The organism is Cyanobium sp. Aljojuca 7D2 (assembly GCF_024346415.1).
In the GTDB taxonomy this organism is placed as follows: domain Bacteria; phylum Cyanobacteriota; class Cyanobacteriia; order PCC-6307; family Cyanobiaceae; genus Cyanobium_A.
Genome location: NZ_JAGQCX010000014.1, coordinates 1 through 54777, shown reverse-complemented (window position 1 = coordinate 54777; position 54777 = coordinate 1). Strand labels below are relative to the sequence as shown.

The 54777-nt window shown below is 68.0% G+C and carries 61 protein-coding genes, 1 tRNA gene and 1 pseudogene; 47 read left to right on the top strand and 16 right to left on the bottom strand.

Annotated features, from left to right (window positions below; all coding sequences use genetic code 11):
* The 3 genes and pseudogenes from KBY57_RS12935 to KBY57_RS12925 all read left to right on the top strand — a co-directional run.
* A pseudogene (locus KBY57_RS12935) lies at positions 1–143 on the top strand (photosystem II D2 protein (photosystem q(a) protein)); the annotation flags it as partial.
* On the top strand, positions 127–1512 hold the full coding sequence (psbC, locus tag KBY57_RS12930) for a photosystem II reaction center protein CP43 (RefSeq protein WP_254996285.1): 1386 nt from the start codon (positions 127–129) through the stop codon (positions 1510–1512). The pseudogene KBY57_RS12935 and the gene psbC, both read left to right, overlap by 17 nt.
* Before the next feature lie 279 nt (positions 1513–1791).
* Positions 1792–1923, top strand: a complete 132-nt coding sequence (locus KBY57_RS12925) for a hypothetical protein (RefSeq protein ID WP_254988648.1) — start codon at positions 1792–1794, stop codon at positions 1921–1923.
* Between the two features lie 15 nt (positions 1924–1938).
* Here the strand turns inward: KBY57_RS12925 and KBY57_RS12920 are convergent, their stop codons facing one another.
* Entirely contained in the window at positions 1939–2520 is a 582-nt protein-coding gene (locus tag KBY57_RS12920) for a Maf family protein (RefSeq protein WP_254996284.1), read from the bottom strand.
* Positions 2521–2541: 21 nt separating this feature from the next.
* On the opposite strand from KBY57_RS12920, the gene KBY57_RS12915 reads away from it, so the two are divergent.
* From KBY57_RS12915 to KBY57_RS12895, 5 genes are all read left to right on the top strand, one after another.
* Positions 2542–2952 carry an Npun_F0494 family protein gene (locus tag KBY57_RS12915; protein WP_254996283.1) on the top strand — a complete coding sequence of 137 codons (411 nt, stop codon included), beginning with the start codon at positions 2542–2544 and terminating at the stop codon, positions 2950–2952.
* A 107-nt stretch (positions 2953–3059) separates the two neighbouring features.
* Positions 3060–3224, top strand: coding sequence for an AbrB/MazE/SpoVT family DNA-binding domain-containing protein (locus tag KBY57_RS12910; RefSeq protein ID WP_254996281.1), 165 nt, complete (start codon positions 3060–3062; stop codon positions 3222–3224).
* Entirely contained in the window at positions 3221–3622 is a 402-nt protein-coding gene (locus KBY57_RS12905) for a type II toxin-antitoxin system death-on-curing family toxin (protein ID WP_254996280.1), read from the top strand. Before KBY57_RS12910 ends, KBY57_RS12905 begins: the two co-directional genes overlap by 4 nt.
* A gap of 23 nt (positions 3623–3645) precedes the next feature.
* On the top strand, positions 3646–5130 hold the full coding sequence (locus tag KBY57_RS12900) for a cobyric acid synthase (RefSeq protein WP_254996291.1): 1485 nt from the start codon (positions 3646–3648) through the stop codon (positions 5128–5130).
* Positions 5127–5366, top strand: coding sequence for a 2Fe-2S iron-sulfur cluster-binding protein (locus KBY57_RS12895; protein WP_254996279.1), 240 nt, complete (start codon positions 5127–5129; stop codon positions 5364–5366). The genes KBY57_RS12900 and KBY57_RS12895 overlap by 4 nt, the downstream gene beginning before the upstream one ends.
* Positions 5367–5392: 26 nt before the next feature.
* Here KBY57_RS12895 and mnmA read toward each other — a convergent pair whose 3' ends face one another.
* Complete coding sequence (gene mnmA / locus KBY57_RS12890; RefSeq protein ID WP_409996456.1) at positions 5393–6583, bottom strand: tRNA 2-thiouridine(34) synthase MnmA; 1191 nt, start codon at positions 6581–6583, stop codon at positions 5393–5395.
* A 75-nt stretch (positions 6584–6658) separates the two neighbouring features.
* Here mnmA and KBY57_RS12885 point away from each other — a divergent pair, with 75 nt between their 5' ends.
* From KBY57_RS12885 to KBY57_RS12875, 3 genes are all read left to right on the top strand, one after another.
* The gene (locus KBY57_RS12885; RefSeq protein WP_315859805.1) at positions 6659–8278 is read left to right on the top strand and encodes an NAD(P)H-hydrate dehydratase; all 1620 of its coding nucleotides are present in this window, start codon (positions 6659–6661) and stop codon (positions 8276–8278) included.
* A gap of 141 nt (positions 8279–8419) precedes the next feature.
* Positions 8420–9346 (top strand): sigma-70 family RNA polymerase sigma factor, encoded by a 927-nt coding sequence (locus KBY57_RS12880; protein WP_254996278.1) that lies wholly within the window; start codon positions 8420–8422, stop codon positions 9344–9346.
* 4 nt (positions 9347–9350) lie between these two features.
* Positions 9351–10265 (top strand): histone deacetylase, encoded by a 915-nt coding sequence (locus KBY57_RS12875; RefSeq protein WP_254996287.1) that lies wholly within the window; start codon positions 9351–9353, stop codon positions 10263–10265.
* A 12-nt stretch (positions 10266–10277) separates the two neighbouring features.
* Here KBY57_RS12875 and pdhA read toward each other — a convergent pair whose 3' ends face one another.
* Positions 10278–11408: a pyruvate dehydrogenase (acetyl-transferring) E1 component subunit alpha gene (gene pdhA, locus KBY57_RS12870; RefSeq protein ID WP_254996277.1), complete on the bottom strand. Its 1131-nt coding sequence runs from the start codon at positions 11406–11408 to the stop codon at positions 10278–10280.
* 95 nt (positions 11409–11503) lie between these two features.
* On the opposite strand from pdhA, the gene KBY57_RS12865 reads away from it, so the two are divergent.
* The 5 genes from KBY57_RS12865 (at position 11504) to KBY57_RS12845 (ending at position 17509) form a co-directional block, all read left to right on the top strand.
* Positions 11504–13420 carry an IMS domain-containing protein gene (locus tag KBY57_RS12865; RefSeq protein ID WP_254996276.1) on the top strand — a complete coding sequence of 639 codons (1917 nt, stop codon included), beginning with the start codon at positions 11504–11506 and terminating at the stop codon, positions 13418–13420.
* Between the two features lie 105 nt (positions 13421–13525).
* Positions 13526–14992, top strand: a complete 1467-nt coding sequence (ffh, locus tag KBY57_RS12860; RefSeq protein ID WP_254996275.1) for a signal recognition particle protein — start codon at positions 13526–13528, stop codon at positions 14990–14992.
* A gap of 50 nt (positions 14993–15042) precedes the next feature.
* On the top strand, positions 15043–15471 hold the full coding sequence (gene rpsP, locus KBY57_RS12855; protein WP_254988640.1) for a 30S ribosomal protein S16: 429 nt from the start codon (positions 15043–15045) through the stop codon (positions 15469–15471).
* Positions 15472–15482: 11 nt separating this feature from the next.
* Positions 15483–16514 carry a PhoH family protein gene (locus tag KBY57_RS12850; RefSeq protein ID WP_254996274.1) on the top strand — a complete coding sequence of 344 codons (1032 nt, stop codon included), beginning with the start codon at positions 15483–15485 and terminating at the stop codon, positions 16512–16514.
* Between the two features lie 257 nt (positions 16515–16771).
* Positions 16772–17509, top strand: coding sequence for a Bax inhibitor-1 family protein (locus KBY57_RS12845; protein WP_254996272.1), 738 nt, complete (start codon positions 16772–16774; stop codon positions 17507–17509).
* Between the two features lie 46 nt (positions 17510–17555).
* On the opposite strand, the gene KBY57_RS12840 is transcribed toward KBY57_RS12845, so the two are convergent.
* Both KBY57_RS12840 and KBY57_RS12835 read right to left on the bottom strand, forming a co-directional pair.
* Entirely contained in the window at positions 17556–19118 is a 1563-nt protein-coding gene (locus tag KBY57_RS12840; protein ID WP_254996271.1) for an alpha/beta hydrolase family protein, read from the bottom strand.
* Positions 19119–19129: 11 nt separating this feature from the next.
* On the bottom strand, positions 19130–19663 hold the full coding sequence (locus KBY57_RS12835; protein WP_254996270.1) for a hypothetical protein: 534 nt from the start codon (positions 19661–19663) through the stop codon (positions 19130–19132).
* Between the two features lie 72 nt (positions 19664–19735).
* On the opposite strand from KBY57_RS12835, the gene era reads away from it, so the two are divergent.
* From era to KBY57_RS12810, 5 genes are read left to right on the top strand one after another with little or no spacing between them, the layout of a single operon-like run.
* Positions 19736–20770 (top strand): GTPase Era, encoded by a 1035-nt coding sequence (gene era / locus KBY57_RS12830; RefSeq protein ID WP_254996269.1) that lies wholly within the window; start codon positions 19736–19738, stop codon positions 20768–20770.
* A gap of 9 nt (positions 20771–20779) precedes the next feature.
* On the top strand, positions 20780–20917 hold the full coding sequence (locus tag KBY57_RS12825; protein ID WP_254996268.1) for a hypothetical protein: 138 nt from the start codon (positions 20780–20782) through the stop codon (positions 20915–20917).
* 49 nt (positions 20918–20966) lie between these two features.
* On the top strand, positions 20967–21476 hold the full coding sequence (locus KBY57_RS12820; RefSeq protein ID WP_254996267.1) for a phycobiliprotein lyase: 510 nt from the start codon (positions 20967–20969) through the stop codon (positions 21474–21476).
* Complete coding sequence (trmD, locus tag KBY57_RS12815) at positions 21476–22174, top strand: tRNA (guanosine(37)-N1)-methyltransferase TrmD (protein WP_254996266.1); 699 nt, start codon at positions 21476–21478, stop codon at positions 22172–22174. Before KBY57_RS12820 ends, trmD begins: the two co-directional genes overlap by 1 nt.
* An 11-nt stretch (positions 22175–22185) precedes the next feature.
* Positions 22186–22545, top strand: a complete 360-nt coding sequence (locus KBY57_RS12810; protein WP_254996265.1) for a heavy metal-binding domain-containing protein — start codon at positions 22186–22188, stop codon at positions 22543–22545.
* Here KBY57_RS12810 and KBY57_RS12805 read toward each other — a convergent pair.
* On the bottom strand, positions 22508–23389 hold the full coding sequence (locus KBY57_RS12805; RefSeq protein ID WP_254996264.1) for an SPFH domain-containing protein: 882 nt from the start codon (positions 23387–23389) through the stop codon (positions 22508–22510). The genes KBY57_RS12810 and KBY57_RS12805 overlap by 38 nt on opposite strands.
* A gap of 71 nt (positions 23390–23460) precedes the next feature.
* Here KBY57_RS12805 and KBY57_RS12800 point away from each other — a divergent pair, with 71 nt between their 5' ends.
* From KBY57_RS12800 to larB, 5 genes are read left to right on the top strand one after another with little or no spacing between them, the layout of a single operon-like run.
* Complete coding sequence (locus KBY57_RS12800; protein ID WP_254996263.1) at positions 23461–23886, top strand: NfeD family protein; 426 nt, start codon at positions 23461–23463, stop codon at positions 23884–23886.
* A 19-nt stretch (positions 23887–23905) separates the two neighbouring features.
* Positions 23906–24391: a 2-C-methyl-D-erythritol 2,4-cyclodiphosphate synthase gene (gene ispF, locus KBY57_RS12795; protein ID WP_254996262.1), complete on the top strand. Its 486-nt coding sequence runs from the start codon at positions 23906–23908 to the stop codon at positions 24389–24391.
* Entirely contained in the window at positions 24388–24816 is a 429-nt protein-coding gene (locus tag KBY57_RS12790) for a TIGR03792 family protein (RefSeq protein WP_254996260.1), read from the top strand. The genes ispF and KBY57_RS12790 overlap by 4 nt, the downstream gene beginning before the upstream one ends.
* On the top strand, positions 24813–25652 hold the full coding sequence (locus KBY57_RS12785; protein ID WP_254996259.1) for a methyltransferase domain-containing protein: 840 nt from the start codon (positions 24813–24815) through the stop codon (positions 25650–25652). The genes KBY57_RS12790 and KBY57_RS12785 overlap by 4 nt, the downstream gene beginning before the upstream one ends.
* Positions 25649–26335 carry a nickel pincer cofactor biosynthesis protein LarB gene (gene larB, locus KBY57_RS12780; RefSeq protein ID WP_254996258.1) on the top strand — a complete coding sequence of 229 codons (687 nt, stop codon included), beginning with the start codon at positions 25649–25651 and terminating at the stop codon, positions 26333–26335. The genes KBY57_RS12785 and larB overlap by 4 nt, the downstream gene beginning before the upstream one ends.
* On the opposite strand, the gene KBY57_RS12775 is transcribed toward larB, so the two are convergent.
* The 5 genes from KBY57_RS12775 to KBY57_RS12755 form a co-directional block, all read right to left on the bottom strand.
* The gene (locus KBY57_RS12775) at positions 26310–26468 is read right to left on the bottom strand and encodes a hypothetical protein (protein ID WP_254996256.1); all 159 of its coding nucleotides are present in this window, start codon (positions 26466–26468) and stop codon (positions 26310–26312) included. The two genes, larB and KBY57_RS12775, sit on opposite strands and share 26 nt — an antisense overlap.
* Positions 26469–26583: 115 nt before the next feature.
* Positions 26584–27582, bottom strand: a complete 999-nt coding sequence (locus KBY57_RS12770; RefSeq protein ID WP_409996455.1) for a DUF1517 domain-containing protein — start codon at positions 27580–27582, stop codon at positions 26584–26586.
* 25 nt (positions 27583–27607) lie between these two features.
* Positions 27608–27814 carry a sulfur carrier protein ThiS gene (thiS, locus tag KBY57_RS12765; RefSeq protein ID WP_254996255.1) on the bottom strand — a complete coding sequence of 69 codons (207 nt, stop codon included), beginning with the start codon at positions 27812–27814 and terminating at the stop codon, positions 27608–27610.
* Positions 27811–28902 (bottom strand): thiamine phosphate synthase, encoded by a 1092-nt coding sequence (locus tag KBY57_RS12760; RefSeq protein ID WP_254996254.1) that lies wholly within the window; start codon positions 28900–28902, stop codon positions 27811–27813. Before KBY57_RS12760 ends, thiS begins: the two co-directional genes overlap by 4 nt.
* Positions 28903–28978: 76 nt before the next feature.
* Positions 28979–29953, bottom strand: coding sequence for a bifunctional riboflavin kinase/FAD synthetase (locus KBY57_RS12755; RefSeq protein WP_254996253.1), 975 nt, complete (start codon positions 29951–29953; stop codon positions 28979–28981).
* An 81-nt stretch (positions 29954–30034) separates the two neighbouring features.
* Here KBY57_RS12755 and KBY57_RS12750 point away from each other — a divergent pair, with 81 nt between their 5' ends.
* Positions 30035–30616, top strand: coding sequence for a DUF3611 family protein (locus KBY57_RS12750; protein ID WP_254996252.1), 582 nt, complete (start codon positions 30035–30037; stop codon positions 30614–30616).
* A 21-nt stretch (positions 30617–30637) separates the two neighbouring features.
* Here the strand turns inward: KBY57_RS12750 and surE are convergent, their stop codons facing one another.
* The gene (gene surE, locus KBY57_RS12745) at positions 30638–31423 is read right to left on the bottom strand and encodes a 5'/3'-nucleotidase SurE (RefSeq protein WP_254996251.1); all 786 of its coding nucleotides are present in this window, start codon (positions 31421–31423) and stop codon (positions 30638–30640) included.
* A gap of 84 nt (positions 31424–31507) precedes the next feature.
* Here surE and pheS point away from each other — a divergent pair, with 84 nt between their 5' ends.
* From pheS to KBY57_RS12715, 6 genes are all read left to right on the top strand, one after another.
* Entirely contained in the window at positions 31508–32515 is a 1008-nt protein-coding gene (pheS, locus tag KBY57_RS12740; protein WP_254996250.1) for a phenylalanine--tRNA ligase subunit alpha, read from the top strand.
* A gap of 65 nt (positions 32516–32580) precedes the next feature.
* Entirely contained in the window at positions 32581–33498 is a 918-nt protein-coding gene (locus KBY57_RS12735) for an NAD(+) kinase (RefSeq protein WP_254996249.1), read from the top strand.
* On the top strand, positions 33495–34199 hold the full coding sequence (locus tag KBY57_RS12730; RefSeq protein ID WP_254996248.1) for a winged-helix domain-containing protein: 705 nt from the start codon (positions 33495–33497) through the stop codon (positions 34197–34199). The genes KBY57_RS12735 and KBY57_RS12730 overlap by 4 nt, the downstream gene beginning before the upstream one ends.
* Complete coding sequence (locus tag KBY57_RS12725) at positions 34200–34685, top strand: DUF192 domain-containing protein (RefSeq protein ID WP_254996247.1); 486 nt, start codon at positions 34200–34202, stop codon at positions 34683–34685.
* A gap of 29 nt (positions 34686–34714) precedes the next feature.
* Positions 34715–35224, top strand: coding sequence for a helix-turn-helix domain-containing protein (locus KBY57_RS12720; RefSeq protein ID WP_254996245.1), 510 nt, complete (start codon positions 34715–34717; stop codon positions 35222–35224).
* Positions 35211–35939 (top strand): nucleotidyl transferase AbiEii/AbiGii toxin family protein, encoded by a 729-nt coding sequence (locus tag KBY57_RS12715; RefSeq protein WP_254996244.1) that lies wholly within the window; start codon positions 35211–35213, stop codon positions 35937–35939. Before KBY57_RS12720 ends, KBY57_RS12715 begins: the two co-directional genes overlap by 14 nt.
* On the opposite strand, the gene cbiE is transcribed toward KBY57_RS12715, so the two are convergent.
* On the bottom strand, positions 35890–37179 hold the full coding sequence (gene cbiE, locus KBY57_RS12710; protein WP_254996243.1) for a precorrin-6y C5,15-methyltransferase (decarboxylating) subunit CbiE: 1290 nt from the start codon (positions 37177–37179) through the stop codon (positions 35890–35892). The two genes, KBY57_RS12715 and cbiE, sit on opposite strands and share 50 nt — an antisense overlap.
* Positions 37180–37220: 41 nt before the next feature.
* On the opposite strand from cbiE, the gene KBY57_RS12705 reads away from it, so the two are divergent.
* The 5 genes from KBY57_RS12705 (at position 37221) to KBY57_RS12685 (ending at position 43513) form a co-directional block, all read left to right on the top strand.
* Complete coding sequence (locus KBY57_RS12705; protein WP_254996242.1) at positions 37221–37493, top strand: hypothetical protein; 273 nt, start codon at positions 37221–37223, stop codon at positions 37491–37493.
* A gap of 27 nt (positions 37494–37520) precedes the next feature.
* Positions 37521–40028, top strand: a complete 2508-nt coding sequence (locus KBY57_RS12700; protein ID WP_254996241.1) for a GH116 family glycosyl hydrolase — start codon at positions 37521–37523, stop codon at positions 40026–40028.
* Positions 40025–40513, top strand: coding sequence for a DUF3122 domain-containing protein (locus KBY57_RS12695; protein ID WP_254996240.1), 489 nt, complete (start codon positions 40025–40027; stop codon positions 40511–40513). Before KBY57_RS12700 ends, KBY57_RS12695 begins: the two co-directional genes overlap by 4 nt.
* Positions 40514–41384: 871 nt before the next feature.
* Positions 41385–42458 carry a bifunctional diaminohydroxyphosphoribosylaminopyrimidine deaminase/5-amino-6-(5-phosphoribosylamino)uracil reductase RibD gene (ribD, locus tag KBY57_RS12690; RefSeq protein WP_254996239.1) on the top strand — a complete coding sequence of 358 codons (1074 nt, stop codon included), beginning with the start codon at positions 41385–41387 and terminating at the stop codon, positions 42456–42458.
* Between the two features lie 5 nt (positions 42459–42463).
* Complete coding sequence (locus tag KBY57_RS12685; protein ID WP_254996238.1) at positions 42464–43513, top strand: mechanosensitive ion channel family protein; 1050 nt, start codon at positions 42464–42466, stop codon at positions 43511–43513.
* On the opposite strand, the gene KBY57_RS12680 is transcribed toward KBY57_RS12685, so the two are convergent.
* From KBY57_RS12680 to KBY57_RS12670, 3 genes are read right to left on the bottom strand one after another with little or no spacing between them, the layout of a single operon-like run.
* Positions 43479–43970 (bottom strand): DUF427 domain-containing protein, encoded by a 492-nt coding sequence (locus KBY57_RS12680; RefSeq protein WP_254996237.1) that lies wholly within the window; start codon positions 43968–43970, stop codon positions 43479–43481. The genes KBY57_RS12685 and KBY57_RS12680 overlap by 35 nt on opposite strands.
* Before the next feature lie 7 nt (positions 43971–43977).
* Positions 43978–44223: a Nif11-like leader peptide family RiPP precursor gene (locus tag KBY57_RS12675; protein WP_254996236.1), complete on the bottom strand. Its 246-nt coding sequence runs from the start codon at positions 44221–44223 to the stop codon at positions 43978–43980.
* Complete coding sequence (locus KBY57_RS12670) at positions 44220–44858, bottom strand: SOS response-associated peptidase (RefSeq protein ID WP_254996235.1); 639 nt, start codon at positions 44856–44858, stop codon at positions 44220–44222. Before KBY57_RS12670 ends, KBY57_RS12675 begins: the two co-directional genes overlap by 4 nt.
* Positions 44859–44970: 112 nt before the next feature.
* Between KBY57_RS12670 and ftsH the strand changes: the two genes are divergently transcribed.
* The 9 genes from ftsH (at position 44971) to KBY57_RS12625 (ending at position 53700) form a co-directional block, all read left to right on the top strand.
* Positions 44971–46851 carry an ATP-dependent zinc metalloprotease FtsH gene (gene ftsH / locus KBY57_RS12665; protein ID WP_254996234.1) on the top strand — a complete coding sequence of 627 codons (1881 nt, stop codon included), beginning with the start codon at positions 44971–44973 and terminating at the stop codon, positions 46849–46851.
* 54 nt (positions 46852–46905) lie between these two features.
* Complete coding sequence (argF, locus tag KBY57_RS12660; protein ID WP_254996233.1) at positions 46906–47859, top strand: ornithine carbamoyltransferase; 954 nt, start codon at positions 46906–46908, stop codon at positions 47857–47859.
* Positions 47860–47993: 134 nt separating this feature from the next.
* The gene (lexA, locus tag KBY57_RS12655) at positions 47994–48632 is read left to right on the top strand and encodes a transcriptional repressor LexA (RefSeq protein WP_254996232.1); all 639 of its coding nucleotides are present in this window, start codon (positions 47994–47996) and stop codon (positions 48630–48632) included.
* 89 nt (positions 48633–48721) lie between these two features.
* Positions 48722–48794, top strand: a tRNA-Ala gene (locus KBY57_RS12650).
* A gap of 225 nt (positions 48795–49019) precedes the next feature.
* On the top strand, positions 49020–50273 hold the full coding sequence (locus KBY57_RS12645) for a site-specific integrase (RefSeq protein ID WP_254996231.1): 1254 nt from the start codon (positions 49020–49022) through the stop codon (positions 50271–50273).
* Positions 50274–50551: 278 nt separating this feature from the next.
* Entirely contained in the window at positions 50552–50836 is a 285-nt protein-coding gene (locus tag KBY57_RS12640; RefSeq protein ID WP_254996230.1) for a hypothetical protein, read from the top strand.
* Complete coding sequence (locus KBY57_RS12635; protein WP_254996229.1) at positions 50833–51081, top strand: hypothetical protein; 249 nt, start codon at positions 50833–50835, stop codon at positions 51079–51081. Before KBY57_RS12640 ends, KBY57_RS12635 begins: the two co-directional genes overlap by 4 nt.
* Positions 51082–51083: 2 nt before the next feature.
* Entirely contained in the window at positions 51084–52094 is a 1011-nt protein-coding gene (locus KBY57_RS12630; RefSeq protein WP_254996228.1) for a bifunctional DNA primase/polymerase, read from the top strand.
* Positions 52087–53700 (top strand): hypothetical protein, encoded by a 1614-nt coding sequence (locus KBY57_RS12625; RefSeq protein WP_254996227.1) that lies wholly within the window; start codon positions 52087–52089, stop codon positions 53698–53700. Before KBY57_RS12630 ends, KBY57_RS12625 begins: the two co-directional genes overlap by 8 nt.
* Positions 53701–54777 lie beyond the last annotated feature (1077 nt).

Genomic DNA, 54777 nt, shown 5'->3' with positions numbered 1-54777 from the left:
CTGAGGACCCCGAATTTGAAACCTTCTACACGAAGAACATTCTTCTGAATGAAGGTCTGCGTGCCTGGATGGCACCGGCTGACCAGCCGCACGAAAACTTCGTCTTCCCTGAAGAGGTTCTGCCCCGTGGAAACGCCCTTTAATTCCAACCTGGTGGTCGGGGGCAAAGACCTCGACTCCACCGGTTATGCCTGGTGGGCGGGTAATGCCCGTCTGATCAACCTCTCCGGCCGCCTGCTCGGCGCCCACGTGGCCCACGCTGGCCTGATGGTCTTCTGGGCCGGCGCCATGATGCTGTTCGAGGTGAGCCACTTCACCTTCGACAAGCCCATGTATGAGCAGGGCCTGATCCTGTTCCCCCACGTGGCCACCCTTGGCTACGGCGTGGGCCCCGGCGGTGAGGTCACCGATCTCTACCCGTTCTTTGTGGTTGGTGTGCTGCACCTGATCAGCTCGGCCGTGCTCGGCCTGGGCGGTCTGTATCACGCCCTCCGCGGCCCTGAAATCCTCGAGAACTACTCCTCGTTCTTCTCCCAGGATTGGCGCGACAAGAATCAGATGACCAACATCATTGGTTATCACCTGATTCTTCTTGGCGTCGGCGCCCTGCTGCTGGTCTTCAAGGCCATGTTCTTCGGCGGCGTCTACGACACCTGGGCCCCGGGCGGTGGCGATGTGCGCATCATCACAAACCCCACCCTGAGCCCCGGCGTGATCTTCGGCTATCTCACCCGCGCCCCGTTCGGTGGCGAAGGTTGGATCATCGGGGTCAACTCGATGGAAGACATTATCGGTGGCCACATCTGGATTGGCCTGATCTGCATCTTCGGTGGCATCTGGCACGCAATCACCAAGCCTTTCGGCTGGGTGCGCCGCGCCTTCATCTGGAACGGTGAGGCCTACCTGAGCTACAGCCTTGGCGCCCTGAGCTTCATGAGCTTCATCGCCTCGGCCTACATCTGGTTCAACAACACCGCCTATCCCTCGGAGTTCTACGGCCCCACCAACGCTGAGTCCTCCCAGGCCCAGAGCTTCACCTTCCTGGTGCGCGACCAGCGCCTGGGCGCCAACATCGGTTCGGCCATGGGCCCCACCGGTCTGGGCAAATACCTGATGCGCTCCCCCACCGGCGAGATCATCTTCGGTGGTGAAACCATGCGCTTCTGGGACTTCCGCGGCCCCTGGCTGGAGCCCCTGCGCGGCCCCAACGGCCTGAGCCTCGACAAGCTCCAAAACGACATTCAGCCCTGGCAAGTGCGCCGCGCGGCTGAATACATGACCCACGCTCCCAACGCCTCCCTGAACTCGGTGGGCGGCATCATCACCGAGCCCAACTCGGTGAACTTCGTGAACATCCGCCAGTGGCTGGCGTCCACGCAGTTTGTGCTCGCCTTCTTCTTCCTGGTGGGTCACCTCTGGCACGCCGGCCGCGCCCGCGCTGCCGCTGCCGGTTTCGAGAAGGGCATCGACCGTCAGGCCGAGCCCACCCTGGCCATGCCAGACCTCGACTGAGCCCTTGTGTTGATCTGCATCCGCAACCATCGGATGCAGTTCTGCCGCAGCCCTCGCCACAAGCGGGGGCTTTTTTATGGCCCGGCTTCAGGCTGCATAGGTTTCCAGCAGTACTCAACACTGCCTGCATGAAGGGCCCCCAGCTTCCGCCGGTGCTGGTCAGCGCCGTGAGCCCCAGCCTGCTCAGCACGGCCCTCGGGTTAAACCCCGTCTTGCCTACCGCGAAGGCCCAGGGGCGGGACGTACCAGATCAGCGATCGCAACGGCACCACCTGGCCGGTGCAGGTGCGCGACCAGGGGCGAACGCTCAGCTTCAGCTGGTCGGACCGGGTGCTCACCATGACGCCCGAGACCGCAGCCACCAGCGGCACCAGCTGGGGCCAGCTGCTCGACATCCTGCTGGGCCAGTAAAGCCCTGGCTTGCGGTTAGCCCGCAAGCCAGCGGCGCAGCAAGGGCAGGCTCAAGCCGATCACATTGCTGAAACACCCCTCGATCCGCTCCACCAGCAAGCCGCCTCGGCCCTCCAGGGCAAAGCCACCGGCGCACTGCAGCGGTTCGCCGGTGGCCACATAGGCCTCAATCTCCGCTGGGCTCAGGGACGCGAACTGGACGCGGGTCACCACCGCGGCGAGATGGGGGCTGGCGTGGCCACCCAGACCCTGGCCACCAGCAAATAAGCAGTGGCCGGTGATCAGCTCTCCCCAACGCCCGGCCATCCGCTGCCAGCGGGCCTGGGCTTCCGCAGCATCGGCGGGCTTGCCAAACACCTCCCCCTCAAACACCAGCAGCGAATCACAGCCGAGCACCGCAGCGCCCTCGCCAAAGCCCACCGCCACGGTGGATGCCACCGCCGCCGCCTTGGCCCGGGCTAGCTGCTGCACGAGCTGCCGCGGATCGCCGTGCTGGATCGCCGCTTCGTCGACGCCGCTCACCTGCACCCGGTGGGGGATGCCGGCCTGCTCCAGCAGACGCCGACGGGCGGGAGACGCCGAAGCAAGGATGAGCATGGGGTCAGGGAGAATCCCTCTATGCAACACCGGGCCGCCACCCCAATCGACCGCCTGCTCCTCGACCCGCTCCTCCACGACCGGCGTGCACAGCAGCGCGCCAGCCAGGCCCTGCGCTGCCTGCCCTTTCGCCTGGCGTTCTACAGAACGGTGGCGGATCAGGCCCTCAGCAGCAACGAACTCTGCCGCCGGAACGACTACCGGAGCCTCTGCCGGGGCACCCCCACTCCAGATCGAATCGAAGCCCACTGGATCTGGCTGATCCAGCTGGGGGTGTTGCGGCGGGAGGTGGATGGCCAGGGCCTCACCGAGCGGGTGCGGCTCACGCCGATGGGCCGCACGCTGCTGGCCCAATGGCCCGATGAGATTCCTACCGCCACGCTGCTGGATCGCCTCCAGCACGGCCTGCGCCGCCGCCGGCCGCGGCTGTGAATGGCAGCAGCGCGTAGCATTCAAGTGCTACTTGCCACAGGGCGATGCCAACGGAAGTCACGCTTCGTCAGGCTGGCGGGTCTGTCAGCGCCACAATCCCTTCCGAGATGGCCCGCCGGTTTCACCTGGCTCCGGGAGACCGGGTGCAAGCGATCGAAACTGAGCACGGCATCCTGCTCTCTCCCTTCGATCCAACGGTGCAGGAAGCACTGGCACTCGCAACGGATGCGGCGCGCCAGTTCCAATGCGCCCTGCGTGAACTGGCCCATTGAGCGACATCCAGGAACCGCGATGGGTGCCTGCCGTTGCGGTGAAAGCCATCCACCACCAGCAGACCCTGGAGCATGGTGGACTTCGGGGTGTTCGCAGCGAGATCGCTCTGGCCTCTTCCCTTGCCAGGCCCAGGCAGCGTTGGGTCTACGGAGAACTGGGCACAATCCCCCAACTGGCTGCCGCTTACGCCGAGGCAATGGTGCGCGCGCACCCCTTCAGCGATGGGAACAAAAGGAGTGGGTTTCTCGTAGCCGTTGTTTTCCTGGGCCTGAACGGCTTCAGCTTCCACGCCGGCAATGAGAGCGTTGTTCTGACGATTCAACGGCTTGCGGCGGGCGAGCTGCCCTGGTTGGAACTCGAACGCTGGTTTGTCGACAACAGCAGGGCCAACGGATGAGCCAGGCCCCACCCAACCCCCTGATGGTGCTGGGCACCAGCAGTGGCGCTGGCAAATCGCTGATGACCGCCGCCCTCTGCCGGGTGCTGCGCCGCCGCGGTGAAACGCCCCTGCCCTTCAAGGGGCAGAACATGAGCAACAACGCCTGGGTGGACCAGACCGGCGGCGAGATGGCCTACTCCCAGGCACTGCAGGCCTGGGCCGCCGGCCTGGAGCCGCACCACAGCATGAACCCGGTGCTGCTCAAGCCCCAGGGCGATTCCACCAGTGAGCTGATTCATCTGGGCCGTTCGGTGGGCAGCGCCCGCGCCGAGCACTACTACCGCGACTGGTTTCGCCCCGGCTGGGCGGCGATCCGCCAGGGGCTGCAGACCCTGCAGGCGGCCCATCCCGGCGGGCGTCTGGTGCTGGAGGGGGCCGGCAGCCCGGTGGAGGTGAACCTGCAATCCCGCGACCTCACCAACCTGCGGCTGGCCCAATACCTGCGCGCCCGCTGCCTGCTGGTGGCCGACATCGAACGCGGCGGCGTCTTCGCCCAGCTGGTGGGCACCCTGGGCCTGCTGCGGCCGGTGGAGCGCCCCCTGGTGCGCGGCCTGCTGATCAACCGCTTCCGCGGCCGCCGCGAGCTGTTTGATGAGGGGCGGCGCTGGCTGGAGGCCCACACGGGCGTACCCGTGCTGGGGGTGATGCCCTGGCTCGATGAGCTCTTCCCACCGGAAGACTCCCTCGACCTGCTGGAGCGCCGCGGCCGCAAGCGTGGAGCGGAGCTGGAGATCGCCGTGCTGCGGCTGCCGTCGCTGAGCAACTTCTCCGACCTCGATCCCCTGGAAGCCGAACCGACGGTGCAGCTGCGCTGGCTCGCCCCAGGGGAGGAGCTGGGCCAGCCCGATGCGGTGATCGTGCCGGGCAGCAAGCAAACCCTGCGGGATCTGGCCGCGCTGCAGAGCAGCGGCCTGGAGGAAGAACTGCGCCGCTACGCGGCGGGCGGCGGCCACGTATTCGGCATCTGCGGCGGCATGCAACTGCTGGGGCGCGAGCTCAGTGATCCCGATGGGCTGGAGGGGCAGCCCGGCATCGGTGCAGCCGGGATCAGCTTGCTGCCCCTGAGCACGGTGTTTGGCGAGGGCAAGGCCCTGCGCCAACGCCGCAGCCCCGCCCTCTGGCCAGCGGCCGCGGGCGATGCCCTGGAGCTGGAGGGCTTCGAGCTGCACCGCGGCCGCACCACCGCGCTCAACGCCTGCCAGCCCCTCTGCGCCGATGCGGCGTTGGGCTGGGTGGCCGCCTTTGGCGACCAGGGCGGACTGGTGGTCGGCACCTATCTGCACGGAGTGTTTGAAAGCGGCCCCTGGCGGCGGCGCTGGCTCAACCAGCTGCGGCAGCGCAAGGGGTTACCGAGCCTGAGCGAACGGCAACCGCACCACAGCCGCCAGCGCGAAGCCCTGCTCGATCGGCTCGCCGATGCCTTTGCGCAGCACGTCAACCTGGATCCCTTGCTGCAGGAGCCATGACCGAGGTGCTGATCCACTGGCCCCAAGGCCAACAAACCCGCATCGCCAGCGGCAGCGACTGGCTGGAAGCAGCCCGCCAGGCCGGGGTGTCCATTCCTACCGGTTGCCTGGGGGGCAGTTGCGGGGCCTGCGAAATCGAGGTGAATGGCCAGGTGGTGCGGGCCTGCATCGCCACGGTGCCCGTCAGCCGCAGCGGCACGCTCAAGGTGGAGCTGGCCAGCGATCCCTACTGGTGATCAGGGCTGGTGATGAGGGCTGGTGATCAGGCCTGAATCAGCCCACCGCCAAGCAGCACCTCACCCTCGTAAAACACCGCCGCCTGCCCCGGCGTGATCGAAAACTGCGCGTCTGCAAACTCGAGCCGCACCCGATGGGGCCGGCCAGCGGCCCGGTCGGCCTCGGTGGCGGGCAGGGGGAAAAGTCGGGCGGGCTCCGGCGCACTGCGATACCGCACCTGCACCGCCACCTCAAGCGGCTCCACGATCGGCTCCTCGGGCGGGGGCACCGACACCCAGTTCACCGCGCCCACCACCGCTTCAGCGCGGGCCGCCTCGCGCCGGGGCGCCACCACCACCTGGTTCATCGCCCCATCGAGCCGCACCACGTGTAGCGGCTCGCTCCAGGCCACGCCCAGCCCCTTGCGCTGGCCGATCGTGAAATGCTCGATGCCGTCGTGTTCGCCGACCACCGTGCCATCGGCGAGCACGATCTGGCCCTGCCGCGGCGGCAGATAGGCATCCAGAAAAGCCTTCATTGAGCCGTGGTGATCCGCCAGGCAGAGGTCCTGGCTTTCGGGCTTCTTGGCCGTGCGCAGGCCATGGCGCTCCGCCTCCAGGCGGGTGTCGGCCTTGGTCAGCTCACCCAGGGGAAACACGAGACGGCCCAGGGCCTCCTGGGGCAGGTCGTAGAGGAAGTAGCTCTGATCCTTCTGGGTATCCAGGCCCCGCAACAACTGGTGGCGGCCGTTGTCGCTCACCGCGCCGTGGCGCACCCGGGCGTAGTGGCCGGTAGCGAGGCGGCCGATGCCCCGCTCCGCCTCGGCCCACTGCAGCATCGGCCCAAACTTCACCTCCCGGTTGCAGCGGGAGCAGGGCAGCGGCGTGACTCCGGCCGCGTAGCCCTCCACCAGGAAATCGACAATCTGGGCCTGGAAGTGCGCGCGGAAATCCACCACGTGGTGGGGCACCCCCAGCTGCTCACAGATGCCGGCCGCATCCACCAGGCCTTCAGCGCAGCAGGCCCCCTTGCCGCTCATCAGCCAGAGGGTGAGCCCCTCCACCTGCCAGCCCGCCTCCACCAGCAGCGCCGCCGTGAGGGAGCTATCGACACCGCCCGACAGCCCCACGGCCACCCGATGCTCGCCAGGCCAGTCGCGCAGGCGTTCCAGGGCCGCAAGACCGGCCGGAGTGCACGGTGCCGCGGGGCTGCTGGAGGTGGCGACGGAAACGGACAACAGGGCAGACAGCGGGCAGGAGTGCTCCCATCATGAAACCCAGTTGCCGAAACAGGGTTGGTGCAGCCAGCCGCATTGCCCGCCTGGCCCGCGCGGGACGGCCGCCATCTGCTGGTGAGCAGCGCCCAGATGGCGGCGCTGGAGGAGCAGCTGTTCGCCAGTGGCCTGCCGGTGGAAGCCCTGATGGAAAAGGCTGCCCTGGCGGTCACGCGGCGGCTGCTGGAGCAGCACGGCGAGCGGTTGAGGCGCGATGGCGCGCTGGTGCTGGTGGGGCCCGGCCACAACGGCGGCGACGGCCTGGTGATCGCCCGGGAGCTGCACCTGGCCGGGATCGCGACCGCCCTCTGGAGCCCGTTTGAGCGCCGTAAGCCGCTCACCGAAGCGCACCTCCGCCATGCCCGCTGGCTGGGCATTCCCCTGCTCGACCACAATCCCAATCCCGAAGCCAGCCCCCTCTGGATTGATGCCCTGCTGGGCATCGGCCAGCGGCGTCCCCCCGGGGCAGTGATCGAACCCCTGCTGGACGCTCGCCAGCAACAACGCCCCGGCGGCCTGGTGGCGGTGGATGTGCCCACAGGCCTCTGCGCCGACAGCGGCCAGGCCACCGGCCCGGTCACGGCCCAGGCCCTCACCACCTACGCGATCGGGCTGGTCAAGACCGGCCTGGTGCAGGACGCGGCCCTGGCGAGCGTGGGCCAGCTGGAATGGATCGACCTGGGCTTGCCCCGATCCCTGCTGGACACCCTGCCCGGCGATCAGCCGCTGGGGCTGGCGGCGCGGGATCTGGCCGACCGGCCCAGGCCCGCGCTCAGTCCGGCCGCCAACAAATACCAGCGGGGCCGGCTGCTGCTGGTGGCGGGCAGCGAGGCCTACCAGGGGGCGGCCAGCCTCGCGCTGGCAGGGGCCTCCAGCAGCGGCTGCGGGAGCCTGCAGGCGGCCCTGCCGGAGGCCCTGGCCAGCAGCCTCTGGCAGCAGCACCCCCACGTGGTGGTGAGCCAAACCCTGGCCTGCCACAACCACGGCAGCCTGCGGCTGGATCAACTCACCGAGCTCGACCCGCAACGGCTCGATGCCCTGCTAATCGGACCAGGAATCGGGCCCCTAACCTGTGCGGGCCAGAGCAGCCCCGAGGCCAGCTTCAGCGAGGCCGACTTCTGGCGCAGCCTGCTGGGCTGGAGCGGGCTGCTGGTGCTCGATGCCGATGGACTCAACCGACTGGCTGGGCCGGTGGCCCAGGGCCTCGGCCTGAGCGCCAGCAGCTGGCTGCAACAGCGCCAGGGCCCCACCTGGATCACCCCGCACCCGGCGGAATTCGCCCGGTTGTTTCCTGAGCTCGCCGCCACCTCTACCGCCACCCGTACCGCCCTGGAGGCCGCCGCCCAGGCGGCCCGGAGCTGCGGCGCCTGTGTGCTGCTTAAAGGGGCGCGCAGTGTGGTGGCAGCCCCCGATGGCCGCCGCTGGCAACTGCTGGAGGCCAATCCCACCAGTGCCAGGGCAGGCCTCGGCGATGTGCTGGCGGGCCACGCCGCAGGCCTGGGGGCGATGGCCATGGCCGCCACAGGCGGCGCCGATGCCTCCTGGCTGGCTGCAGCGGCCCTGGCCCACGCCCAGGCCGGCTTGCAACTCCGTGCACCCAGCAACCAGGGCGCCGCCACCCCCCTGGAGGTGGCGCAAAAGCTAGCCCAGTTGTGTTGATCACCACACCAAGTTGCAGCGCAGCCGCCCCAACCCAGGACGGTTCTGTGTTGTTTTGCAATTGAAAGCTAAAGGGTTGCTGAAAACACACTCGAAACAGTGATTTTGCCTGGATAGTCGTTGTCCTCTCTAGGCGCTCCGATGACCTCCTCTCCCCTAGGAGCTAGCGAAAGCAGTCGTCGACGAAGTAGCGACCCGATCACCTGGTATCTGGCGACGATCGGTCGCGAACCTCTGCTCACACCAGCCGAAGAGATCGAACTGGGCAACCAGGTGCAGACAATGATGCGCCTACTGGAAGAAGGAGAGCGGGACTACACCGACCTGGAAAAGAAGCTGCTCCGCATCGGCAAGCGCTCCAAGCAGCGCATGATGAAGGCCAATTTGCGTTTAGTGGTCAGTGTTGCCAAAAAGTATCAAGGCAAAGGCCTCGAACTCCTCGATCTAATCCAGGAAGGATCGCTGGGATTGGAGCGGGCCGTTGAGAAATTTGACCCAACCCGGGGCTATAAATTTTCGACCTACGCCTTCTGGTGGATTCGCCAGAGCATGACCCGGGCGATCGCCTGCCAGTCGCGCACGATCCGCCTGCCGGTGCACCTAAGCGAACGGCTCTCGGCCATCCGCAAGGTGAGCCTGGATCTGGCCCACAAACTTGGTGCCATGCCCAGCCGGCAGGAAATCGCCGAAGCCATGGCGATGCCCATCGACGAGCTCGATGGCCTGCTGCGCCAGGCCCTCACCACCTCCAGCCTGGATGCGCCCGTGAACGGCGATGAGGGCCGCAGCTTCCTGGGTGATCTGATCGCCGACTCCTCCAACGAGGAACCCCTCGATCGGGTGGAGCGGGGCATCCACCAGGAGCAACTGGGACGCTGGTTGAGCCACCTGAGCGACCATGAGCGTCAGGTGTTGCACCTGCGCTTCGGGCTGGAAGGCGAGGAGCGCCACACCCTGGCGGAAATCGGCCGCCAGCTGGATGTGTCACGGGAACGGGTGCGCCAGGTGGAGCTCAAGGCCCTGCGCAAGCTGCGCAACCTCACCCGCCGCACCCCCACCACGCTCTAGGGCTCTGGGGCCGCCGCTGACTTATCACCCGGCCTATTCGGCCCCACTGCCTAGCAGCCATCGCTTCCCGATGGCAAAGTTTCGGCTGGTGCACCAGCTGCTGCACCAGCAGGGGCTCGCCAGCCCTGAGCAACTGCACACCCCCTTGCCCGCGCCGCGCCGCTGTTTGGAACTGGTACATGGACGCACCTATCACCAGGCTTTTGCCCGCAACGAGCTCACGGCCGCCGATCAGCGGCGCATCGGCCTACCCGCCACCCTGCCGCTGGTGCGGCGCACCTGGCTGGCCGTTGGCGGCACGGTGCTCACCGCCCGTCTGGCCTTGCGCAATGGGGTGGCCTGCCACCTCGCCGGGGGCACCCATCACGCCTTCCCGGATCACGGCAGCGGCTTCTGCATCTTCAACGACTGTGCCGTGGCGGCCCAGGTGTTGCTGGCGGAGGGAGCGGTGCAGCGGCTGATGGTGATCGACCTGGACGTGCATCAGGGGGATGCCACAGCGGCGATCTTTGCCGATGAGCCGCGGGTGTTCACCTTTTCGGCCCACTGCGCCAGCAACTTCCCCCTGCGCAAACAGCGCAGCGACGTCGACCTGCCGCTCGCCGATGGCCTCGAGGATGTCGACTACCTTCGCGCCATTGGAGATCTGATCCCCGAACTGCTCGATCAGCAGCTCCCCCAACTGGTGCTCTACAACGCCGGAGTGGATCCCCACCGCGACGATCGACTGGGACGTCTCTGCCTCAGTAGCGATGGCCTGATCAACCGCGACCGACTGGTGCTTGATGCCTGCCTGCGGCGCGGCATTCCGGTTGCCACGGTGATCGGTGGCGGTTACGACGCCTTGGAGCCGTTGGTGAAGCGCCACAGCCTGGTGTTCAGGGCCGCTGCTGAGCAGGCCCGTCTGCACGGGATCTGATCAGCCTTCGGCTCAATCTTCCGCCCAGATGTAGCGGGTGAGCTCTTCGGGCTTGGGCTCGGGGGCAGCGAGGGCGAATTCCACGCAATCGGCCACCTCAGCGTCGATCTCCTTCTCAATCGCCTTGAGCTCCTCGGCGGAGGCGAGGCCCTGGTCGATCAGGCGAGCGGCCAGGGCCTTGATCGGGTCGCGTTTCGCCCAGAACTCCTTCTCCGCCTCGGCCCGCAGCTCGTCGGGGTCGGCCAGGGAGTGGCCGCGGAAGCGGTAGGTGAGGCACTCGAGCACGGTGGGGCCTTCTCCAGCCCGGGCCCGCTCAATGGCGCGCTGGGCGGCACCGCGCACCGCCAGCACATCCATGCCATCCACCTCTTCACCGGCCATGCCGAAAGCAGCTGCCTTGCGCCAGATCTCCGGATCACTGGTGGCGCGGTTGTGGTCCATGCCGATGGCCCACTTGTTGTTCTCCACCACAAACAGGATCGGCAGCTTCCAGAGAGCCGCCATGTTCAGGCACTCGTAAAACTGCCCGATGTTGCAGGTGCCATCGCCGAAGAAGGCCGCCGTGACCGCATCGCTGCTGGCATCTCCCAGGGCGTCGCGCTTGTAGCGGCTGGTGAAGGCGGCGCCGAGGGCCACCGGGATGCCCTCACCAATGAAGGCGTAACCACCCAGGAGGTGGTGCTCCTTGGAGAACAGGTGCATCGAGCCGCCGCGGCCCTTGCTGCAGCCGGTTTCCTTGCCGAACAACTCGCTCATCACCTCGCGGGCCGGCACGCCGCAGCTGAGGGCGTGGACGTGATCGCGGTAGGTGCTGCAGAACCAGTCGTGCTGCATCTTCATCGCCTTGATCACGCCCGTGCTCACGGCCTCCTGGCCGTTGTAGAGGTGCACGAAGCCAAACATCTTGCCCCGGTAATACATCTCGGCGCACTTGTCTTCGAAGCGCCGCCCCAGGGTCATGTCGCGGTAGAGCATCAAGCCCTCCTCCCGCGTCACCGTGGCGGGGGTGGAGGGGTAGAGGTTCTCCAGACGCTCGGCATGGGCACCAACCAGGCTGGTGGCGTCTGCGGAACAGGACGGTGCTCCGGTAGCAGCCGTTCCAGAAGCAGCCGTGATGTCAGGGCCCATGTCTGCCTGCGTCATGAATCAACTCTACGAGGTCCGATCTCAACGGAGCCGGCAATCTCTGGCAAAACTGCTGACCCTGCCTAGAGTCAGCCGTCAGTGACGGGTCTGGATTGGAACTGCCAATCGATCACTTCCGGTTGCTCGGAGTTAGCCCGACCACCGACCTGCAGGCGTTGCTCCACACCCTGCAGCAACGCATCGACCGCGCCCCAGACCAGGGCTTCACCCAGGACACCCTGCTGGCCAGAGAAGAGCTGCTGCGGGCCAGCGCCGACCTGCTCAGCGACGCGAGCCGGCGCCAGGCCTACGAATCCGACCTCACCGCCCTGGCGGGCAGCGAGCAGTCTGTAATGCCGGCGCTGGATGTGCCCACCAGCAAGGACGTGGGAGGCCTGCTGCTGCTGCTGGAGGCGGGTCAGGCCTTTGATTGTTTCGAAATCGCCTGCCGCGCCCTGCAGCCGCCCCAGGCACCGGCGCTGGGCAGCACCCGTGAGGCCGACCTCACCCTGCTAGCGGGCCTGGCCTGCCTGGCCGCCGCCGCCGATCTGCATCAGCAACGGCGCTATGAGGCCGCCGCCCAGACCCTTCAGCGGGGCCAGCAGCTGCTGCAACGGATGGGCCAACTGCCGGCGATCCGTCAGCAACTGAGCGACGAGCTCGACAACCTCCGGCCCTACCGCGTGCTCGACCTGCTCAGCCGCAACCTCACGGCCCAGGCGGAGCGGGCCGAGGGACTGGCCCTGCTCGAGGAGCTGGTGGCCCGTCGCGGCGGACTCGAAGGCTTCGGGGACCCCAGCATGGGTCCCGAGGAGTTCCAGGCCTTTTTCAAGCAGATCCGCGCCTTCCTCACGGTGCAGGAGCAGGTGGACCTGTTCAGCCGCTGGGCGCCAACCTCCGCCGCAGCCGATTTTCTGGCCAGCACCGCCCTCACCGCCTCCGGCTTTGCCCAACGCAAACCCGAACGCATTGCCGCCGCCCGGCAACGGCTCGAGGCCAGCGGCCAGGAGGGTGTGCAACCGCTGTTGGCCTGCCAGCACCTGCTGCTGGGCCAGGTGGAGCAAGCCCGAGCCGCCTTTGAACAGGGCGCCACGCCGGACTTGAAGCGCTGGGCCGACCAGCAGAGCCCGGATCCCCTGGCCCAGCTCTGTGCCTATTGCCGCGACTGGCTGGCCCGCGATGTGTTGCCCGGCTACCGCGACCTGGAGGCCGATCCGGATCTGGAGGCCTACTTCGCCGATCGCGATGTGCAGACCTACGTGGAGCAGCACGACCGCCCGCCCGCTCCGGCTGTCACCGGCAGCATCCTCCCCTGGGGCGTGGCCGTCGATTCCGGCAGCCCGGCGGAGACCACCACCCAGCCGTTGACCCCGGTCAACGACGACGACGGGGACTGGGATGGTGACGGTTGGAACCCGGGAGCCTGGCTGGAGACCATGCGCTCCAACTGGCGCTGGCCGCAGCTGGAGCGACCCTCGCGCAGCACGGCCACGGCAGCGGCCGTTGGGGCTGGCGTGGTGCTGGTGGCCATCGCCTCGGTGATGCGCCCGCTGCCACCCACACCCACTCCGCTGCCCGTCGAGGCCAGCAAACCCACCGCGCCACCGGCACCGGCACCGGCACCGGCCACCCTGCCGCTGCGGGCCGAGGCCCCCAGCGAAGCGCAGGTTCAAGCGCTTCTGGAAGCCTGGCTCGATGCCAAGGCCTCCATCCTGGCCGGCAAGAACAGCCGCATCCCCCTGGAGGTGCTGGCCCGGCCCTCCCAGGTGGATCGCCTTGAGGCCGAGCGAGACAGCGACCAGGCCCGCGGCGAAACCCAAACCATCAGCACCGCGATCACCTCCATGGCCATCGATGAACAGGGCGCCAACCGGATCGCCGCCACGGTGAACTTGCGCTACGCCGACCAACGGCTCAACGCCAAAGGAGACCCGCAAGGCGAGCCCACCAAGCTGGAGCTGCGCAACCGCTATGTGTTCGGCCGGGATGGCGGCATCTGGCGGCTGGTCAGCTTCCAGAAAGCCCCCTGAATCCCCAGCCTCCCGGCACCCCGCCCCCGTGCCCGCCGGGCCGGTTTTTACGATCGCTTCACTCCCGGGGCCACGCCCCGCCCCTGGCCCCCGAGCGGCAACGCGATGTTTGACGAGCTGTCCCAGCGATTTGAAGATGCGGTCAAGAGCCTGAGGGGCCAGGCCTCGATCACCGAAACGAACGTGCAGGGGGCGCTCAAACAGGTGCGCCGGGCCCTGCTGGAGGCCGATGTGAGCCTGCCGGTGGTGCAGGACTTCGTCGACGAGGTGCGCCGCAAGACGGTTGGCGCCGAAGTGGTGCGGGGCGTGAGCCCGGATCAGAAATTCATCCAGCTGGTGCATGAACAGCTGGTCGAGACCATGGGCGGCGAGAACGCGCCCCTGGCTGCCGGCGGCGTAGCCGGGGCCCCGACGGTGGTGCTGATGGCCGGCCTGCAGGGCGCCGGCAAGACCACCGCCACCGCCAAGCTCGGCCTGCACCTCAAGGAGCAGGGTCGCAAAGCGCTGCTGGTGGGAGCGGATGTGTACCGCCCAGCCGCCATTGAGCAGCTCAAAACCCTCGGCAGCCAGATCGGCGTGGAGGTGTTCAGCCTCGGCATTGATGCCAAGCCGGAAGCCATCGCCGCCGCCGGCATCGCCAAAGCCAAGGAAGAAGGCTTCGACACGGTGCTGGTGGACACCGCCGGCCGTCTCCAAATCGATCAATCGATGATGGAGGAGATGGTGCGGATCCGGGAGGCCTGCAGCCCCGATGAGGTGCTGCTGGTGGTGGATTCAATGATCGGCCAGGAAGCGGCCGAGCTCACCCGCTCCTTCCACGAGCAGGTGGGCATCACCGGTGCCGTGCTCACCAAACTCGACGGCGACTCCCGGGGTGGTGCGGCCCTGTCGATCCGCAAGGTGAGCGGAGCGCCGATCAAGTTCATCGGCACCGGCGAGAAGGTGGAGGCGCTGCAGCCCTTCCACCCCGAGCGGATGGCCAGCCGCATCCTCGGCATGGGCGACGTGCTCACCCTGGTGGAGAAGGCCACCAAGGAGGTGGAGCTGGCCGATATGGCCAAGATGCAGCAGAAGCTGCAGGAAGCCAGCTTCGACTTCTCCGACTTCCTGCAGCAGATGCGCCTGATCAAGCGCATGGGCTCCCTGGGCGGCCTGATGAAGCTGATCCCGGGCATGAACAAGATCGACGACGGCATGCTCAAGCAAGGCGAGCAGCAGCTCAAGCGGATCGAGGCGATGATCGGCTCGATGACCGAGGCCGAACGGCAGCAGCCGGAACTGCTGGCGTCCCAGCCCTCCCGCCGCCGCCGCATCGCCGCAGGCAGTGGTCACGCGCCGGCCGATGTTGACAAGGTGCTGGCCGACTTCCAGAAGATGCGCGGCTTCATGCAGCAGATGACCAAAGGCGGCGGGATGCCGGGGATGCCCGGGATGCCTGGGATGGGCGGCATGCCCGGGATGCCCGGGATGCCAGGAATGCCAGCCATGCCCGGTCCCATGGGCGGAGCTGGGGGTGGGGGGCGACGGCCCGCCAGGCCGGCCAAGAAACGCAAGGGCTTCGGGGAGCTCTGAGCACCCGACCGGGTACATTGCTTCTTTGGACACCTAGCGGCAAGGCCACGATGATCAAGCTCCGCCTGAAGCGGTTTGGAAAGAAGCGGGAAGCGAGTTTCCGCCTAGTGGCCACCAACAGCACCTCCCGTCGCGACGGTCGTCCGCTCGAGGAGCTGGGCTTCTACAACCCCCGCACCAAGGAGACCCGTCTCGATACCGAGGCGATCCGGGCCCGCCTGAGCCAGGGCGCCCAGCCCACCGACACGGTGCGCTCCCTGCTCGAGAAAGGCGGATTGGTCGAAAAGACCGTTCGCCCCGCTGAGGTGGTCGGCAAGCTGAAGCAGGCCGAGGCGCGCGAAGCCGCTGCCAAGCAGGCCGCCAAAGAGGCTGCGGAAGCCAAGGCCGCCGAAGCCGCTGCCGCTGCGGAAGCCAAAGCTGCTGCTGCGGCCGAAGCCGCTCAAGCTGAGCCCGCTGCCGAAGCTGCAGCCGAAGCTTGATCGCTCGCCCCATGGCTGAGCCAGGGGAGCCAACCCGCTTTTCCATCCCTCTGCCCAACCCTGCCGCGGCCCTGGCCCTGGCGGGTGACGCCGAATCGTCCACCCTGCATCGCCTCGAAGCCCTCACCGGGGCCTCGTTGGTGTTGCGGGGTCTGGAACTTGTGATCCAGGCCCGCCCCAGCCAGCTGGAGCGGGCTTCGGCCTTGGTGGAGCTGCTGCGTCCCCTCTGGGAGGAGGGTCAGGCCATCGGGCCGGTGGATGTGCAAACGGCCCTGCAGGCCCTCGACACTGGCCGGGGTGAGGAGCACCAACAGCTGGGGCGCCAGGTGCTGGCCCGCAGCCAGAGCGGCAAGTTGTTGCGCCCCCGCACCCTGCGCCAGAAGGCGTACGTGGAGGCCATGGAGCGCCACGACCTCACCATCGCCCTCGGCCCAGCCGGCACGGGCAAGACCTTTCTCGCCACGGTGCAGGCGGTGCGCATGCTCACCGAACGCAAGGTGGAACGGCTGGTGCTCACCCGGCCCGCCGTGGAAGCCGGCGAGCGGCTCGGGTTTCTGCCCGGCGACCTGCAGCAGAAAGTCGATCCCTACCTGCGCCCCCTCTACGACGCCCTGCACGCCCTGCTCGGCGCCGAGCGCACCGCTGCCCTGCTGGAGAAGGGGGTGATTGAGGTGGCCCCCCTGGCCTACATGCGCGGTCGCACCCTGGCTGACGCGTTCGTGATCCTCGATGAAGCCCAGAACACCACCGCCGCCCAGATGCGGATGGTGCTCACCCGGCTGGGCGAACACTCCCGGATGGTGGTGACCGGCGACCCCACCCAGGTGGACCTGCCGGCGGGCCAGCTCAGCGGCCTGATCGAGGCGGCCCAGGTGCTTGAGGGGGTGGAAGGCGTGGCGATCTGTGAGCTGACGGCGGCCGATGTGGTGCGCCACCCGCTGGTGCAGCGGCTGGTCACCGCCTACGCCAACCGCGATGCCAACAAGCTGGCACCCCCGGGACCAAGGCGATTCGATGGCCCGCAACACCGTCTGGAACCTTGAACAGCACCGGCAGCCTGGATCCAAAGCTAAGCCAGGGGCTGAACGCCCTGCTGCGCTTGATTGAATCCTGCATTGGCACTGGCGTTGCACTGCTGGGCGTTCGGCTCTGGCCGGGATCTGGGCTCGACCCCGGCGACAACGCCTGAAGCGCACGTTCTGCCTGCATAGGGAGATCCGCACCCCACAGCAGCCGTGGAGCCTCCCATTGGCTGAAAACCACTGGCAGGATGGACGGAGTTTCCTTCCACTGGTGCGCCATGCCGGCCAGCAGCAATTTTCAGCAAGCCATCCGTGAGGCGCAGTCGAGCGCCTTGGTGGGCCCCAATGTGGTCAACAAGGCGCTGCCCTACGTGGGCGGCGGCATGGTGCTCACCGCTGGTGGGGTGATCGGCGGACTGACCCTGATGGCCAGCAGCCCGGCCCTGTTCATGCCCCTGTTCTGGGTGGCCCTGATCGGCAACTTCGTGTTGTTCTTCGTGGCCCAGAACGTGGCGATGAAGGGCAACAACAGCACGGCCCTGCCACTGCTGACCGCTTACAGCCTGATCACGGGCTTCACCCTGAGCGGCATCGTCGCCTACGCCGTCAGCGCTGCTGGAGTCGGCGCCATTGGCACGGCCACCTTGGCCACGGGCATCACCTTCGTGGTGGCTTCCGTGGTTGGCCGTCGCATGAGTGACAACGTCGGCCAGGCCCTCAGCGGCGTGGTAGGCCTGGGCATCCTCGGTCTGCTGATCGCCATGGTGGTGCAGATCGTCGGCAGCATTTTTGCTCCGGGCGTCTTCAGCGGAGGCACGTTTGAGCTGATGATCGCCGGCTTCGGCACCGTGTTGTTTGTGGGCGCGGCCTTCGTCGACTTCTACACAATGCCCCGCACCTACAGCGACGACCAGTATCTGGCCGGCGCTCTGGGCATGTATCTCACCTACATCAACCTGTTCATCTTCATCCTGCGCTTGGTCATCGCCCTCAACGGCGGCGGTCGCCGCGACTGAGCCCGCAACCCAGAGCGTTCTCCAGCGCCCCAATGGGGCGCTTTTTTTATGGCTGGACGACCACCGGGCTGGGGAGCTGGGGCAGGGTGGTGGTGACATCCCGCAGCGGATGGCGGCTGCTGCCCCAACCACCAGCGGGCAATTGGGGAGACACCCCTGGGCCCGCCTGGGCTGCGGCATTGAACCAGGCCAGCAGCAAGCCACGCAGGGCCCCACCGCCATCGCCCTGGGGTGAGCGGAGGTTGAAATGGTCTGCCCGCTCGGCCAACACCAGGCGGTGGCCGCTGCCAGCTGAGCGGGTGGCACGGCCCATCGGTTCGATCGCCTCGGGGCCAGACGGCACCACCCAATCGCTGTTGCCGCTCACCACCAACACCTTGGCGGGCATCGTCTGGGCCGACTCGACGTCAAACAACAGGAGCATCGGCGGACTCACTGCCACAGCGGTGAGCACCCGGGAATCCACCAGGGCGGCGCTCTCGGCGGATCCCACAAAGTTGCACTGCAGCACCCAGCTGAGATTGCGGGAGGGATGTTCCACCTCATCGCACAGCTCCTTGAGCCGGCTGGGGGTGGGCCGGGCTCCAGCCAGTTGCAGCGCCGTGGTGGCTCCCCAGGAATGGCCGGCGACCAGCACCGCCTGGGTGTTCACTGGCCGGCGCAAGCCAAGCCGGCCGTCTGCCGCCGCATCGATCACCGCCGACACATCCTTGGGCCGCAACGCCAGCTCCAGCGGGCTCGGCGGCGGCGCCTTGCCGGCCAGCATCGCCCGCTGCTGGGTCTGGTCGCTGCCGGGATGGCGGGGCAACACCACCGTGTAACCGTGGCTGGCCAGGTGGCTGGCCCAACCCTCGAAGTTGCTGGGGTCGTCCCACAGGCCATGGGAGATGACCACCAACCGGTCGCTGGCGGGAGCGGATGCGCTCGACTCCAGAACCACCACAGCCAGTGGCTCCGGGCGATGCTTCACCGCAACGGTGAGCTCCCGCCGCACGGTGGAGAACCGCCCGGTCTCCAGCCAGGGCCCCTGGCCGCTCACGGCCGGGAGGGAGGCCACGAGCTGGTCGGCCTGCCGGCGCTGGGCCCGAAATCGCTGCACCGAGGAGCCCAGGCGCCCCAGCTGCACCGTGACGCTGTCACCCGGCAGCTCCTCCAGCACATCCAGCAGGCTGATGCCCCCCTGGGCGGCGGCCCGCTGCATGGCCTCTTCAAACTGGGCTGGCTGGAGGGGCTCGGGCAGGCCGTCGATGTCGCCCAGGGCCCCAACCAACAACAGCACCTGCTCGAGCAGCGGCGAGCCCTGGGCATTGCGCACCACGGCCCCCAGCTCTAGGGGCAGGTTGGATTGCATCACCGCCTTGAGCTTCTGACCGATCGCTCCACCGGTCGCCCGGTCGAGTTCGGCCAGATCGCTGTCCCCTGCCATCAGGGCCTGGGGGCTGCGCAACTCCGAGACCCGGATCACGAAATCGGTCTCCAGCAGCGGCAAGCGCAGCTTGATGGTTTCAATCGCCCGGGCGGAGGTTGGCGCCAGCAACGCCGCCGCCGCCGCCAAAGCGAAAACCCTGGAGCGCATCACCATGAACAGGGCAGCTGCTGGCTCGGCCATTTTGGCCTGCGTTAACCCTCAGCCACCGCGTCGATCGCCGCAGCAATGGCTGCCCTCTGGTCGGTGTCGTAGCCCCAGCGGTCCAGGAAGGCGACATCCTCCCCTTCCCCTGCCGTGGCCGCCAACAAGGTTTCGAGCCGCTGCTTGACGGCTTGGGGCTCCAGGCCGCGCAGCAAGTCGGTGCAGCGGGCCTGCACCCGCTCCGACGCCCCCTGCTGCGCCCCATCGCCAGCACGCTGATGGTGCAATACCATCGCCGTGCTCATCGCCAGGTTGCGGGCCGTCAGATCCACCACCCCCGCGCCAGCCAGCCGCAGCTGCAGCAGCAGCGGCTCCGGCAAACGATCCATCAGCGGGCCATCACCGGCCAGGCTCACCACGAAGAAGCCCCGGGCGCCATCGCGGCTGGCCACCAACTCGGCCACCCGATCGCCCAGCACCTCGTCACTGAGCTCGCCGTTTTCCCAGAGCGCCAGCCACTGGGCCGTGATCTCCATGGCCTGCTGGAAGGTGGGTTCGCGAAGGGTGTCGGGCGTCTCAGACATGGAGCCAGCGGTGCTCTGCCCTCTGAGCCTATGGAAACTCCCCCGGGTCCGATGGGCTGGCACTGTTAACCCATGACAGCCACGCCCCCGCCCCCCGCCAACGACGGCCCGATCAACGACGGCGAGATCCTGGAAGGCCAGATCCTGCCGATCCCCGATCCGCAGGAGTCGGCGCGGCTGCTGGGGGCCGGTGGGACCGGATCGGCACCAGGGCGGAATGCCGACTACCGCTCCGGCTTCGTGGCCCTGATCGGCCGGCCCAACGTGGGCAAATCCACCCTGCTCAACCAGTTGGTGGGCCAGAAGGTGGCGATCACCTCGCCGGTGGCCCAAACCACCCGCAACCGGTTGCGGGCGATCCTCACCACCCCGGCGGCCCAGCTGGTGCTGCTCGACACCCCGGGCATCCACAAGCCCCACCACCTGCTGGGGGAGCGGCTGGTGCAGAGCGCCCGGGGCGCCATCGGCGAAGTGGATGTGGTGCTGCTGCTGGTGGATGGCAGCGAGCCCGCCGGCCGGGGTGATGGCTTCATCGTGGAGCTGCTGCAGCACTGCCGGGCCCCAGTGCATGTGGCCCTCAACAAAGCCGACCTGGTGGATCCAGCCCGGGCCGATGAGCTGGCCGCTAGCTATCGCGATCTGGTGGGCGACTGGCCCCTGCACCCGGTGAGCGCCCTGAACGGCGAGGGCACCGAAGCCCTGGTGACGGCCCTGAGCGCCGAGCTGCCGCCGGGGCCCCAGCTCTACCCTGCCGATGCGGTGAGCGACCAGCCCGAGCAGCTGCTGATGGCCGAGCTGATCCGCGAGCAGGTGCTCAGCCACACCCGCGAGGAGGTGCCCCACTCGGTGGCGGTGAGCATCGATCGGGTGGTCGACGACGGCCCCCGCACCGCCGTGCTGGCCACGGTGCTGGTGGAGCGCTCCAGCCAGAAGGGCATCCTGATCGGCAAGGGGGGGAGCATGCTTAAAACCATCGGCCAGGGGGCGCGGCTGCAGATGGAAAAGGTGTTCAGCGGGCCGGTGTATCTGGAGCTGTTTGTGAAGGTGGTGCCCAACTGGCGCCGCAGCGCCGCCCGCCTGGCTGAGCTGGGCTACCGGGGGGACTGAAGCTCAACCTTGACCGCTGAACCGATGCAGGCAAATCAGGCTGAGGACTCAAAGGCCGTCGTCCTTGCCGAAGCCGTTCTGGCTTGCGATCTCAAGGCTGACTTTGACGCTGACATCGAGGCGATGTTCAACGCCGAGGACCCATAACCCGACCTGCCCCCCAGAACCGCCCCTGGCGGCTGAGAGAATCGCGGCTATGAGCGAGCCCAGCACCGAGCCCAGCACCGACACCGCCCCCTTCCCCCCCCAGGAGATCGGCGCCTTCCTGCGCTTCTGCGCCGGCGAGTGGATGGGGCTGCGCAGCCGCTTTGCCCTCGATGCCGGCCTCGAGGGGGAGAACGGCGACGAGTGGCACAACAGCGAACGCGGCGAGCTGCTGGTGGCCTATCTGGAGCCCGAAACCGCAGACGCTCCCGGCAGCCTGCAGGTGGGGCCGAAGGACGGCACCGCCCAGGAGCTGCGGTTCAGTGCCGATGGCAGTTTCCGCAACGGCGACCAACAAGGCCGCTGGCAGCTCTGGCCCGACGGCAGCCTGGAGCTCAGCCTCAGCAGCGGCGAGGCGGAGGTGCGCGAGCGCATCTGGTTCACCAAGCCCAACCTGCGCCTTCGCTCCACCGTGGAGAGCCGCGCCGATGGCAGCCCGGGCCGGGCCAGCTTCAGCTCCGAGATCCGGCGGGTGAGCCGCCCCGCCGAGCCCGCCAGCTGATGCGTCTCGACGTGGTGAGCCTGGCGCCGGAGGCCTTCGCGCCCCTGCTCACGCTCGGCGTGATCGGCCGGGCCTTTGCTGCGGGCATCGCCGCGCTGCACACCCACAACCCGCGCGACTTCGCCACCGACAAATACAAGAAAGTCGACGACGACCCCTACGGCGGCGGCGCCGGCATGGTGCTCAAGCCCGAGCCGGTGTTTGCCGCGGTGGAGGCGATCCCTGTGCTGCCGCGGCGGCGGGTGCTGCTGATGTCGCCCCAGGGCAAGCCGCTGGAGCAGGCCGATCTGCGCCGCTGGGCCACGAGCTTCGACCAGCTGGTGCTGATCTGCGGCCACTACGAGGGCTTCGACGAGCGCATCCGCAGCCTGGCCGATGAGGAGGTGTCGATCGGCGATTTCGTGCTCACCGGCGGCGAGCTACCAGCGGCGGTGATCATCAACGGCGTGGTGCGACTGCTGCCCGGCACCGTGGGCACCGAGGCCTGCCTGGAGGAGGAGAGCCACAGCGCCCTGCTGCTGGAGCATCCCCACTACACCCGCCCCGCCAGCTTCCGGGAGATGGAGGTGCCGGCGGTGCTGCGCAGCGGCGACCATGGCGCCATCGCCCGCTGGCGCGCTGAGCAGCAGCAACAGCGCACCCGGGAGCGCCGGCCCGATCTGTATGCCCGCTGGCAGGAGCAACAACAGCAGCAATAGGAGCCAACCCAATGTTGATCACCACAACCCCCAGCGTCGAAGGGCAAGCGATCGTCCGGTATCTGGGCATCGTCAATGGCGAGACGATCCTCGGGGCCAATCTGCTGCGGGACCTGCTGGCGAGCGTTCGGGACATCGTGGGGGGCCGCTCCCGCTCCTACGAAGCAGCCCTGCAACAGGCCCGTGAGAGTGCCCTGGAGGAGATGGCCCGCCGTGCCCGCCTACTGGGGGCCAACGCCGTGGTGGCCGTGGATCTCGACTACGAGGTGCTCGGCAGCAGCAGCGGCATGCTGATGGTGTGCGCCAGCGGTACCGCCGTGGAGTTGGCCCCCCTCAGCCCTGACCCTGCTGGAGATTCCGCAAGGCGGTGAACAGGGCGGCCGGGCTCTGGGGGTCCACCATCAGCACGCTGCCGCCGGGGGCCTGGGCCATCTGCTGACCCATGGCCATCCAGTCGCTGGCCAGCAGCAGCCGCAGGGCCTCAGCCGCCGCGGGGTTGCCGCCGATTGCTTCCGCCAAGCGGGTGGCCGCATCGGCCCGGGCCTGGGCCAGCAGGGTCTGCTGCTTGGCCTGGGCCTCGGCATCGAGCATCAAGGCTTCGGCTCGGCCCCGGGCCGCATTCACCTGGGAGTCCCGTTCGCCTTCGGAGCGCAGGATCGCCGCCCGCTTCTCCCGCTCGGCGGTCATCTGCTGCTCCATCGCCTGCTGCACGCCGCGCGACGGCTGAATGTCGCGCAGCTCAACGCGGGTCACCTTCACCCCCCAGGGATCGGTGGCCTGATCCAGCTCCCGCAGCAGCGCCTCGTTCACCTCCTGGCGGGTGGTGAAGGTTTGATCCAGGTCGAGCTTGCCCATCTCGGCGCGGATCTGGGTGAGCACCAGGTTCACCATCGCCGCCTGGAGGTTGTCAACGGCGTAGTAGGCGCGGGCGTGCTCGAGCAGCTGCCAATACACCACCGCATCCACCTCGATGCCGACGTTGTCGCGGGTGATGCACTGCTGGGGCGGGATGTCGAGCACCCGCTCCTTCAGCGATTCGTGGCTCACCACCTTCTCCACCCCCGGCAACACGAAGGAGAGCCCCGGCTGCAGCTGGCGGTCGTATTTGCCCAGGCGCTCCACCAGCCGCGACTGGCCGCCGCTGGTGACCTTGACGCTGCTCACCCCCAGCAGGGCCATCAAGGCCAGGGCGGGCAAAGACAACAGCGCTTCCACGGCCGGGCTCCGAGCTGGGAATCCCAACGCTAGTCAGCATGGGCACAACGAACCCCCCGCGCCCTCACCCCATGGCTCCCATGCCCCTCCTCTGGCTGCTGCTGGCCGCCGGTCTACTGGTGCTGGGCCTGGCGGGCGCGGATGTCGAGGGGCTGCTGCCCGCCGCGGTGGTGGCCCTGGGGCTGTCGGTGGCGACGGCCTGGTGGCCCCTGCCACCCGGGCTGCAGCTGGGACTGCTGCTGGGGCTCACGGGCCTGGGGGTGCTGGGCCTGCGGCGCTGGTCGCGGCGACAACGCCACCGCAGCCTGCCGCTTGCAGAGACGGCCGAGGTGATCAGTGGCTTTGCCGAGAGCGATACGGGTCGGGTGCGCTGGCAAGGCCAGAGCTGGAGCGCTGTCAACCTCAAGGGATGCCACCCCCTGCCACCGGGCAGCTACGTCACCGTGATGGGCCGTGACGGCAACCAGCTGCAGGTGATGGGGCCTGGGGGAGACTGAGAGCAGACATCAGGGGCAGATGCAATTCCGCATCGGCAACGGCTACGACATCCATCGCCTGGTGCCGGGTCGGGCGCTGATCCTGGGGGGGCAACCACTGGAGCACCCGGATGGCCTGGGCCTGGATGGCCACAGCGATGCCGACGTGCTGGTGCACGCGATCATGGACGCCCTGCTGGGGGCCCTGTCGCTGGGCGACATCGGCAAATACTTCCCGCCCGACGATCCCCAGTGGAAAGGGGCCGACAGCCTGGAGCTGCTGGAGCAAGTGGTGGCCCTGGTGATGGAACGGGGCTGGAGCGTGGTGAACATCGACAGCGTGGTCGTGGCCGAGCGGCCCAAGCTCAAGCCCCACATCGAGGCCATGCGCAGCGCCATCGCCAGCCGGATGGGCCTGGATCCTGAGCAGGTGGGGGTGAAAGCCACCACCAATGAGCGCCTCGGAGCGGAAGGCCGAGAGGAGGGGATCTCCTGCCATGCCGTGGCCCTGTTGCAGCAGCCATGACCGTCCTGGCTAGGTTGCTGGCCGTTGCCCTGTGCCTGGCGATGCTGCTGGCCGGTCATGCCGATGTGGCGATCGCCGAGCTGGATCGGCCCGATGGCGGTTTTGAGGTGGCCGTGGTGGAGCACCTGCGCCTGAAGGTGCCGGCCGAAGCCCGCCAGGCCTGGATCGACGCTGAAAAGGGCAGCTGGGAGCCTTGGTTGGCCCAGCAGGATGGATTCCTTGATCGCCAGCTGCTCTGGGACCCCACCACCGAGGAGGGCACCCTGCTGATCCGCTGGGCCAGCCGCGACCAATGGAAAGCGATCCCCGAGCAGGACCTGGAGGCGGTGCAGGAACGCTTCGAGCAGCTGGCCCGCCAGGCCACCGGTGCGCAGCAGGGCAATCCCTTCCCGCTGGTGTTTGAAGGGGAACTGCTGCCGCCATGAGCGCCGCCACCAAGGGAGCCTCCTATGTGCTCGGCAGCCACGCCATCGAGCGGGAACGGCTGGCGCGCCAGCATGCGATCTGGCGCGACGCGATGCTGAGCTCCTGGGACCGGGCTGGCTTCGGGCCGGGTCAGCGGCTGCTCGATCTGGGCTGCGGCCCCGGCTTCGCCAGCTGCGAGCTGGCGGAGCGGGTGGGGCCGGCCGGCCAGGTGCTGGCCATCGACAGCGCCCCGGCCTACCTGGCACACCTGCAGCAGCAATTGCAGCAGAAGGCCCTACCCCAGCTGCGCACCCTGCAACACGACCTGGCCTCCTCCAGCGAGTCGCCACCCCTGGCTTTGGAAGGGGACAGCTGGGCCGGGGCCTGGTGCCGCTGGGTGGCGATGTTTCTGCCCCGGCTTGAGCCCCTGCTGGATCTGGTGAGCCAGGCGTTGCGCCCCGGCGGCCGGCTGGTGCTGCACGAATACGTGCAGTGGAACACCTTTGCGCTCCATCCCGGCGGCAGCGCCCTGGCCCGCTTTGTGGAGCGCTGCATCCAACACTGGCGCGACCATGGCGGCAATCCCGATGTGGCCCAGCGCCTACCGGCCCTGCTCGAGGCCCGCGGCTTCCGGCTGCTGCACAGCTCCAGCCTGATGGCCTGCTCCCCCAGCGACCACCCCAAAACCCAGTGGCTGCTTGATTTCCTCAGCAGCTATCCCGCCCAGCTGATCGCCGCCGGCCGCTGGAGCGCCGCCGAGCAGGCCGGCCTGGAAGCCGAACTGGCCTGGGGGCAGCGCCACGCCAGCCTCTGGGTGACGCCAGCGCTGGTGGACATGGTGTGGGAGCGGCCATGAGCGCCGAGCACCAGCTGGATCTCGGCCGCCGCCAGCGGCTGGGCATGGTGGAGGCGATCTGGGGGGAACACAAGAGCGCCGAGCAGATCGCGCGGATCCTTGAGGCCCTGCACGACGCCGGGGAGCTGGCCCTGGCCACCCGCATCTCCCCGGAGAAAGCGGAAGCCGTGACGATGGAGCTGCCGCCGGCGCTGCTGCCGCAGCTGGCACTCCAGCACCACGGCCAGGCCTGCTGCCTCACGGCCGGCCCCCTGCCGGATCCGGATCCCCGCCGCGGCCGGGTGGTGGTGCTGAGCGGCGGCACCAGCGACCTGCCGGTGGCGGCCGAGGCCCAGCTGGCCCTGCGCTGCCATGGGGTCGCCGCCGAGCTGGTGCTCGACGTGGGCGTGGCCGGGCTGCATCGCCTGCTGGATCGGCTCGAGGAGCTGCGCGGCGCCGATGTGCTGATCGCCTGCGCCGGCATGGAAGGAGCGCTGCCCACGGTGCTGGCCGGGCTGCTGCCCCAGCCGGTGATCGGCGTGCCGGTGGCGGTGGGCTACGGGGTGAGCGCCGGTGGGGTAGCCGCCCTGCACGGCATGCTGGCCAGCTGCGCCCCAGGGCTCTCGGTGGTGAACATCGACAACGGCTACGGTGCCGCCATGGCAGCCGTGCGCATCCTCAGCAGCCGGGGCGCAAGGGGGTAGGCGCGGACTCCTCGATTTCCAGCAGGGTCTGCAGCCAGAGCTGCATCGAGCGGGGCAGCCGGCCCTGCTCGTAGCGCTCAATCGCCTGCAGCAGCACGGGAGTGTTCACCCAGGAGAGTGCGCGACGACCCATCGGTGCAACCGGCAGTGAAGCGCAGTGTGGAAAGCCCACGAGGTGACCGCAAGGGCCTAGAGACCAATGTCCCCGGGCCGTTTGCGACTCGCCCCAGGACTGCCGCCCCCCGGGGCTAGAGGTGCTGCAGCTGGGGGTAGGCGGTGAGAAGCTCTTCGGTGCTGAGCACTTCGCCGGCCCCTTCCGGCTGCCAGATCACCTCGATCGCCAGCAGATCCGCCGAGCCAACCGCTCCGAGCTGCTGCAGCGATTCACGCAGCTGGTCGGCGCTGCCCGCACCCTTGAGGTTGATCCGGTTGCGGGTGGCCACCAGCAGGGTCACGGCGATGAAATCGCTGCTGGCATCGCTGTCACCCGCCGCGACGGCGGTATCGCTATAGCGCTGACCACCCACATTGCTGGTCACCTCCCGCTGCAACTTGCTGCGTTCGGCCATCGACAGACGGTTGAACGTGGCTTCCGCACTGACGAAGGGCACCTGGCCCACTTCACCGTTGGCGTACACCCAGAGGTCGGGATGGCGCAGCAGGGCCAGGATGCTCTCCTGGAGCAGGGCCTGGAGCCCGGCCGCATGGCTCGTGTCGGCGCTGCCGGCCAACCGACGCAGGTCGGTTTGCAGCTGGCGGGCCGAAGCGAGCAGGCCCACCTGCAGCTGGCTGATCGTGACCGGTCCATCGGGGCGTCCTGTGCCAACCAGATCGCCGCCGCGGCCGCTGCCGAGGGCGGGGCCCTGACCACCACCACCACCGCGCACGGCATTGAGCAGCAGACCCACCACGCCCATCAGCACCAGGAAGCCGAACAGCCCACCGCCGCCGAAGCCAAAGATCGGGATCAGGAAGGGAAAGCCAATTCCACCGCCGCCATAACCACCGCGATAGCCGCCGCTGTAGCCACCTCGATATCCCCCGCCATAGCCACCGCCGCCGTAGCTGCGGGGCATCGAGGGGGCCGAACGGAAGCTGCCGCCACCAATCCGGCCGCCGCTGGCCGCCCAGCTGGGGCTTGGATGGGCAAGCAGCAGGGTGAGCGCCAGCACCGGCACGGCCAGCCAACTGACACAGCGCCGCAGGCTCAGGCTGGGTCCGAAGGTCGGACGGGTCGGAAGCGCCAAGGCTTCGCAAGCAAGTGGTTGGAATCTAGGAACCGCCACCCACGATGGTGACCACCTCCAGCACATCGGATTCCACCACTGGCTGGGTGGGCCAGGCCTGCCGGGACAGGATCGCGCCGTTGAACTCCACCACCACCAGCCGGGGCTGGTAGCCCAGTTCGGCAAGCACCTGCTCCAGGCTCAGGCCTGCTGAGCACTGGCGCAGTTCGCCATTCACCTGCAAGGTGATCATGGGCAACCCTCTAGGGCCTGCAGCAGCGCGGCCGTGGCGGCAGCCGGATCCACCGCCTCGGTGATGGCCCGCACCACCGCCGCCCGTTCAGCGCCCGCAGCACGCACTGCCGCCAGGTTGCTGGCGTCCACCCCGCCGATGGCAAAGAACGGAATCGGGCAGACCGCCGCGGCCTGCCGCACGTAGTCGAGGCCCACCGGCTCCCGGCCGGGCTTGGTGGGCGTGGCGTGCACCGGCCCGACGCCCACGTAGTCGCAACCATCGGTCACCGCCTGCTGCAGCTGGGCGAGGGCATGGGTACTGCGGCCGATCAGGCGATCGGGGCCCAGCAGCTGGCGTGCCACCGCCGGTGGCAGATCCCCCTGGCCTAAATGCACCCCATCGGCTTCCACCGCCAGGGCGATGTCGATGCGGTCGTTGACCAGAAACAGGGCGCCGTGGGCAGCGCACAGCTGGCGCAGGGCACGGGCCTGACCAAGCTTCTGCAGGTCGTCGAGACCAGCGGCCTCCTTGGCGCGGTATTGCACCAGGCGCACCCCGGCCCCGAGGGCCGCGGCCACCACGCCCTCCAGATCGGCCACCGGCGAGGTGACCAGATACAGGCGGCAGTGGGCCAGGGCCTCGCGGCGCCCCTCCCCGCCCGTGGCCGCCAGACGACAGGCCTGCAGCAGATCCACTTCCAGGTCGTAGAGCAGGTAGCGCAGGGTGGAGGCCTCCTCCGCCAGCTCCGGATCGCTGCTGCGTCCAAACTCCTCCAGCACCCGCAGCGCCTCCTGCACCCGACCCGCATTAGCCCCAACCACAGCGCTGGGGCTGCGGCGCTCCGCCTGGGCCGGATGGCCGAGCCCCGCGGCCGGGTCGGTGGCTGTGTGGCGCGCAAATTTGTAGGCATCCCGGTGCAACCGGCCCAGCCGCTGGCGCATGTCCTTGGTGCGCACCACCAGGTCGCGCCGATCCAGGCCGAAACGGGCCCAGTCCTCCAGCACCCGCAAGCCCTCCCGGGCCCGATCGAGGTTGGCGTCGATCAGGCGATCGCGGGCTGGGTCATCGAGGCCCTCGGGGGTCAGGCTGTTTAGGGTGGGGTCCATCGCGCAGGGGCCAATGGCAGGCGAGCCGGGCGGAGTGGACAAAAACAACTCCGACAGCCCGATGCTGGTGCTGATTTCAGGGATTCTGCTGCTCGGCGGGATCGCCACCTTCATCGGCTGGGGTCTCACCCACGCTTACCCCGCTCCATAGGGAGCGGGCCCGGTCGGCATCGGCGGCAATCTGGGCGCAGAGAGCGTCGAAGTTGGCAAAGGTCTGCTGGCGGCGCAGCAGCTGGAGCGGCTCCACCACCAGCTCCATGCCGTCGAGCTCCAGGCGCCGATCCAGCAGGTGCACCTCCACCGCCGAGGGCGCCATCGGATCAACGGTGGGCTGGGGGCCGAGGTTCATCACGGCAGGCAGCAGCGGCCCACCGGCCACCGATGCCGCAGCGGCATACACCCCCTCCAGGGGCAGAAATTTGCGCCCGTCCACCTGCAGGTTGGCGGTGGGCCAGCCGAGCTCCCGGCCCAACCCCCGGCCCCGCACCACCCGGCCGCTGAAGCGGTAGGGCCGCTCCAACAGCCGCCGGGCCTCGGCCACATCCCCCGCCGCCAGGGCCCGGCGGATGCGGCTGCTGCTCACCCGCTCCTGGCCGTCCCAGAGCATCGGCAGCACCTGTACGTCGATGCCGTGGCGGGCGCCGATGGCTGCCAAGGTGTGGCTGTCGCCACTGCGGCCGGCCCCGAAACGGAAGTTGTCACCCACAGCGACGCGCTGGGCCGCCAGCTGGCCCACCAGCACCTGCTCCACGAACGCCTCGGGGCTGAGGGCCGCCAGCTCCCGGGTGAAAGGCACCAGCACCAGCTGCTCAATGCCGAGGGGTTCGAGCAGATGCAACTTCTCGGCGGGCAGATCCAGCCGCAGTCGCGGCTCGCCGTACAGCACCTCCCGCGGATGGGGCCAGAAGCTGACCACCGTCGGCGTCGCCCGGCCCGCAGCTCCGGTGACGGCCGCGATCACGCGGCGGTGTCCCTGGTGCAGGCCGTCGAAGCTGCCGAGAGCAATGGCCGTGGGCCGCCGCGCCTCCTGGGGTGATCGCAGGGGTATCAACGCTACGGAACCCAAAGGCAACAGGAGCCAAAGCGATCTTCCCATGGCACCTTTGGGGCCTGTTCTTCTCGCGATGGCTGAATGGCTGACCGCCTCGACCTGCAGCTGATTGCCGCGGCGCTGCGGCGCATGGGCTGGGTGCGCTTCTGGGCCCAGGTGGTGCTGGGTGTTGTGGTGGTGGGCGTGCAGCTGTTCAACAACATCGGCGGCCGCCTGGCGGCCAATTCATCACGGGCCATGGGCCTGGGGCCGGGCATTTCGCTCACCACCCTGGCCTTCCTGCTGCTGCTCTGGTGCATCTGGCAGAGCTGGCTGGTGGTGCGCTGCGGCCGGGCCCTGGCCAGCCCCGTGCACCCCAGCAAGGGCGAAACGGCCCGGCTGATCAAACGGGGCGTGCTCGCCGACCTGGTTGGGATCACCCTGGCGGTGTTGGGCTATCAGTCGCTCGCGGGCAGCCTGTTCGTGCAGGCCTCCCAGCAGGTGCCGGGCTTCTTCGGGGCGCAGATCCAGTCGGCGCCAGGCACGGCTGGACGACTGGTGGGGCTGCCGATCACCTCGATCGAGATGCTGTCGGTGCTGGGCAACACCCAGGTGCTGTTTGCCCACCTGATCGGGCTATGGATCAGCCTCTGGATGCTGCAGCGGATTTACCGCTCAGCCTGATCGACCGCTCAACCTGAACGTTCACGGCTCGGGCAGGTCACGGGTGGCGCCGCGCCAGAAGATGTCGGGTTGCAGCGGTGTCAGCGAGGCGCCGCCGCCATTGATCTGGGCCACGTCGGTGGGCCAGGCCGCCGGCCCGGACACCTCGGCCTCCAGGTCGTTGACCACCTCGCCTGCCAGCCAGTAGTAGGTGTGCCCGCGGGGATCCACCCGCTGCTCAAACTGATCGGTGTAGCGGCGCACTGCCGCACGGCACCAGCGCAGCGGCCCGATCGCTTCCGCCGGCCTGGGCGGCACATTGAGGTTGAGCAGCATGCGCTCCGGCCAGCCCTCGGCCAGCATCCGCTCAGCCACATCGAGGGCCAGCCTGGCTGCCGGCGCAAACTGGCGCCATTGGAAGTCGGCACTGCTCACAGCCAGGGCGGGCAGGCCCTCAATCGTGCCCTCCATCGCCGCGCTCACCGTGCCGGAATAGAGCACATCGGTGCCCAGGTTGGGGCCGTGGTTGATGCCGGAGAGCACCAGATCCGGCCACTCATCCAGCAGAGAAAAGAGCGCCAGCTTGACGCAATCGCTGGGGGTGCCGCTGCAGGCCCAGGCCTGGACGCCGTCGTCAAACAGCTCATCGGCCCGCTCCGCCCGGATGGGGGTGTGCAGGGTGAGGCCGTGGCCGGTGGCGGAGCGCTCCTGATCCGGACACACCACACTCACCTGGTGGCCGCGGGCCAGGGCCGCATTGGCCAGGGTGCGGATGCCATCAGCGAACACACCATCGTCGTTGCTGATCAGGATCCTGAGTGGTGCCATCAGGCCCAGCGCCATCTCGCTGCAACGGTACTGGGGTTGGGTCTGGGGCGGCTCCTTACAGTCGGCAATCCCTCCGCCCGTGCCGTGAGCGCCACCGTGTCCCTGCAGCAGCTCACCAACCAGCTCCAGGAGCTGGAAACTCAAGCAGCGGCAGAGATCTCCGCTGCGAGCTCCGCCGCTGAGCTCGAGGAGCTGCGGGTGGGGCTGCTGGGCAAAAAAGGGCGTCTGTCGGGGGTGCTCGGGGCGATGGGCAAACTGCCCGGCGACGAGCGACCGCTGATCGGCCAGCGGGCCAATGTGCTCAAGGAGCAGGTGCAGGCGCTGCTGGGCGAGCGCCTGACGGCCGTGAAAAGCGCCGCCATGGCTGAGCGGATCGCCCGCGAAACCCTCGACGTCACAGCCCCCTGCAGCTACACGCCGCCGGGCCACCGCCACCCACTGATCAGCACGATCGAGGAGATCACCGACATCTTTGCCGGCCTCGGCTATCGGGTGTCAGAAGGCCCCGAGATCGAAAGCGACTACTACAACTTCACCGCCCTCAACATCCCTGAGCACCATCCGGCCCGGGACATGCAGGACACCTTCTACCTGGAGGACGGCCGGCTGCTGCGCACCCACACCTCGCCCGTGCAGATCCGCTATCTGGAAAACAACCCGCCGCCGGTGCGGGTGATCGCCCCGGGCCGGGTGTATCGCCGCGACGCGGTGGATGCCACCCACTCGCCCGTGTTCCACCAGGTGGAGGTGCTGGCCATCGATGAGGGCCTGGATTTCAGCCACCTGCGCGGCACGGTGACCGCCTTCCTGCAGCAGTTTTTCGGCGATCTGCCGGTGCGCTTCCGCGCCAGCTACTTTCCCTTCACCGAGCCCAGCGCCGAGGTGGACGTGCAGTGGCGCGGCCGCTGGCTGGAGGTGATGGGCTGCGGCATGGTCGACCCCGCCGTGCTCACGGGCATGGGCCTCGATCCCGAGCGCTGGAGCGGCTTCGCCGCCGGCCTGGGGGTGGAGCGCTTCTGCATGGTGCGCCACGGCATCGACGACATCCGCCGCCTCTACACCAGCGATCTGCGCTTTCTGGAGCAGTTCTGAGCAGACAGCCAAGGCGCATCCAACCAGCCCCCATAAACTCAGACTGCCCTCCGCGCCCCCGATCGGTGCCCCGCGTCGGACTGATCGTGAATGACGGCAAGGACCTGGCCCTGGCCACCGCCGATGCCATTGAGGCGCGTTTCACGGCGGCGGGCTATGGCGTGGTGCGGGTGAGCAGCTCCGGCGGCATGGTGGGCTTCGCCAACCCCGACCAGCACCTGCGCACCCGCGGCTATGGGGCCTGTGTGCCGCCGGGCTTCGATCGCGACCTCAGTCTGGCGGTGGTGCTCGGCGGCGACGGCACCGTGCTCTCAGCCGCCCGCCAGACCGCGCCGGTGGGTGTGCCGATTCTCACGGTTAACACCGGGCACCTGGGTTTTCTGGCCGAGGCCTACCTGCACCAGCTCGAGGGGGCCCTCGACCAGGTGCTCAGTGGCGAGTGGACGGTGGAGGAGCGCACATCCTTAATCGTCAGCGTGATGCGCGGCGACCAGCGGCGCTGGGAGGTGCTGTGCCTCAACGAAATGGCCCTGCACCGCGAGCCGCTCACCTCGATGTGCCATTTCGAGATCGCCGTGGGCCGTCACGCCCCGGTGGACATCGCCGCCGACGGCGTGATCCTCTCCACCCCCACCGGCTCCACCGCCTATGCCCTCAGCGCCGGTGGTCCGGTGATCACGCCGGATTGCCCGGTGCTGCAGCTCACGCCGATCGCACCCCACTCCCTGGCCTCGCGGGCCCTGGTGTTCAGCGACCGGGAGCCGGTGACGGTGTTTCCGGCCACACCGGAACGGCTGATGATGGTGGTGGACGGCAGCGCCGGTTGCTACATCTGGCCCGAAGACCGGGTGCTGGTGCGCCGCAGCGAGCAGCCGGTGCGCTTTGTGCGCCTGGCCGACCATGAGTTTTTCCAGGTGCTGCGCAACAAACTGGGCTGGGGCCTGCCCCACGTGGCCAAGCCCGGCAACGGCACCGCGCCATGAGCGAAGCCGTGATCCTGAGCGAAGCCCTGATCCTGCTGGTGGGCCCGGAAGCCGAGGCGCTGGCGGCCCGGCTGGAAGCCTCGGGCTACGCCTGCAGCAGCGAAGCCCAGCTGGGGATCGGCGCTGGCCAGGGCCCTGATACCAGCCCCGATGCCGTGCTGCTGTCGGCCGGAGAGGCCGGGCGGATCAGCGCATTGCGGGCCCAGTGGGGCACCATTCCGCTGCTGCTCGACGTGGGCAACGACACGGTGGAGGCCCGCATCCATTGCCTCAGCTCGGGTGCCGACGACTTCTGGCTCTCGAGCCTCGGCCCCAGCGACCTGCTGATGCGGTTGCGGCTGCACCTGGATCTAACGCGCCGCGCCAACGTGCCGGCCCAGTTGCTGCAGGTGGGCGATCTGGTGGTGAACCCCAGCACGCGCCAGGTGAAACGCGGCCCCCGGCCGGTGGGGCTGACGGCACGGGAATACCAACTGCTGCTGCTGCTGCTGGAGCGCAAGGGCACGGTGGTGAGCCGCGAACTGATCCTGCGCCAGGTGTGGAATGACGATCAGGCCACCACCAGCAACGTGATTGAGGTGTACGTGCGCTATCTGCGCCAGAAGCTGGAGGAGGGCGGCGAGCGGCGGCTGATCCACACGATCCGCGGCCAGGGCTACTGCCTCAGTGAGGGCCTGCCCCAGCTGGAGGCGCGCAGCTGAATGGATGTCCGTTCCCAGCTGCGCTGGTGCGGGCAGGCGGGCCTGGCCCTGCTGCTGAGCGGCTTCACGCCCCCACCCCAATGGCTGCCGATCACGGCCCAGTGGTGCCTGGCCCCGCTGCATCCCCAGCGCTGCATCGCCCTGGAGGTGGCCGACACCCCCGAGAAACAGAGCAAGGGCCTGCAGCTGCGGCCGCCCCTGCCGCCCCTGCGGGGCATGTGGTTCCCCTACAGCCCGCCCTCGCTGGCGCGCTTCTGGATGCACCGCACCCCCGAACCGCTCGACATGCTGTTTGTGCAAGGCAACCGGGTGGTGGCGATCGAGGCCCACACCCAACCCTGCCTGCACCTGCCCTGCCGCAGCTACGGCCCCGACCAGGCGGTGGACGGCGTGCTCGAACTGGCCGCCGGCCAGGCCGCAGCCCTGGGAATCACGGTGGGCAGCCCGGTGCGGATTGAGGCGCTTGGGGGCCAGAGCGCCCCTTGAGCAGCAGGGGCGGCAACTGGATGACCAGAATGGGAAACATTCAAGCCAGTGATCCAGTGCCAGCCGCTGCCCCAAGTCCCCAAGGCCGTTGCCCCCAGCGCCTGCAGGCCATCGGCAGGCGCATCCGCGGCCGCCGGCGGCAGCTGGGGATCAGTGCGATGGCCACCGCGGCAGCGGCGGGGATGTCCCGGGTGACCCTGCACCGCATCGAAACGGGCGCCGCTTCAGTGACGCTGGGGGCACTGATGAATGTGCTGGATGCCCTCGATCTGTCCTTTGGCCAATTGGAGGGTGCGGAGGATCTCGGGGCCCAAGCAGCCATCACAACCAGAGCCGAGGCGATCGAGCTGGCTGCCTATCCCCTGCTGCAGCAACTGGCCTGGCATGTGCAAGGCACGGGCACCCTCAGCCCGGCGGAAGCGGCCGGGCTCTATGCACGCCAGCGCAGGCGGCTGGATCAGGAGGAGCTGCAGCCGCAGGAGCGCCAACTGATCGCGTTGCTGACTCACGCCATCCCGGAGCCAGATGTTCCGGCTTGAGCACCACCGCCGGATCGCCACCCTGCTGGGCCAGCTGAATCCGGAGCTTCTGCTGCGTCACCACTGCCTGTTTGGCGGTGGCACGGCGATTGCCCTGCGCTATGGGGAGTTCCGTCAATCGGTGGATGTCGATCTGCTCGTCTCCAACCGACAGGGCTACCGGGAGTTGCGGCAGCTGATCCGGCGGGACAACAGCCTGAGGGCACTTTGGAAGGATCCCCAAACCCCCCTCGAGGAGAGCCGCGAGCCGCTCACCGACCAATACGGCATCCGCGCGGGCGTGATCGTGACGGGCGTGGCGATCAAGCTAGAGATCGTGCTGGAGGGCCGGATCAGCCTGGAGATGCCCCGCGAAGAAGACGCGATCTGCGGCATCGCCTCGCTGACCCTGAACGACCTCATCTGCAGCAAGCTGCTGGCCAATTCCGACCGCTGGAACGACGACGGGGTGTTCAACCGCGATCTGATCGATCTGGCCCACCTACCCCTGACCCAAGCCAGCTGGGAGAGGGCGCTGGCCAAGGCGGAAGAGGCCTATGGCGATGCGGTGCGCACCGATCTAGGCAAGGCCCTCGAGCGGCTGCAGCAGCGTGAAGGCTGGCTGGAGCGCTGCCGTCTGGTGCTGGCGATCGAAGCCCCAAGGGCGGCGCTGTGGCAGCGGTTGATCAACCTGCAGCGGCTGGCAGCCACCCCTTCAACACCAGCACCGGATTGAGCGGCGCCAGGCGGGTGCCGTCTGCCAAGGGCGCCCCCCGCCAAGCCTGATGCTGGGCCACCGCCACGCGGCAGCCGGCCTGCTCCAGCGGCGGCCGCAGCTCCGCCAGGGCCTCCACGGTGGCCAGCGGGATCACCACCACGCCGCCAGGCCGCAGCCGCTGCAGCACCGCCGCCAGCACGGCCGCCCGCTCGCGGCCACCACCGCCAAGCAGCACCCGATCCGGATCGGGCAGCGCCGTCAGGGCGTCGGGCGCCCGGCCCTCGTGGATCCCCGCCGGGCTCACTCCGAGCCGTTCGGCATTGGCGGCGATCAGCGCCGCCGAACCGCCCCGCGCCTCCAACAACCAGCCCGCCAGGCCAGGCCGCAGCCGCAAGGCCTCCAGGCCCACCGAGCCCACGCCAGCGCCGATGTCCCACAGCACGCCGCACTCGGGCAGCTCCAGATCCGCCAGCAGCTGGATGCGCACCTCCCGCTTGGTCATCAGGCCCGGGCGGTCGTCGTGCTGGAGGAACAGGCCATCGTCGAGGCCGAACAGGGGCAGGGAAGCGGGGGCGACGGGAGCGGGTGGCTCGGCGATCAGCAGCACCAGATGGAGCGGATCTAGATCGGCCGGCAGTGGGGTCTGGGGAGAAAGCCGCTGCACCCGCTCCTCGGGGTGCCCCAGCCGCTCGCAGAGCCAGACGGCATAGGCCGCCTGCAGGCCCGAAGCCGCCAGAATCCACCGCACCTCCTCCGCTCCGCCGCGGCTGGGGTCGGTGAGCACCGCCAGGGCGGCGGGCCTTTTCTGCAGGGCCGCCGCCAGGGGCTCCGGGTCGCGGCCGTGCAGGCTGATCCAGCTGGCGTCCTGCCAGGGGCGGCCGATCCGGGCGAAGGCCAGCTGCAGCGAGCTGGGGGCCGGATGGAAGCGCAGCTGGGCCGCCGGGAAGCGCTGCAGCAACAACCGGCCGATGCCAAACCAGAGCGGATCACCGCTGGCGAGCACCACCGCCGGCTCGCCGCTGGCCAGGGCCTGCTCCAAGGGGCCGACGATCTGATCCGGCCGGTCGCTGGCCAGCAGCGCCGGGCAGGGTTGCTCCTGGGCGATGCGCCCGGCCGCCTGCTCCGCGTGCCACCAAGGCTCCAACGGCCCCAGCAGCCGCGCCGGCGCCACCACCAGCCGTGCCCGGCGCAGCAGCTCCAGGGCACGGGGAGCCAGAGCGGCCAAGCCACTGGCATCGGTGCCGATCACCTCCAACACAGCCTGCTGCGCCAGGGCGCTTCACGGTTACTGGAGCCATGATGCTCAGCCGAGTGCCCTTCGGCCTGGCCATGAACGACCGCCGCCAGCGCATCCACGACCTGGTGCTCGCCCTGCTGGCCCAGCAGGGCGACCTGGAGCTGCTGGCCGGCGACGGCACGGGCCTGCCCAGCGGCGATCCCGGCAACTGGATCGAACGCAACCGCCGGGTGGTGCAGCGCTACCAGGCCCTGGTGCGCTCCGCCGTCACCCTCGACGCCCTGGTGGATCAGGAGGTGCACGGCGGCTTCCAGCCCCCAGCCAACGACCTCTGACAAGCTGGGCGCACCTTTTCTGGCCCCATGGCGCGCTTCGGCCTCTCCGCCCTGACCTCCCTGCTCCAAGGGAAGGGGGGCCGCCGGACGGGCACCAGCAGGTGGACCGCACCGGCCGCTAGCTGGAGCCGCCCCTTCGGCCTGGGCTGGCAGCAGCCCTACACGGTGCGCTACGCCAGCAACCTCGATGACGGCCCCAACCACGGCATGCCCCTGGGGGGCTTCGGTGCCGGCTGCATCGGCCGAGCCCCCGACGGCAGCTTCAACCTCTGGCACCTCGACGGCGGCGAGCACTGGTTTGGCACCCTGCCCGACTGCCAGTTCGCCCTGTTTGAAAGCGACGGGACCCAGAGCCGTGCCCATGCCCTGGCGGTGAAGCCGGCGGCCGATGCCTCCCGCCCCGAGGGCGGCGAGCCCCTCAGCGCCTGGAGCTGGTACCTCGCCAGCACCCCTGAGCAACCCACCGGCACCTACGCCGCCCGCTACCCCCTGAGCAGCACCAGCTACGAGGGGGTGTTTGAAGCCGAGGTGAGCTGTGAGGCCTTCAGTCCGATCCTGCCCGGCGACTACCAACGCACCAGCTACCCGGTGGCGGTGTTCGTCTGGACGCTGACCAACCCCACCGACCGCCCCCTCGACCTCTCGCTGCTGCTGAGCTGGCGCAACACCACGGGCTGGTTCAGCAACACCGATCCCACAGCGGCAGTCCAGTTTCGCGACGACGGCAGCCCGGAGCACAACTACGTGCCGGCGATCGGCCGCAGCGCTGGCCAGCGCAACCGCTGGGTGGATGGGGAGAACCTGCGCGGCGTGCTGCTGGAGGGCGAGCGCTCCACGCCGATCGCGGAAGGGGAGGGGCAGTGGTGCCTCGCAGCCCCCGATCACCTGGAGGTGCAGCGCTGCAGCCGCTGGAACCCCCACGGCAGCGGCGCCGAGCTGTGGGAGCCCTTCGCCCGCGATGGCTCGATCCCCGACAGCAACAACGATCGCCGCAGCGGCGAGGGCGACCCCAGCAGCGCCGCCCTGGCGGTGAAGTGCCAGCTTGAGCCTGGCACCAGCATCGAGATCCCCCTGGTGATCAGCTGGGACCTGCCGGTCACGGCCTTCGCCACCGGCACCCGGGCCCTGCGCCGCTACACCGACTTTTTTGGCGGAAAGGCCGGCAGCGCCGCCGCCATCGCCGCCGAGGCCCTGCGCGACTGGCGCGATTGGCGCGCCCAGATCGAAGCCTGGCAACGGCCGGTGCTGGAGCGCGCGGATCTGCCCGACGCCCTGCGCATGGCGCTGTTCAACGAGCTCTACGACCTGGCCAGCGGCGGCAGTCTCTGGACCGCCGCCAGCAGCGGCGATCCGGTGGGTCAGTTTGGGGTGCTGGAGTGTCTCGACTACGCCTGGTACGAGAGCCTCGACGTGCGGCTCTACGGCTCGTTTGCCCTGCTGCAGCTCTGGCCCGAGCTCGACAAGGCCGTGCTGCGCAGCTTCGCCCGCGCCATCCCGGCCGCCGATGCCACCCCCCGGCCGATCGGCTGGTATTTCACCCAGGGCAAGGGCCGGGTGGAGGCCCCCCGCAAGGTGGCCGGCGCCACACCACACGATCTAGGCGCCCCCAACGAGCGACCGTTTGAGGCCACCAATTACACCGCCTATCAAGACTGCAACCTCTGGAAGGACCTGGCCAGCGACTACGTGCTGCAGGTGTGGCGCACCTTCAAGCTGGCCCCAAGCGGCGAAGACCTCAGCTTTCTTGCGTCCTGCTGGCCGGCGGCGGTGCAGGCCCTGCGGTATCTGAAGGGCTTCGATGCCAACAACGACGGCCTACCCGACAACGGCGGCGCCCCCGACCAGACCTTCGACGACTGGCCGCTGAAGGGCGTGAGCGCCTACTGCGGCGCCCTATGGATCGCAGCCCTAGAAGCCGCCCTGGCGATGGCCCAGCAGCTGCAGTTGGAGTTGGGGCTCGACACGAGCGGCGAGCAGCGCGAATTCGGCAGCTGGCTGGAGCAGAGCCGGGCCAACTTCGACCCGCTGCTGTGGAACGGCGAGTACTACAACATCGACGCCGAGAGCGGCACGCCCGTGGTGATGGCCGACCAGCTCTGCGGTGATTTCTACGCCCGGCTGCTGGGTCTGCCGCCAGTGGTCGCCAACGACCGGGCCCAGAGTGCGCTGCGGGCCGTGAAGGAGGCCTGCTTCGAGGGCTTCCAGGGCGGCACGCTCGGCGTGGCCAACGGCCTGCGCCGCGACGGCACGCCCCTCGATCCCAACGGCACCCACCCCCTAGAGGTGTGGACCGGCATCAACTTCGGCCTGGCGGCCTACTACCGCCTGATGGGCGAAACCGACACCGCCTTCGCCATCACCGCTGCCGTGGTCGAGCAGGTGTACAGCGGCGGCCTGCAGTTCCGCACCCCGGAAGCCATCACCGGGGTCAACACCTTCCGGGCCTGCCATTACCTGCGGGCGATGGCGATCTGGGCCCTGTGGGCCACCCACACCAACTGGCAAGCGATCCCCGGGGCGGAGCGCCAGCCATGAAGCGCCTGCTCGCCCTGCTGCTGGCCCCTCTGTTGGCCGCTGCCCTCTGGCTGGGCCCGCCCCCCGCCGCCCAGGCCCTGGTGCATGCCCACAACGACGAGAACGGCACCCCGGTGGTGCGCAGCCTCGAGAGCCTGCGCGACCTCGACTACCAGAGCTGGCAGGTGGTGGCGTACCGCGAAGGCCCCCCGGGCGGCCCCCTGAAGCTGCGGATCGTCGGCTACCCCGGCAAGGTGCGCCTCGACCACCCCACGGCCCTGCAGGTGCAGAGCGGTCGCTTCCGCTGGGAGCTGGCCGATGTCACCCTGGCCAATCGCCAGTTGGCCGGAGACGGCCGCGCCGCCGCGGCCGAATTCGACCTGGCCCCGCTGCTGGCCGACCTAAAGCAGGACCGGCCCCTGCGACTGGTGCTGCCAGGGGTCTTTGTGGAACTGCCGGTGCCACCTTTTGTGGTGGCGGAATGGCGCAGCCTGCCAATGGCTTAGCCAGCAAGTCAGGATTGCCAACGACAGTCCCTCTGCAACGCAACGAGTATCAATCAGGGCGGGGCACTGAGCCACAGGGCACAGCTGAATTGATCAAGATAGAATCACGAAAACATTGTGCACGAGGACGGCATCATGGTTAGCTTTTCCAAGAGCATCGCGGTTGTTGCAAGCCTGACAACCATTGCGGTTGCCGCCGTTGCTGCTGTGAGATACTTTGATGGAATGGATGGGCAAATAAAAGATCAGCGGCTTTTAATTGAGACGTTGCAAAAAGAGCTCAAGGACCGCGGAAATAGCACCCAGAGTCCGCATTCTCAGTCTCCCGGCGCTCCGTCTCTGCCTGCCCCGGCCTCTGCACCCCTTCAAAATCCTCCCCCGCCGCCCCCTGCACCAGCTGCAGACGAGATAAGGCCTTCGGCATCGGCGCAGTGACGCCAGACAATCCGTGAATCACCTTTCTGCTCAGACGCGAACAAGCATGGCAGCCCACCTGGGAGGCCTGAGCTCGCACATCCAAGAGGTTGCAGCGCTGCGTTTCCACGCCATCATGCAGCCATGAGCATAACAATCGGCCTGGCTTTTTTGTTAACCATCGGCTGGGTGGCTGCAAAACTCCTGACTGGAAAGGTTCGGAGTCAAGGTGAGGATCTGAGGACGATTCCTCTAAGGACGATTTCCTTGGATCAAGAACGCCCCAGGGCCCTGTCTTACACGGAAATGATGAATTCAGGGAAACAACGGATGGATCAAACATCCCTCAGGGACGGCTGATATCTCTTTTAGTTTTTCTCCACTCGCTTTTTTGCTCTTCCACGCCTCTTCAGTGCCACCCCCCTCCAGCCCCGTATCAAGCCCCTGGCGCCCCTGGATGCAGCGGGCCCTGCAGCTGGCCGCCCTCGGCACCGGCCGCACCAGCCCCAACCCCCTGGTGGGTGCGGTGGTGCTCGATGCCAACGGAGCGCTGGTGGGGGAGGGTTACCACGCCCGGGCTGGTGACGCCCACGCCGAGGTGGGCGCCCTGCGCCAGGCAGGCGAGCGAGCCCGGGGCGGCACGCTGGTGGTGACCCTGGAGCCCTGCTGCCACCACGGCCGTACGCCCCCTTGCAGCGCAGCGGTGATCGCCGCCGGCATCGCCCGGGTGGTGGTGGCCATGACCGATCCCAACCCCCTGGTGGCCGGCGGCGGCCTGGCCGAACTGCGGGCCGCCGGCATCGCGGTGATCACCGGGGTGGCCGAGACGGAAGCCCGCGCCCTCAACCGCGCCTTCTGCCATCGCGTCGCCACGGGCCGCCCCCTGGGAGTCCTCAAATGGGCGATGGGCGCTGACGGCCGCACCGCCCTCAGCAACGGCGCCAGCCAATGGATCAGCGGCCCGGAGGCACGGCAGTGGGTGCACCGGCTGCGGGCGGGCTGCGATGCGGTGATCGTGGGGGGCGGCACGGTGCGCGCCGACGACCCCCTGCTCACCAGCCGCGGACGGCGCGATCCCGAACCCCTGCGGGTGGTGCTCAGCCGCAGCTTGGATCTGCCGGCCAACGCCCAGCTCTGGAACCAGAGCGCCGCGCCCACCCTGGTGGCCCACGGCCCCGAGGCACCGCCGCAGGCCTGCGCCGCCCTCGATCAACAGGGCGTCCCCCGGCTGGAGCTGCCCAGCTGCAGCCCCCAGGCCCTGCTGGAGGCCCTGACGGCCCGCGGCTGCAACCAGGTGTTGTGGGAATGCGGGCCGGAGCTGGCCGCTGCGGCCGTGCGCGACGGTTGCGTGCAGGAGGTGGCCGCCGTGATCACCCCGAAACTGATGGGCGGCGAGCCGGCCCGCACCCCCCTGGGCGAGCTGGGTTACGGCGCGATGGCCGAGGTGCCGCTCTGGCCAGCCCAACCACCCCTGGCCCTCGGCTCCGATCTGCTCTGGCGGCTCACCACACCGCCCTTGGATTTCCCTTGAGCGCCATGCCCACCACCAACCTGCCCTTCGCGCTGCAGCTCCCCATCGCGGGGGCGGTGCTGGCCCTGGTCGTGTGGCTGCTGCTGGATCGGCTTGGCCGGCGCTGCCGCAGCGGCTCCCTGGTTCGCGCCCTGCTGCTCAACGGTCGGCTCAGCCTGGCCGGGACAGTCTTGCTCAGCAGTGTGGGCTGGTGGCTGGCGGGGCCGGATCAGGGCCTGCAGGTGCGCGATCTGCTGCTCAGCATCGGCGTGGTGTGGACCCTGCTGCGCTGGCGCCGAGAACTCAAGCAGCGCGATGAGCACTACGCCGCCCAACTACTTCCGCACCTCGCCCCCAAAGACCAGCTCTTCCTGTTCGACGTGCTCGACAAGCTGTTCTGCAGCGCTGCCCTGCTGGTGGTGCTGTTCAAGGCACTCGAGCTGCTGGGGGTGTCGGCAGGGGTGTTGATCACCGCCGGGGGCTTCGGCGCCGCGGCCCTGGGCTTCGGTGCCCGCACGATCGTGGAAAACGGCCTCAGCGGCTTGAGCCTCTACATCAACCGGCCCTTCACTCTCGGCGACACGATCAACCTGCCGGCGCTCAACCTGCTGGGCACGGTGGAGAAGGTGGGCTGGTTTTACACCGAGCTGCGTGATCCCGACCGCCAGCGGATTTACATCCCCAACGGCATCTTCACCAGCCAGGCAGTGCAAAACCTGGCCCAGATCGACAACCGCCGCATCTGGATCGAATTCGGACTCCGCTACGCCGACCGCGGCCGCATCGAGGCCATCATCCACACCCTGGGGGAGCGGCTTGAGACCCTGACTGGGATTGACCGGGTCAGGGACCGGCTGGTGCACTTCGTCGACTACGGCGACTCGGGCCTGCTATTGCGACTGCTGTGCTTCAGCGCCAGCGGCGACCTGCAAGCAGCCTGGGCCCTGAGGCAGCAGGTGTTGCTGTTGATAGGCGAGGTGGTGGAGCAGGCCGGGGCCGGCATGCCCTTCCCCACCCGCACGGTGATCTCAGACGATGGCTCTACCTCAACTCCGGATGCAGCGGATCCCCTTTGAAGGGCCCCACCACCGCCGAGGTGATCCAGCCGCCGTAGAAACCGCCCGGCTGGGGCACGACCCGCTCGCCATCGAGCCAGCAGCCATCCATCAGGGCTGGATACACGGCAAACCAACCCGCCAACGCCGCGAAGGCCGGGGTGGGCTCGGGGTAGGTCCACACCGCCCGGCGCAGGCGGCGCTCGGCCGGGCCGCCCGGATCCACCACCACATCGCAGTAGCGGGCCACCCCCTTCCACTCGCAGAAGCTGGTGCCGGCACTGGGCTGCAGCAACTCCAGCCGCACCGCATCGGGCGGCAGGTAGATGGTGGGGGGATGGAAGGTTTCCAGCACCCGCAGGGCGCACTGGCTCTCCGCCAGCAGCTGACCCAGGGCCTCCACCCGCACCTGGGCGGCGCTCTCCACCAGGGCCGGCGGCCGGGGGTAATCGCACACCCGCTCAACGGCTGCGGCCATGGCGGGCTCAGGCGACGATGAAATTGCGCAACCGCCGGCCTTCCGCCCCGGCCCGCTCCTGCAGCTCCGCATCGCTGAGGCTGGCCTCCTGCCGCTGCTGCGCGGCGATCACATCAGCCTCCTCGAGCGCATAGCCGGCACCGCGGGCCAGCTCCAGGAAGGCCGGCAACTCCAGGGGCTCCGCCAGCTGGGCCGCCAGGTCGGGCGTCTGCCGGGCAGCGGCCAGGAAGGCGTCCAGTTGCTCGAGGCTCACAGATTCAGCTCCAACTGGGGCTGGTCTAGCCACGACGGCGGACCATCGGCTTGCCAGCCAGCGGGATCCCAGGGCAGCAGCAGCGGCTCCAGGGCCCGCAGGCTCGGGCCATCGGCGGGCGCCAGCCAGGCCTCCTCCAGCCCCGTGGGAATCACCACCGGCATGCGCCGGTGGATCGGCGCCAGCAGGGTGTTAGGGGCACAGGTGAGCACGCAGCAACTCTCCAGCTCGCTGCCATCCGGGCCGATCCAACGGTCCCAGAGGCCGGCCAGCCAGAACAGCCCGCCGTCGCGCCGGCGGATCCAGCGGCCCTGTTCCCAGAGGGCATCGGCGGGGATCAGGCAGCGGCGGTGACGCCAGGCGCCGCGGAAGCTGGGCTTGAGCGCCACGGTTTCGGCGCGGGCATGCACAGAGCGGTGGGCGGTGGCCGGATCCTTGACCCACTCGGGCAACAGCCCCCACAGGGCCAGGGCCACCTGCAGCTGGCCGTGCTCCTGGCGCTGGATCAACAGCGGTTCGCCCGGGCGCACCTCGGCCCGGGGGGCGTAGTGGGCCGCCAGCCCCGGCGGCAGGGGGCCCTGCAGCTGCGGCAGCAGGCGGGCGAGATCGGCGCCGAGGGAAAAGCGACCACACATGGAGCAACAGACAATTGGAAGACTGGGGGCACGCGTTCGGTTCTCCCAACCTTGGCTCGATCGCCGCTGAGGAGCACAGCCCTAGCCTGGGGTCACCTTTGGCTGCCGCACCATGGCGATCCGCCAGGACGACAACCGCCCCAACCGCCGCTTCGGAATCATCAACCTGGTGTTGATCGGCTTCGGCGTGCTGCTGCTGTTCAGCAACTTCCTGCCCAATCCCGCCGCCCAGGTGCCGCGGGTGCCCTACTCGCTGTTCATCGACCAGGTGAACGACAGCAACGTCAAGCGCGCCTACATCACCTCCGACCAGATCCGCTACGAGCTCAAGGAAGCCTCTGAGGAGGGCGCACCCACCGTGCTCTCCACCACGCCGATCTTCGACATGGATCTGCCCCAGCGGCTGGAGCAGCACGGGGTCGAGTTTGCCGCCGCGCCTCCCCAGAAGCCCAGCTTCATCACCACGGCCCTGAGCTGGGTGGTGCCGCCGCTGATCTTCATCCTGGTGCTGCAGTTCTTCGCCCGCCGCCAGATGGGCGGCGGCGCCCAGGGGGCCCTGAGCTTCACCAAGAGCAAGGCCAAGGTGTACGTGCCCGATGAGGAATCCCGGGTCACCTTCGCCGATGTGGCCGGTGTGGATGAGGCCAAGGCCGAACTCGCCGAGATCGTCGACTTCCTCAAGAAGCCCGAGCGCTACGCCGCGATCGGCGCCCGCATTCCCAAAGGCGTGCTGCTGGTGGGCCCTCCCGGCACTGGCAAAACCCTGCTCTCCAAGGCTGTGGCCGGCGAGGCGGAGGTGCCCTTCTTCATCATTTCCGGCTCCGAATTCGTGGAGCTGTTCGTCGGCGCCGGCGCGGCCCGGGTGCGCGATCTGTTTGAAGAGGCCAAAAAGAAGGCCCCGTGCATCATCTTCATCGACGAACTCGATGCCATCGGCAAGAGCCGTTCCGGCTCGATGGGTGTCGTGGGCGGCAACGACGAGCGGGAGCAGACCCTCAACCAGCTGCTCACCGAAATGGACGGCTTCACCGGCCAAGACAAACCGGTGATCGTGCTGGCCGCCACCAACCAGCCAGAAACCCTCGATGCAGCCCTGCTGCGTCCAGGTCGTTTCGACCGCCAGGTGCTGGTGGATCGCCCCGACCTATCAGGCCGCAAGTTGATCCTGGAGATCTACGCCAAGAAGGTGAAGCTCGCCCCCAGCGTCGACGTCGACAAGATCGCCCAGGCCACCAGTGGCTTCGCCGGCGCCGACCTGGCCAACCTCGTGAACGAGGCGGCCCTGCTGGCGGCCCGCGCCTACCGCACCGAAGTGGAGCAGGCCGACCTCAACGAAGCCATTGAACGCGTGGTGGCGGGCCTTGAGAAGAAGAGCCGGGTGCTCCAGCCCGACGAGAAGAAGGTGGTGGCCTACCACGAAGTGGGCCACGCCATCGTCGGGCACCTGATGCCCGGCGGCAGCAAGGTGGCCAAGATCTCGATCGTGCCCCGGGGCATGAGCGCCCTGGGCTACACCCTGCAGCTGCCCACCGAAGAGCGCTTCCTCAACTCGAAGGAAGACCTCGAAGGCCAGATCGCCACCCTGCTGGGCGGCCGCAGTGCCGAGGAGATCGTGTTCGGCGAAGTCACCACCGGTGCCGCCAACGACCTGCAACGCGCCACCGACATCGCCGAGCAGATGGTGGGCACCTACGGCATGAGTGAAACCCTCGGGCCCCTCGCCTACGACAAGCAAGGCGGCAGCCGCTTCCTCGGCGGCGGCAACAACCCCCGCCGCTCCGTCAGCGATGCCACGGCCCAGGCGATCGACAAGGAGGTGCGCACCCTGGTTGACAACGCCCACGCGCGTGCGCTGGCGATCCTGCACCACAACCGGGACCTGATGGAGAGCATCTCCCAGCAGATCCTGGAGAAGGAGGTGATCGAAGGAGACAACCTCAAGGAACTGCTGGCCAGCAGCGTGCTGCCCGAGGAGGCCGGGGTGGCGGGATGAGGCCTTGACGCAGGGGCACCTGATCGCGGATAAGGGTTCTTTAGAGATGGAGCCATGGCTGCCATCAACGGATACCCGGCCCTGGCTGAGCTGCGCGGCCGGGATCTTCTCTCCTCCGCCGACCTGAGCACCGACCAGGCGCTCAGCGTGCTGCGGCTGGCCGCCGACCTCAAGGCCGGGAGCACCCACATCGACCTGGGCGGCAAGACCCTGGGCCTGATCTTCACCAAGGCCTCCACCCGCACCAGGGTGAGCTTTTCGGTGGCCATGGCGCGCCTCGGCGGCCAGACCCTCGACCTCAACCCCCAGGTGACCCAGGTGGGCCGGGGCGAGCCCGTGGCCGACACGGCCCGGGTGCTCAGCCGCTACGTGGATGCCCTGGCGATCCGCACCTTCGCCCAGGAGGAGCTGGTGGACTACGCCCACTGGGCCTCGATCCCCGTGATCAACGCCCTCACCGACCTGGAGCACCCCTGCCAGGCCCTGGCCGACTTCCTCACCCTGCAGGAAGCCTTCGGCGAGCTGGCCGGTCTCACCCTCAGCTACGTGGGCGACGGCAACAACGTGGCCCACTCGCTGATGCTCTGCGGTGCCCTGCTGGGTGTCAACGTGCGCGTCGGTTGCCCCAAGGGCTTCGAGCCCGACGCCGCGGTGCTCGAGCAGTCCCGCACCCTGGCGGCGGCCCACGGCAGCAGCGTGGAGGTGCTGCATGAGCCGGTGGCGGCCGTGCGCGGCGCCCATGCTCTCTACACCGATGTGTGGGCGTCGATGGGGCAGGAAGAGGAAAAGGCGGAGCGGGAGCGGGCCTTCGCCGGCTGGTGCCTGAACGAGGAGCTGGTGGCGGAGGCCGATCCCCGGGCGATCGTGCTGCACTGCCTGCCGGCCTACCGGGGCCTGGAGATCAGCGCCGGCGCCATGGAGGGCAGCGCCAGCCGCATCTTCGACCAGGCCGAAAACCGCCTGCACGCCCAGCAAGCCCTGCTGGCAGCGCTGCTCGCTGAGCCCTGAACCGGATGGCGGCGCGCTCCCGTCGACTTCGCCGTTGCCATCCCTGTCGCCCAGCCCTTGAGCGAAATCCGCCCGCGACAGAGCTGGACAAAGCGCCCACGAGGCGGTACATCTGTATCAGCGACGCCAACCCGGTGCCCCAGCCTGCTCATCAAGGCCATCACGACACCCAGCAGGAGCTGACCACGGCCCAGCGGGAGCTCTACGACTGGCTGGCCGACTACATCGGCGCCCACCGCCACAGCCCCTCGATCCGCCAGATGATGGAGGCCATGGGGTTGCGCTCACCGGCGCCGATCCAAAGCCGCCTGCGCCACCTCCAGCTGAAAGGCTGGATCACCTGGCAGGAGGGCCAGGCGCGCACCCTGCAACTGCTGGGCGGCATGGCCAGCGGCATTCCGGTGCTCGGCGCGGTGGCCGCCGGTGGTCTGGTGGAAACCTTCGACGACGTCCAGGAGCGACTCGACCTGGCCCCGGTGCTCGACACCCGCGGGCTGTTTGCCCTCACGGTGAACGGCGATTCGATGGTGGATGCCCACATCGCTGATGGCGACGTGGTGCTGCTGGAGCCGGTGCCCGACCCCAGCCGCCTCAAGGCCGGCACGATCGTGAGCGCCCTGGTGCCAGGCAGTGGCACCACCCTCAAGCACTTCCACCGCAGTGGCGCCACGGTGACCCTGGAGGCCGCCAACCCGGCCTACGAACCAATCGTGCTTCCCACCGACCAAGTGACGGTGCAGGGCAAGCTGGTGGCCGTCTGGCGCCAGGTCTGAACAGGCGGCGTTGTAAGCTAATTCAGCGCGCGGCAAGGCCTACGGGCCAAAGCGAGACGACCAGCGTCATCGCTGCCAAAGCGCCTTTCGGGGCCATAGCTCAGCTGGTAGAGCACCTGCATGGCATGCAGGGGGTCAGCGGTTCGAATCCGCTTGGCTCCATCGAGAGAACCCAGGCCCAGCCTGGGTTTTTTAATGTCTTGGTGCACCCTAGGCAGGGGGTCAGATGCACCCTGGGGCACCCAGTTACCCCCATTTGGTGCACGATTTGGTGCATGCTTGCACCAGCGCAAAACCGCTCCACAACAGGGCTGCGAGCGCCACCCCACCCACTTGGTGCACGTTTGGGCTATTGCAACCCGTCAGCAGTGGTTTGAGACTCTCCGCGTGAGCATTGCCCAGGAGCACGGCAAGGGCTGGATCGTCCGGGAGGTGGGCGCCACCAGCCGCAAGCCCATCGGGCGCTGCCAGCTGATCCGCATCTGGGAGGACCGCACCCGCAGCAGCGTGATGCTGCCCCTGGAGTGGAAGGCCACCAACGCCACCGCGATCCTCACCACCGTGGGCCAGATCCGCACCCTGATGGAGGAGCGCAACCTCAGCCTGCAGGATGCACTCAAGCTCAACACCGAGGCGCTGGGCGGCGGCCCGCAGGGTGCTGAGGAGGACTTTGCAGGGTGGCCTGAAGTGAAGGCGCGGTTCCTCAAGACCCAGGAGAGCCACCGCAGCTCCACACTGCGCGACCTCACTACCCGGCTGGATCGCGTGCTGGTGGCGCTGCAGGGCAAGCCAGCCCCGCGTGACGGCGGCACCCTGATGCGGCGCTATGCGGATCGGTTCTTTGCTGACTGCCCCCCAGGCGGCGTGGGCCGCAAACGCAACCTGTTGGACGTGGCCCGATTCCTCACCTATGCGGTGGATGAGTGCGGGGCCCCAACGCGGTTCTACCCACCCAGCAAAGCCAAGATCAATGAGCTGATCGGCAGCGCCACCACCACCGCCAGCGAGCGCCTAACGCCACCCATCAAGCCGGAGGATCTGGCGGCCCTGCTGGATCAGCTGGAGGCCGATGGTGAGCATGAGCTGCGGCTGGCGGTTGGGCTGGTGGGCCTCTACGGGCTGCGGCCCGCTGAGCTGGCGGTGCTGGAGGTGCGCGAGGGGAAGGGCTATGTCGGCCACGTCAAGCGCAACAGCAGCAGCATGGGCGCCAAGACCAAACCACCTCGGCTGGTGATGGCCATCGACGTGCCGGGCCGTGAGGGCGAGGGCGAGCGCCTGCTGCACCTCTATGCGAGCGGGCTGGTGAAGCTGCCCCTATCGCTGCGCAATCAGATCGCGCTGGTGGAGCAGAAGGGCCGGTTCCAAGACGTTGGCGCCGACTTTGGCCAGAAGCTGGAGCGCTACGGGCCGTGGCGGGCGCTGGTGACCCGTAACCCAGGGCTCACCCCCTACTCACTGCGCCATGGGTATGCGTGGCGGGCCCACACCGGCAGCAGCCAGCAGCTGCATCCACGGATCGCAGCGGCCCTGATGGGGCACAACGTCGCCACCCACCTCAAGCACTACGGCAGCTGGACTGATGAGGCCAGTCTGGAGGCAGCAGTGGAGAGATTCAATCAAGGGGTGCACGCACACACCTAGATGCACCACGCGGCCCCTGGGTGCAACTTATGCAATAAGCAAAGCCCATAGAAATAGTTTATTGGTTGCAATTTTTGCCCTCAGTATTTGCAGCCACTTTGAAGATCACAAGGTTGCACACGGCTGAGCAGGGTGGATTAAGTATCAAGAATTGCCCTCATGGTGTTGCGTACAGCGCACACAACTTTGTGAGCAACCAAGCCCCCAGGCCTGTTGAGGCCATAGATCAAATCAACCCCGGCGATGTAGTGGTGTTCAAGCCATCCCATTGGTGCCCCTTGATCTGGCGCCCCCTCGCTGAGCATCTGGAAGGCCAGACCTTCCAATACATCGCCAAGGCCCAGGGCTGGGCGGGGGAAACCCTGGTGCTGCAGCCTTGGCCCTGCATGGAGGCGTTCCCCAGCTGCTTCCTGGCCCCTGCCGAGTGCCTGCTAGCTGAGCAGGAATGGCGCAAGCTCAATGAGCGCGATGCCTACGCCGAAGCCCAGCGCGATCGTGAGGAGGATCAGCACAAACGCGAGGGGCACCTCAAGCTGGCCCGGCTGAGCGAGGCAGCCCAATGAGCACCTCTCAGCAGTGGCTCCGCACCCCCATGGCAGCGATGGCCTTGGGCTGCAGTCAGAACCACCTCAAGCGCTGCCGTGACACCCACGGCGGCTTCCTAGTGGGTGGTGAGCACTACATCCTCGGCACCAGCCACAGCGCCGCGATCCTCTGGAATGTGGATTCAATCCGGGACGCCTTCCACTACCGGGGCATCGTCCGGCAGCGCGGTGAAGCGGCCCTCAAGCAAGCGGTGGGAGCATAAAAATGGCCCCCACAAATTGCAGAGGCCAGGGACATGAGCATGCTCTGAGCCTAACTGACCCACTACTGCATCTGCAGGCGGTCAAAACCAGCAAAACTATTGCCGCAGCTGAGCAGCAGCTCCAGCCCACGGGCAAGCATGCACCAGATCCGACACCATGGCGCCACCAGCTGCCACGGCTTGCCCATCTGGAGCAGGATCTGGCCCTGTTGCCGGTTGGCTGGGGCCCCGATCGCAAGGGGCCGATGTTGGAGAGCTGGCAGCATCACCTCGGCTACACCGTGGCGGAGCTGGAGGCTCACCGCAGCATGCGCTCAGTAGGTGCCCGCACCGGGCTGCTCACCGGCCCGCTGCTGTGCTTTGACTTTGACGGCGCCACCTCCCTGGAGCTGGGCCTTGACCCCGGCTGGGTGAGCAGCTGGCAAGTGCATCGCACCACCGACGCCAACCGGCTGAAGGTGTTGTTCCGGCCCACGCTGGAGCAGCTCCAGCAGCTGCCCGATGGCGCTGAGTTTCAGGGCAAGACCATCACGGCGCCCAAGACCGACACCAGCAAGGGCGAGGCCCTGGAGGTGTTCTTTGACGGCGGCAGGCAGGTGATCGTGCTGGGTGAGCATCCCAGCAGCGGCGGCCACTACTACTGGCTCGAGGATCTGGGGCCAGAGGCTCTGGCGGCACCACCGGCTCACTGGTGGGAGTATGCGCTGGAGGTTGCCGCGGCCTGCCAGCAGCGGATCACCACCGGCAGCAAACCCAGCTCACGGCGACATGGCACCCGGCGGCTGGACCCTTGCCCGATCTGCGGGCGGCACGGGTCGCTCTGGTGTGAGCAGACCCAGCAGGGGCTGATCCTGTGCATGCCCGGCTCCACCTTCAGCGCTGAGCAGCGCCATGGGCCCCTGGTGCTGGGGCAGGTGGTGGATGGCTGGGCGCTGGTGAAGCGCACACCGATCGGTGAGGGCGACGTGCTCACCTTCAAGGTGCACCGGCCTAGGGGGTGCAGCCATGGCTAACGCTTACTACAAGGTGCTGGGGTGGTGCTCAGATCGGCGGCGCATCTACTACCAAGAGCGCAAGACGGGACAGATCGGCTCGATCACCGCATCTGCATCGGCTGGCCCATTGCTCCAGCTGGCTCCTAGGTCCTACTGGGAGGGAAAGCACCGCAGCGAGAAAGCACCAGGCTTTGACGTGGTGAAGGCCTTGGATGAGGTGATTCAGGATGCCAACAATGCCGGCGTGTTTTACCTGGATCACGTCCGGGGCCATGGTGTGTGGATGGATGGCCCCCAGGTGGTGTGGCATCTGGGTGATCGGCTTGAGGTGGGTGGAAAGCAAGTGGGCTTGCTCGACTTTCAGAGCAGTTACCACTACCAACGCCTACCCAGGCTCGACATCAACCCTGCAACGGCTCCGCTAAGTGATGCCCAGGGCGCTTTGATCCTCCAGGCCGTCAAGGCCATGGGCTGGAGCAGCCCGCTCGATCACCTGCACCTATTGGGCTGGGTGGTACTGGCCACGGTGGGCGGCGCTCTCGACAAGCGGCCCGTGCTGCAGATCACCTGCGGGTTCGCGCAAGGCAAGACCTACACCCTCACGGTGGTGATCCTGCCTCTGCTGGGTGGGCCTGGGCTGGCGATCTGCGAAAGCAACAGCTCAGAGGCGGCGATCCGCCAGACCCTCAACACCAACACCCTGCCGGTGCTAATCGACGAATCAGAGGGAGAGGATCAGCACAAGCGCGAGGGGCACCTCAAGCTGGCCCGGCTGAGCTTTGACGGTAGGGCCACCAGCAGGGGCACCACCTACGGCAAGGCCCTCACCTATGCGGTGCGCAGCAGCATCGCCCTAGTAGGTATCAATGCGGTGATCGCCAACCCAGCTGATCGCAGCCGCACGGTGGTGGTGGGCCGCCAGCAGCTGCCCCAGGATCAATGGGGGCCAGTGGATCGCAAGCTGCGCGAGCTGCTCACGATCAAAACGGGGGCCATGCTTCTGCGCCGCAGCGTCACCCACCTACCCACACTGCGGGCCAACGTGGCCACCTTCCGCAGTGTGGTGGAGGGCCAGCTGCCAGCAGGAGCAGCAGCCCGAGCTGGTGACACCTATGGGGCCCTACTCGCCGGCGCCCACCTCCTGCTCAGCACGGCCCAGGTGGATGAGCAGCAAGCCACTGCATGGCTCGATTCCATCGGCTGGGATGCAGCAGCGGCCCTGGGTGTGGATGCAGCCCCTGAGCAATCAGCGGCGGCTGAGGGTGCCCAATGCCTCGGCAAGCTGCTCAGCCATGAAGAGCAATGGCGATCAGATGCGGGCACTGGCAGGGTGAGCATCCGCGAGCTGCTGGAGCAGGCCCGCAGCCCCAGTGGCGCTGATGAGGCTGAGCAGGCCCGCAAAGCCCTAGGCCGCCGTGGCATCAAGGCAACGGATCACGGGCTGGTGATCGCCAACAGCCCGGAGCTGCTGGCACCGATCTACGGCAACACCAAATGGTGCAAGGGTGGCCACGCTCAGCGCCTGCGGGATCTGCCCGGAGCCGATGCTGCTGGGCCGGTGCACTTCCCGGTGATGAGAACCCACAAGGCCACAACCGTGCCATGGGCTGCTGCTGGGTTCTAACGGTTGAATCCGGCAGCGTTAGGCCAAAACCTAGTGCTGCCGGGCTTTCTAACGGTCTAACGGTCTAACCCCGGATCACCAACACACCCCTATTAAGGGGCACCCTCTCTACTACTTACTACTTTTACCGTTAGAAGGGTTAGAAGGTTAGGAAGCCAGTGGCAGCAAGCGATCTCATCTAACCCTGCAGCACAGCCAACCGTTAGACCGTTAGAACCTCCTACCTACCCTGCAGGTGGTCAGATCCTCTAAAAGCAGTGGCATCACTGGGATTGACGGCCCAGAGGGGCTGCACAATGCACCAAACCCTGCAACGGATCAGCCCTGCACCCACCTATCTCAGGGCTTCCTGGGGGAGAGTGGCATCTTCAGACTTCCTTCTGTGGACAGTCTGAGTTGGCCTGGCAAGACTGAAGTCTCTTCAGGGCTGTTTCGTGGACACAGGGCTGCTTTTCTTTTTGGGGTTGGCTTCTGCAATCGTCTTCGCTTCGTACGCCCATTCAGTAGCTGAGGCGAAGGGGCACGATGGGAGTGCATGGGGGGTCGGAGGCTTCTTGCTTGGGCCTGTGGCCCTACTTGCTTCTCTGGGTCTGCCGGATCTAAAAACCCGAAAATACTTAAGGCTTATCGCTGAAAAACAAGGCGTAGATCTGAGCGGAGAACCTGGAATAGTGCAAGAACAGGAAGGGGCTCCCTACTACCACACCTACTGGGAGAAATACGACCGGAAACCCAAGGAATAAGACCCTCAGTGGGTCTCGTACCAGGATCTCCCCACGCTGACCTCCGCCGCTAGGGGCAGGGCACCTAGGAGCTAGCAGGTTTGGACACCGGGGCCGCCCATCTCAGCAGCAATTCCGCCATGGCCTCACCTGATGGATGCGGGTGGCAGTCTTCGGGCCATGCTCGGAGGTTAGGTGGAAATGACGCTTTCCGTCCCCTTACCTTAAGAGTTTGCGGAAAAACCGTCAGAAACGCCGCGTTCCTCCCTCTCGCGATCTGATTACTTGCTGTTCGGGCTGGATTTCGCTGATTCAGCGGTTCAGAACGCCAGATTTCAGGCATTTTGCCCCGTTG

Bases quoted from the DNA above. Each gene is read 5' to 3' on its own strand.
- KBY57_RS12920 (WP_254996284.1), bottom strand. From the start codon at position 2,520: ATGCTCATCCTTGCTTCGGCGTCTCCCGCCCGTCGGCGTCTGCTGGAG.
- KBY57_RS12915 (WP_254996283.1), top strand. From the start codon at position 2,542: ATGCAACACCGGGCCGCCACCCCAATCGACCGCCTGCTCCTCGACCCG.
- KBY57_RS12910 (WP_254996281.1), top strand. From the start codon at position 3,060: ATGGCCCGCCGGTTTCACCTGGCTCCGGGAGACCGGGTGCAAGCGATC.
- KBY57_RS12900 (WP_254996291.1), top strand. From the start codon at position 3,646: ATGGTGCTGGGCACCAGCAGTGGCGCTGGCAAATCGCTGATGACCGCC.
- KBY57_RS12895 (WP_254996279.1), top strand. From the start codon at position 5,127: ATGACCGAGGTGCTGATCCACTGGCCCCAAGGCCAACAAACCCGCATC.
- KBY57_RS12880 (WP_254996278.1), top strand. From the start codon at position 8,420: ATGACCTCCTCTCCCCTAGGAGCTAGCGAAAGCAGTCGTCGACGAAGT.
- pdhA (WP_254996277.1), bottom strand. From the start codon at position 11,408: ATGACGCAGGCAGACATGGGCCCTGACATCACGGCTGCTTCTGGAACG.
- ffh (WP_254996275.1), top strand. From the start codon at position 13,526: ATGTTTGACGAGCTGTCCCAGCGATTTGAAGATGCGGTCAAGAGCCTG.
- rpsP (WP_254988640.1), top strand. From the start codon at position 15,043: ATGATCAAGCTCCGCCTGAAGCGGTTTGGAAAGAAGCGGGAAGCGAGT.
- KBY57_RS12850 (WP_254996274.1), top strand. From the start codon at position 15,483: ATGGCTGAGCCAGGGGAGCCAACCCGCTTTTCCATCCCTCTGCCCAAC.
- KBY57_RS12845 (WP_254996272.1), top strand. From the start codon at position 16,772: ATGCCGGCCAGCAGCAATTTTCAGCAAGCCATCCGTGAGGCGCAGTCG.
- KBY57_RS12840 (WP_254996271.1), bottom strand. From the start codon at position 19,118: ATGGCCGAGCCAGCAGCTGCCCTGTTCATGGTGATGCGCTCCAGGGTT.
- KBY57_RS12835 (WP_254996270.1), bottom strand. From the start codon at position 19,663: ATGTCTGAGACGCCCGACACCCTTCGCGAACCCACCTTCCAGCAGGCC.
- era (WP_254996269.1), top strand. From the start codon at position 19,736: ATGACAGCCACGCCCCCGCCCCCCGCCAACGACGGCCCGATCAACGAC.
- KBY57_RS12820 (WP_254996267.1), top strand. From the start codon at position 20,967: ATGAGCGAGCCCAGCACCGAGCCCAGCACCGACACCGCCCCCTTCCCC.
- trmD (WP_254996266.1), top strand. From the start codon at position 21,476: ATGCGTCTCGACGTGGTGAGCCTGGCGCCGGAGGCCTTCGCGCCCCTG.
- KBY57_RS12810 (WP_254996265.1), top strand. From the start codon at position 22,186: ATGTTGATCACCACAACCCCCAGCGTCGAAGGGCAAGCGATCGTCCGG.
- KBY57_RS12800 (WP_254996263.1), top strand. From the start codon at position 23,461: ATGGCTCCCATGCCCCTCCTCTGGCTGCTGCTGGCCGCCGGTCTACTG.
- ispF (WP_254996262.1), top strand. From the start codon at position 23,906: ATGCAATTCCGCATCGGCAACGGCTACGACATCCATCGCCTGGTGCCG.
- KBY57_RS12790 (WP_254996260.1), top strand. From the start codon at position 24,388: ATGACCGTCCTGGCTAGGTTGCTGGCCGTTGCCCTGTGCCTGGCGATG.
- KBY57_RS12785 (WP_254996259.1), top strand. From the start codon at position 24,813: ATGAGCGCCGCCACCAAGGGAGCCTCCTATGTGCTCGGCAGCCACGCC.
- larB (WP_254996258.1), top strand. From the start codon at position 25,649: ATGAGCGCCGAGCACCAGCTGGATCTCGGCCGCCGCCAGCGGCTGGGC.
- KBY57_RS12775 (WP_254996256.1), bottom strand. From the start codon at position 26,468: ATGGGTCGTCGCGCACTCTCCTGGGTGAACACTCCCGTGCTGCTGCAG.
- thiS (WP_254996255.1), bottom strand. From the start codon at position 27,814: ATGATCACCTTGCAGGTGAATGGCGAACTGCGCCAGTGCTCAGCAGGC.
- KBY57_RS12760 (WP_254996254.1), bottom strand. From the start codon at position 28,902: ATGGACCCCACCCTAAACAGCCTGACCCCCGAGGGCCTCGATGACCCA.
- KBY57_RS12750 (WP_254996252.1), top strand. From the start codon at position 30,035: ATGGCTGACCGCCTCGACCTGCAGCTGATTGCCGCGGCGCTGCGGCGC.
- surE (WP_254996251.1), bottom strand. From the start codon at position 31,423: ATGGCACCACTCAGGATCCTGATCAGCAACGACGATGGTGTGTTCGCT.
- KBY57_RS12730 (WP_254996248.1), top strand. From the start codon at position 33,495: ATGAGCGAAGCCGTGATCCTGAGCGAAGCCCTGATCCTGCTGGTGGGC.
- KBY57_RS12725 (WP_254996247.1), top strand. From the start codon at position 34,200: ATGGATGTCCGTTCCCAGCTGCGCTGGTGCGGGCAGGCGGGCCTGGCC.
- KBY57_RS12720 (WP_254996245.1), top strand. From the start codon at position 34,715: ATGGGAAACATTCAAGCCAGTGATCCAGTGCCAGCCGCTGCCCCAAGT.
- KBY57_RS12715 (WP_254996244.1), top strand. From the start codon at position 35,211: ATGTTCCGGCTTGAGCACCACCGCCGGATCGCCACCCTGCTGGGCCAG.
- KBY57_RS12705 (WP_254996242.1), top strand. From the start codon at position 37,221: ATGCTCAGCCGAGTGCCCTTCGGCCTGGCCATGAACGACCGCCGCCAG.
- KBY57_RS12700 (WP_254996241.1), top strand. From the start codon at position 37,521: ATGGCGCGCTTCGGCCTCTCCGCCCTGACCTCCCTGCTCCAAGGGAAG.
- KBY57_RS12695 (WP_254996240.1), top strand. From the start codon at position 40,025: ATGAAGCGCCTGCTCGCCCTGCTGCTGGCCCCTCTGTTGGCCGCTGCC.
- ribD (WP_254996239.1), top strand. From the start codon at position 41,385: ATGCAGCGGGCCCTGCAGCTGGCCGCCCTCGGCACCGGCCGCACCAGC.
- KBY57_RS12685 (WP_254996238.1), top strand. From the start codon at position 42,464: ATGCCCACCACCAACCTGCCCTTCGCGCTGCAGCTCCCCATCGCGGGG.
- KBY57_RS12680 (WP_254996237.1), bottom strand. From the start codon at position 43,970: ATGGCCGCAGCCGTTGAGCGGGTGTGCGATTACCCCCGGCCGCCGGCC.
- KBY57_RS12670 (WP_254996235.1), bottom strand. From the start codon at position 44,858: ATGTGTGGTCGCTTTTCCCTCGGCGCCGATCTCGCCCGCCTGCTGCCG.
- ftsH (WP_254996234.1), top strand. From the start codon at position 44,971: ATGGCGATCCGCCAGGACGACAACCGCCCCAACCGCCGCTTCGGAATC.
- argF (WP_254996233.1), top strand. From the start codon at position 46,906: ATGGCTGCCATCAACGGATACCCGGCCCTGGCTGAGCTGCGCGGCCGG.
- KBY57_RS12635 (WP_254996229.1), top strand. From the start codon at position 50,833: ATGAGCACCTCTCAGCAGTGGCTCCGCACCCCCATGGCAGCGATGGCC.
- KBY57_RS12630 (WP_254996228.1), top strand. From the start codon at position 51,084: ATGGCCCCCACAAATTGCAGAGGCCAGGGACATGAGCATGCTCTGAGC.
- KBY57_RS12625 (WP_254996227.1), top strand. From the start codon at position 52,087: ATGGCTAACGCTTACTACAAGGTGCTGGGGTGGTGCTCAGATCGGCGG.